This is a genomic window from Rhodococcus opacus, from assembly GCF_012396235.1.
GTDB classification, from domain to species: domain Bacteria; phylum Actinomycetota; class Actinomycetes; order Mycobacteriales; family Mycobacteriaceae; genus Rhodococcus_F; species Rhodococcus_F opacus.
On sequence record NZ_JAAXPA010000022.1, the window covers coordinates 57,672 to 115,342 of the forward strand.

Consider the following 57,671-nt stretch of genomic DNA (forward strand, 5'->3'; position numbering starts at 1 on the left):
GATGGACGTCGGCGGGTGCACTCGAATACATCGGGCGCACCGACTTCCAGGTCAAGTTCCGAGGCCAGCGCATCGAGCTCGGCGAGATCGAATTCGTCCTGCGGGCACAGCCGTCGGTCACCAGCGCTGCCGTGCTGGTCCATTCCGATCCCGGCACCGGCGATCACCTCGTCGCCTATGTCGTGCCCGAGCCGGGACACGACCTCGATACCACGCGACTTCGAGAGTGCATGGCCGCGTCCCTGCCGGCGTACATGATTCCGGCAGCTCTGATGGTCGTCGACGAATTCCCGCTCAATACGAGTGGAAAACTCGATCGTCAGGCCCTGCCCGCGCCCGAATTCGGTGGTTCCGCCTCGGAGTACGTGGCCCCGCGCACGTCGGTCGAGGCCAACCTCGCGGAGATCTTCGCCGAGGTTCTCGGTCTCGACCGTATCGGCCTCCGGGACAACTTCTTCGACGTCGGCGGTAACTCGCTCGTCGCCACGCGGGTCACCTCGCGCATTCGGGCCGAGCTAGGTGCGCCGCTCGCCCTGCGTGACCTGTTCGATGCCCCCACCGTCGGGGCGCTCGCGGAGCGTATCGAGGGAACGGTGCCGACGGCACCACGTGCCCCACTGGTCGCCGCCCCGCGTGCCGGACGGATTCCGCTGTCCCCGGCGCAACGTCGCATGTGGTTCCTCAACCAGTTCGATACCGCATCTGCGGCCTACAACATGCCCTTCGCCCTGCGCCTGTCCGGCATTCTCGACGGCGACGGGCTGCATTCGGCGATCCGCGACGTCGTCGACCGACACGAGTCCCTGCGTACCCTGTATCCGGACTCGGTGGACGGTCCACATCAGGTGATCGTCGGCGCCGACGAGGTGTCCCTCGATCTCGACGTGCAGCCGATTACCGAGGCGGAGCTGCCGGCGCGACTCCTGGCGCTCGCCACCGAGGGTTTCGACGTCACGTCCGCGGTGCCGCTGCGCACGGCTTTGCTGCGACTGTCCGTCGACGAACACGTGCTGGCCGTTGTGGTGCACCACATCTCCGCCGACGGATCGTCGATGGCCCCGCTCGCGCGTGACATCCTGCTCGCCTACACGGCGCGTACGGCTGGGCGGGCACCGTCGTGGGCGCCGTTGGACGTGCAGTACGCGGACTACAGCCACTGGCAGGCGGAGTTTCTCGGCGACGAGACCGACGGTCGGTCGCAGGCCGCCGAGCAGATCGAATTCTGGTCCGCCGCGCTCGACGGCATCCCCGATCTGCTCGAGTTGCCTGCGGATCGGCCCCGCCCGGCCGTGCCGACGAATTCGGGTGCGACGGTACCGTTCTCGGTCGACGCTGCCACGGCGAAAGCCGTCGCCGACCTCGCGGCCCGCTCTGCTGCCACGCCGTTCATGGTGTGGCACGCCGCGCTGTCGGTTCTGCTCTCACGGCTGTCGAACGCGGTGGACGTCACCGTGGGCACGCCCGTCGCCGGCCGTGCCGAACCCGCCCTGCAGGACCTCGTCGGCATGTTCGTCAACACTCTCACCCTGCGCGCGCGAGTATCCGGTGACCTGTCGTTCGCCGACGTGCTCGGACAGGTGCGGGAGTTCGACCTCGCCGCGTTCGCGCACGCCGATCTGCCGTTCGAGCGTCTCGTGGAGGTACTCGAACCCGCCCGGTCCACAGCCCGTCACCCACTTTTCCAGGTGGGTCTGTCCTACGAGAACTTCGAACCGGGAGTGCTGGAACTGCCGGGTCTGACGGTGAGCGCCGTCGAGATGAATCCGGAGATCGCGAAATTCGATCTGAATGTGACGCTCACCGAGATCCGAGACGAGCGCGGCACCGTGTCCGGTCTCACCGGTGCGTTCACGTATGCGGTCGATCTGTTCGACCGTGACACGGTGGAGTCGTTCGCGGATCGTTTCGCGCGGATCGTGGCGGCGGCGCTGGCCGATCCGGGCACGGCGGTGGGGGACCTGCCGGTGCTGGATCAACGGGAACTGGTTCGCGTACTGCGCGAATGGAACGCCACGGACGTGGAGGTGAGCGAGCGGCCCTACCTCGCCCGCTACGACGAGCAGGCGGCACGGACGCCTGATGCGGTGGCGGTGGTGTACCGCGACGTGTCTTTGACGTACCGGGAATTCAACTCGCGGGTCAACCGCTTGGCCCGCACACTCATCGCCGAAGGCGCCGGAACCGAAACCACCGTCGCGGTCGCAGCCCGCCGGTCGATCGAGTTCCTGATTGCCCTGCACGCCGTGCTGCGGAGTGGTGCGGCATACGTGCCGCTCGACGTCGATCTTCCGGCGGAGCGAGCGGCCCACGTCATCGAGGCAGCCCAGCCGGTTCTCGTCCTGACCGCAGTTCGAGACGAGTTCGAGGCAGACTCCGGCGTCCGGATTCTCCCGATGGACGGTCTCGAACTCGACCGGTTCGACGATGCCCCGGTGACGGACCGCGACCGGCTGCGGCCCCTCGCGGCCGACAACCTGGCCTACGTCATCTTCACCTCGGGTTCGACCGGCCGACCCAAGGGAGTGGCCGTCTCGCACGCCGGTCTCGGAAGCCACTTCGAGTTCCTGGTGTCACTCGGCGCGCTCGACGAGACCGATCGGGTTGCCGTCAAGACACCACAGTCGTTCGACGCGTCGCTCTGGGAATTGTTGTGGCCCCTAGCTGTGGGAGCACGCGTCGTGATCGCGGAACCGGACGGGCACAAGGATCCCGACTACCTCGCGGAACTGATCGACACCGAGCAGATCACGGCGATACATTTCGTCCCGTCGATGCTCGCCGTCTTCACCGATGTGATCGTGCCGTCACGGTTCTCATCGCTGCGTACCGTGTTCGTCGGCGGCGAGGCACTGTCCGTCACTGTGGCGCGGCGGTTCGCGGCCGTCTCCGACGCTGCCGTCCTCAACGCGTACGGTCCTGCCGAGGTCGCGGCCGCCTCCACCACCTCATGGGTGGACACCTCGAACTCGGGCATCGTCACCGTGGGTACACCGGTCTGGAACACGCGAGCCTACGTGCTGGACCAGCGGCTCCATCCCAGTCCTGCCGGAGTGACCGGTGAGTTGTACCTGGCCGGCACCCAGGTGTCTCGCGGATACGCGGGACGCCCCGACCTCACCGCCGAACGGTTCGTGGCGAACCCCTTCGACGCGCCGGGCGCTCGGATGTACCGGACCGGTGACCGTCTTCGCTGGAACAGCCGGGGCGAGTTGGAATACTTCGGTCGCAACGATTTCCAGGTGAAGCTGCGCGGACTGCGGATCGAACTCGGTGAGATCGAGGCGGTACTCGAGTCGGTCGACTCCGTTGCCCAGGCGGTCGTGACCGTTTATTCCGGAGCGGCGAGCGAACAATTGGTGGCCTACCTCGTCACACGGGCGGGCGCGACGGTCGACATCGAGGCACTGACGGCGTATGCCGAGAGTCGGCTGCCCGAATACATGATTCCGGACGGGTTCGTCACGCTCGACGCCTTCCCGCTCAACGCGAGCGGCAAACTGGATCGAGCGGCATTGCCTGCTCCCGCCGTCGGTGACGTCGCGGTCGCTCGGGTGGAGCCACGTACTCCTCTGGAGGAAACACTCGCGGCCTTGTTCCGGGAAGCGCTCGGCGTCGACGAACTGGGAGTGAACGACTCGTTCTTCGCTCTCGGCGGCGACAGCATCGTGTCGATCCAGCTGGTTTCGCGAGCCAAGGCTGCGGGGATCGTATTCACCCCACGGGATGTCTTCGAGCGCAAGAGCATTGCCGCGCTTGCCGGAGTGGCTACCGTCGCGTCGGCGGATCGACTCGCGCTCGCCGAACTGGCGGGCGGCGGCGTGGGGAACGTCGAGCTGACCCCGGTTCTCCGATCACTGTTCGACCGGTCGGGTCCGGTGGGCCGGTATTCGCAGTCCGTGCTCCTCACCCTGCCGACCGGGATCGAGCGATCGGACATCGTGGCGACGGTGCAGGCGGTCCTCGACAGGCACGACGCGCTGCGGTCCCGGCTGGTCCGCGACGGTGCGGACGTGCGTCACTCGGTGTTGCCCGCCGGTGCCGTCGACGCCGATCGACTGGTCACGACGGTGCCGGTCAATCCCGACCTCGCCGACGCACCCTTCGATGCGCTGATCGACCGCGAACTCTCCGCCGCGGCCGACCGGTTCGACTTCGAGACCCCGGTGCTCACGCAGTTCGTCTGGTTGGATCGTGGTGCGACCCGGCCCGGGCGGCTCCTCGTGGTCGCTCATCATCTGGTCGTCGACGGTGTGTCCTGGCGGATCATCGTGCCGGACCTCGTTGCGGCGGGAGGCGCCGTCACAGCCGGTCACGCTCCGAATCTGCCGGAGGTCGGTACGTCGTTGCGGCGGTGGTCGCACGGGTTATCGGAGGCTGCCCGTCAGCCGTCCACCCTCGCGCAGTTCGACTACTGGCGAGGCGTTGTCGACGCTCCGGACCCGCTCCTCGGCGACCGGGCTCTCGATCCGGTGCGGGACCGGACCTCGACCACGCAGGAGCTGCACGTCGAGTTGTCCACCGAGATCACGGGCACGCTGCTGGCCCGCGTGCCGGAGGCATTCCGGTGTTCGGTCGGTGATTCGCTGCTTGCCGGCTTCGCGGTGGCCCTCACCGAGTGGCGCCGTGCACGTGGGGTGCCCGCCGCCTCTGCGTACCTCACCCTCGAGGGTCACGGCCGCGAGGAGTCGGTCGTGCCGGGCGCCGATCTGTCTCGTACCGTGGGCTGGTTCACCAGCGTGTATCCGGTGCGTCTCGCCCTGGAAGGGGTGGACACCCAGGACGCACTCGTCGGCGGCGCGTCGGCCGGAGTCGCGATCAAGGCGGTGAAAGAGCAACTCCTGGCGGTCCCCGACCGGGGCGTCGGGTACGGACTGCTGCGATACCTCAATCCGGCGACGGCCACCGTTCTCGCGGGCTTCGACCCGCCCCAGGTCGTCTTCAACTACCTCGGAAAGACCGGGATGGGCGATTTGTCCCAGGAGATGCGTGAGATCGGCTGGGTGCCGGATCTTGCGTCGTCGCGGGTCTTCTCGGGTGAGACCGATCCGGACATGGGCGCTTCCGCAACGATCGAGATCAATGTCGGAGTGACGGATACCGAAGCCGGACCGCGACTCGGTGCTTCAGTGCGGTTCGCCGGTGAACTGCTCGCAGCCGACGACGTTCGCGAACTCGTCGATCTGTGGCAGCAGGCGCTCGTCTCACAGATCGAGCACGTCGTCGCCGGATCCGGTGGGGGACTGACCCCGTCGGACGTCGGCACGGTGGCGCTCACCCAGTCCCAGATCGAGGTCTGGGAGCGGGCGTACCCGACCCTCGAGGATGTGTGGGCGCTGTCGCCGCTGCAGGCCGGTTTCCACTTCCATTCGCTGCTGGCCGCCGAGCACAGTGTCGATGTCTACCATTCTCAGCTGCGGATGACCCTGCTCGGCGACGTGTCGGCGGATCGGATGCGGGCTGCTGCCGCTGCGCTCCTGGAGCGGTATTCCAACCTGCGGGTGGTGTTCGTGCAGGACGGCGACGTCACGGCGCAGATCCCCCTCCGCGGGGTGGAGGTCCCACTGACCGTGGTCGACCTGTCGGGCCGTGAGAGTGTTTCCGGGGAAAGGGAACTCGAGGCGCTGGTCACCGAGAACCGGGCCGCGCCGTTCGACTTGTCCGAGGCTCCGCTGCTGCGCCTGCTGCTCGTGCGCACGGGCACCGAGCGGCACGAGTTGGCGATGACCAACCACCACATTCTCCTCGACGGATGGTCCATCCCGCTGATCGTCCAGGACCTGCTGGTGCTCTACGCGACAGCGGGCGATCAGTCCGCGCTGCCGGCGGTGCGGCCGTACCGGGAATACCTGGACTGGCTGGCCCGCCGAGACCCCTCCGCCTCGCGGGCCGCGTGGGCGCACGCGTTGGACGGCCTCGACGAGCCGACCCTGCTCGCGCCTGCGCGCACCGGCGGCACGGTGACGGCGGACCCGGAGGAAGTTCCGATCCACTTTTCCGAGGCGGACACCGCCGCGCTGCTGGCGTTCGCCCGACAGCACGGCGTCACGCCGAACACGGTGATCCAGACTGCCTGGGCACTGTTGCTCAGGCGACTCACCGGACGGGACGACGTCGTATTCGGCGCCACCGTCTCGGGCCGCCCCCCGCACATCCCCGGGATCGAATCGATGGTCGGGCTCTTCATCAACACCGTCCCCGTCCGGGTACGAATCGACGCCGACGAGTCGGCGGCCGAGCTGCTGGCCCGGGTGCAGGGGCAGCAGGCCGATTTGCTCGATCACCACTATCTCGGTCTGACGGAAATCCAGGCAGAGGCGGGGGTCGGGGTGCTGTTCGACACGCTCACCGTCTTCGAGTCGTACCCCGTGGATCAGGCGGCGCTGCAGGCGCAGACCGACATCGCAGGTATGCGCGTGGACTCGGTCGACGTGCACAGTGTCACCCACTACCCATTGAGCCTGATGGCCCAGGTCGACGACACCCTGCGGCTCGGGGTGGCCTACCTGCCGGACACCTTCGAGCGCGACGAAGCGAAGCTGATTGCGGCGCGGCTCGATTCGGTCATCCGTGCGTTGATCGCGGAGCCCTCCGCCGCGGTAGCCGAGGTCACCGGATTCATCCCGGGCGAGTATGCGCGGGTGATGCACGACTGGAACGCCACCGACCATCACGTGCCGGAGTCGACGCTGCTGACGTCGTTCGAGGCGCAGGCGGCGCGTACACCCGATGCTGTTGCCGTCGATTTCGACGGTGACGTGGTGACGTACGCAGCCCTCGACGCGCGCGCGAACCAGCTGGCCCGGCATCTGATCGCGCTGGGTGTAGCCCCCGAAACCCGAGTGGCCGTGGTGATGCGGCGGTCGCTGGAACTGGTCGTCGGAATCTATGCCGTACTCAAGGCCGGTGGTGCATACGTTCCGGTCGATCCCGATCACCCGGCAGAGCGAACGAGTTACGTGCTCGCGTCGGCGCAACCGGTGTGCGTGCTGACCACCTCGGCCGACCGACCGGACCTGCCGAACCGGATCCCCGTGTCGGACCTCGACACTCTCGACCTTTCGGGTATCTCCGCGATGTCGCTGACCGACGCCGAACGTATCGCACCGTTGCGGCCTGCACACCCTGCCTACGTCATCTACACCTCCGGCTCCACGGGCAAGCCCAAGGGGGTCGCGGTGCCGCATGCGGCCATCGTGAATCAACTGCTCTGGATGCAGTCGGAGTACGCACTCACCGATCGGGACGTGTGGTTGCAGAAGACCGCAACCACGTTCGACGTGTCGTTGTGGGGCTACTTCTGGCCCCTGCAGGTGGGTGCCACCATGGTGCTGGCCACTCCGGACGGGCATCGAGAGCCTGCCTATCTGACGCGGGTCATCGACGAGCATTCGGTGACGGTCACCGATTTCGTGCCGTCCATGCTCGACGTGTTCGTCGCCGCCGCCGCCGTGGGGTCGTGCCGTTCGCTGCGGCATGTGTTCGTCATCGGCGAGGCTCTGCCGCCCGCGACCGTCCTGCGTTTCCGGGAACTTTCCGCGGCCGGATTGCACAACCTGTACGGGCCTACCGAGGCCGCAGTGTCGGTGACGTACTGGAAGACCGGTGAAGCCGACACCACGAACGTGCCGATCGGTGTGCCGGAATGGAACACCCAGGCCTACGTGCTCGATTTCCGGCTGCACCCCGTTCCCGTCGGCGTTCCGGGTGAGCTCTACCTCGGCGGTGCTCAGCTCGCGCGCGGATACCTCGGCCGCGTCGATCTCACGTCCGATCGATTCGTGGCGAACCCGTTCGGGCGCACGGGGGAGCGCATGTACCGCACCGGTGACCTAGTGCGATGGACGTCGGCGGGAGCGCTCGTCTACATCGGACGTACCGACTTCCAGGTTAAGTTCCGTGGTCAGCGCATCGAACTCGGTGAGATCGAGACCGTGCTCCGGTCGCACCCGGCGGTCACCGGTGCCGTGGTGTCGGTGTATTCCGACACCACCGTCGGCGATCATCTGGTCGCGTACGTGGTCGGTACACCCGGAGGCGATCTGGACGTCGCGGAGCTTCGCCGTCAGGCTTCGGAATCCCTGCCGTCGTACATGGTGCCGTCTGCGGTCACAGTGCTCGACGAGTTCCCTCTGAACACCAGCGGGAAACTCGATCGCAGGGAGTTGCCCGCTCCTGAATTCCAGGGGAGTGCAACCGAGTACGTCGCGCCGCGAAATGCGGCCGAGCGCACGGTCGCGGCAGTGTTCGCGGATGTACTCGGCTCGGTCCGGGTGGGCGTGCACGACAACTTCTTCGATCTCGGCGGCAACTCGCTCTCCGTCACACGAGTGGCGGCGCGGCTCGGTGAGCTGTCGGGCACCGGACTCTCTGTGCGCGATGTGTTCACCGCGCCCACAGTCGCGGAGTTGGCTCTTCGTCTCGCCGAGCCCACGGACGCAGGAGGCGCGCGCCCGGTGCTGTCCGCGATGCAGCGACCGGCCCGGATACCGTTGTCACCGGCGCAGCAGCGGATGTGGTTCATCAACCAGTTCGACCCGGCCTCGCCCGCGTACAACCTGCCATTCGCGGTCCGGATGTCCGGTGTTCTCGACGTCGCAGCGCTGTCGCAGGCACTCGACGACGTAGTCGGACGTCACGAGTCGCTTCGTACCGTTTTCCCCGACACGGAGGACGGACCCGCTCAGGTCGTCGTGTCCGCAGCGGATCTCTCGATGCCTCTCGAGGTCGTGGACGTACCGGACGGCGAGCTCGATTCCCGGATGATCGCATTCGCGTCGCGCGGGTTCGACGTGATCGAGGAATTGCCCGTACGGGCAACGCTGTTCCGGACCGGTCCCGGCGAACATGTCCTGGCGATCACGCTGCATCACATCGCCGCCGACGGTTGGTCGTTCGGACCTCTCGGCGGGGATGTCATGACCGCGTACGCGGCCCGAGCAGAGTCCCGAAGTCCGGAATGGACTGCGCTCGCGGTCCAGTATGCCGACTACAGTGTCTGGCACAGGGCGGTTCTCGGCAGCGAGGACGAGCCGGAGTCACTCGCCCGACGACAACTCGACTACTGGACGCGGACACTCGACGGTCTCCCGGACGAGCTGAAACTCCCGTTCGACCGCCCACGCCAGACCGAGCAGTCCTACGCCGGGGGATCCGTGGGCTTCACCATCACCCCCGAGATCCACAGCGGCATCGAGCGGTTGGCGCGTGAACACGGAGCGACGGTCTTCATGGTGGCGCACGCTGCCTTTGCGCTCCTGTTGGCCCGCTTGTCCGCGTCGGACGATATCGCCGTCGGCGCACCGATCGCCGGACGCGGCGAACGAGCTCTCGACAACCTGGTCGGAATGTTCGTCAACACGCTCGTGCTCCGCACGCGCATCGAGAGTGCCGAGACGTTCACGGAATTGCTGGCGCGGGTACGTGACGGCGATATCGGGGCCTTCGGCCACGCGGACCTCCCCTTCGAGCGTCTCGTCGACGTTCTCGACCCCGTGCGGACGTCCGCGCATCACCCGATCATCCAGACTGCGCTGTCGATGCAGCCCAGGGCAATCGACGACATCGAGCTCCCCGGACTCCGGGTGCGCGTCGAGGACATCGACGCGCGCGTCGCGAAATTCGACCTGCAGCTGACATTGGGCGAGACCGTCGACCCCGCGGGCGTTCCGTCGGGTATTCGCGCCGAGTTCACCTACGCCGCAGACTTGTTCGACGACGTCACCGTGCGCCGGTACGCGGTGCAGCTCGTGAGAATCCTCGAAACAATGATCGCAGACCCCACCACGGTGGTCGGCGACGTGAATCTCCTCGACGACGCCGAGAGGGCCCGCCTGGCACCGGTTCGCGGGCCTGCGAGTCGACCTACTCGACTGCTGCCCGAAGTCCTGGCCGCGTCGGCGGCGGATCCGTCCGCGACTGCGATCGTCTTCGGCGACCGTTCGATGACCTACGGAGAACTGGACCGGCGATCCAACCTCTGGGCGCGCGAATTGATCGGGGCCGGAGCCGGCCCCGAGACGTTCGTGGCCGTCGCGCTCGCCCGCTCGATCGAATCGGTGCTCGCCGTCTGGGCCGTTGCCAAGACAGGTGCCGCGTTCGTGCCGGTGGATCCGAACTACCCGGCCGAACGGATCGCACACATGCTCGGCGATTCGGGGGCCGCGCTCGGTCTCACGACGATCGAGTTCCGAGCCGGATTGCCCGACTCGACGCAGTGGCTCGTGATGGACGATCCCGACCACACTGCGCTGGTGGAGTCCCATTCCCCGGCGGCGGTGACAGCAGCCGATCGCTTCGGACGGATGCACGCGGACCAACTCGCCTACCTCATCTACACGTCCGGATCCACCGGACTGCCCAAGGGCGTCGCCGTCACACACTCGGGGCTCGCGAACCTCCTGACCGAGCTGGCCGACGAGTACGAACTCACCGCCGACGCCCGGACCCTGCACTTCGCATCACCCAGTTTCGACGCCTCCGTGTTCGAGTATCTGATGGCTTTCTGCAGGGGCGCGACGATGGTGGTCGTTCCCCACTCGGTGTACGGCGGTACGGAGCTCGCCGAACTCCTGGGCGAGCAGAGAGTCACGCACGCCTTCATCACACCGGCCGCGTTGGCGTCCGTCGATCCCACGGGACTCGACGAACTCGCCGTCATCGTCGTCGGCGGAGAGGCCTGGGGTGCCGACCTCGCCGAGCGTTGGGTACCGGGGCGGGCACTGTTCAACGGATACGGGCCGACCGAGTCCTCGATGATGGTGACGCAGAGTGGACCGCTGATGCTCGGCGAGCGGATGACCATCGGCGGCCCTGTGCGCGGTGTCGAGGCTCTCGTTCTCGATGCGCGGCTGCATCCCGTGCCCCCCGGTGTGCCGGGGGAGCTGTACGTGTCGGGGCCGGCGCTCGCCCGCGGCTACCACCAGCGACTCGGTCTCACCGCGGAGCGTTTCGTCGCGAACCCCCACGGTGCACCCGGCCAGCGGATGTACCGCACCGGCGACCTCGTCCGGTGGGTCGAGTCCCGCACCGGGGCCTACGTCATCGAATACGTCGGGCGCAGCGACTTCCAGGTGAAGATTCGCGGATTCCGTGTGGAACTCGGTGAGATCGACTCCGTGTTCAGAGCGCATGCTGCGGTCGGATTCGCCGCGACCGTCGCGCACGACACCGAATCCGGCGGCACAGCGCTGGCCACCTACGTCTGTGCTGCGTCGGGGAACGACGTCGACGTCGACGACCTGACCGCATTCGTCGGCGGGGCGTTGCCGGCGCACATGGTCCCCGGTTCGATCATGGTTCTCGATAAGATGCCGCTGACACCGGCGGGCAAGCTTGACCGCCGCGCCCTCCCCGAGCCCGTGTTCGCGAGCCACACCCGATTCACCGCACCCGCAACGGCGGACGAACTCGCCGTCGCCGCAGCGTTCGCGGATGTGCTGGGCGAATCACGTATCGGTGTGGACGACAACTTCTTCGCGCTCGGTGGCAACTCGTTGTCCGCCACCCAGGTGGTTTCCCGGGTCGGGTCGGCGTTCGGCATCCGTGTCTCCGTTCGCACGCTGTTCGACAACCCCACAGTGCGTCAACTCGTGTCCGCAGTGGCCACGTCGGGGGCGGACGCGTCCTCGGGGCGGCCCGCGCTGACGCGGCGCGAGCGTCCCGGACGGATCCCGTTGTCGCTGGCGCAGCAGCGGATCTGGTTCCTCAACCAGTTCGATCCTTCGTCGTCTGCGTACAACATCCCACTTGCACTGCGGATGTCGGGCCGGATCGACGTCCCGGCCTTGCGTGCAGCGCTCGGTGACGTTCTCGAACGTCACGAGTCGTTGCGGACCGTGTACCCGGGTTCGGCGGACGGTGCGCATCAGGAGATCCTGCCGGCCGCCGTGGCAGAATTCGATCTCACACCGATCCGAACCGCGCCGGACCAGCTGATGCCCCGGATCGCCGAGTACGCAGCCGCCGGTTTCGATGTGACCCGGGAGATCCCGTTCCGGATCCACCTGTTCCGGGAGAACCGTTCCGAACACGTGCTGCTGCTCGTCGCGCACCACATCGCTGCAGACGGATGGTCGTTCGGTCCGCTCGCCGCCGACGTGATGGCCGCGTACGCATCCCGCGCGGAAGGGCTGGCCCCGTCCTGGGAGCCGCTGCCCGTCCAGTACGCCGACTACAGTGTGTGGCAGCGGGAACTGCTCGGCGCCGAGGACGATCCGGACAGTCTGTCCGCCAAGCAGATCGAGCGTTGGCGTGCGGCTCTGGACGGTGCGCCCGAGGCAATCGATCTGCCTACGGACCACCCTCGTCCCGCGGTAGCGTCGCACCGCGGCGAAACTGTGGACTTCGTGATCGATGCCGACACCCACCGGGGGCTGGTCGAGCGCGCCCAGAAGGGCGGCACCACGCTGTTCATGGTCGTTCATGCTGCGTTCGCGACGCTCTTGCACAGGCTCAGCGGCAGCACGGACATCGTGATCGGCACACCCGTCGCCGGCCGCGGCGACGAGGGACTCGACCCGCTCGTCGGAATGTTCGTGAACACCCTGGCCTTGCGCACACGGATTCACCCCGGCGACAGTGTCGACGCTCTCCTGGAACAGGTGCGCGATGTCGATCTCACGGCGTTCCAGGACACGGAGGTTCCCTTCGACCGGCTCGTCGAGATCCTGCGTCCCACCCGGTCGTCCGATCGGCACCCGCTGTTCCAGGTGATGTTCGCCTTCCAGAACCTGCGACCGGTGACGCTGGAACTGCCGCAGTTGGTGGTGGAGGCCGTCGACTTCGATCCCCACATCGCGAAGTTCGATCTGGATCTGGGGCTCGCCGAGATCGTGGATGACGCCGGACACCACAACGGGATCTCCGGTGCCTTCACATTCGCATCGGAACTCTTCGAACGCGCCACCGTCGCGGGATTCGCGGACCGATTCCTGCGGATCCTCGAGGCGGTCGCTTCCGCCGACGACATCGCCGTCGGCGATATCGCCATCCTGGCTGCGGCCGAGCAACAGTCCCTCGCACCGGTGTGGGGCGGACCGCTTCGCGCGAACGCCACCCTGCCCGAGCTGCTCGGCGCAACGGCGGAACGGTATCCGGACTCGACCGCGCTCGTCTTCGACGGTATCGCGATCGACTACCGTGAGCTGGACCGGCGATCGACGCAGCTGGCACGTGTACTCATCGGGATGGGCGTGGGCCCGGAAACCTACGTCGCAGTGGCCTTGCCGCGCTCCGTCGAATCGGTTGTGTGCGTGTGGGCCGCTGCCAAGGCCGGTGCGGCCTATGTGCCGATCGACCCCGCGCATCCGGTGGACCGCATCGCGCACATTCTGCGGGATTCGGGAGTCGTCGTCGGTGTCACCTGCGCCGAGTTCGCCGAACACCTCCCGGGTGTGACCGACTGGCTCGTGCTCGACGACCCGGAGGTGCTCCGCGAATTGTCCTCGGCGAGAACGGAGCCGGTCGGGGATGCGGATCGCACCTCCGCTCTGCACGTCGATCATCCCGCTTATCTCATCTACACGTCGGGTTCGACGGGACTGCCCAAGGGCGTGGTGGTGTCCCACCGCGGTCTCGCGAATCTCGCCGGCTCGTATACCACCGCAGTGCGGGCCACCGAGGAGTCCCGGGTCGCGCACCTCGCGTCCCCGACGTTCGACCTGTCAGTCCTCGAATTCCTCCTGGCCCACACTTCCGGGGCCGCGCTGGTGGTCTGTCCGCCCGGTGTGTACGGCGGCGTAGAGCTACACGAGGTGTTGCAGTCCGAGCGCGTCACACACATGACCATCACGAATGCTGCTCTGGCGTCGGTCGACCCGGAGGGACTGGACGATCTGCGGTCGATCGTCGTCGGCGGCGACGCCTGCCCACCGGAGACGGTGGCGCGATGGGCCGACCGGGTCGAACTCGTCAACGGATACGGTCCCACCGAAGTGACGGTGGGCGCCACGTTCAGCTCGGTGCTCGGCCCCGGCAGAGACATCACCATCGGCGGGCCGCTGCCCGGGGTCGCCGCCGTGGTTCTCGATTCGAGGTTGCGGCCCGTGCCGGTCGGTGTCGTGGGAGAGTTGTATCTGCTGGGACCGGCTCTGGCACGCGGATACCACGAGCGTGCCGCGCTCACGGCACACCGTTTCGTGGCCAGTCCGTTCGAGGCCGCCGGTGCCCGGATGTACCGCACCGGTGACATAGTGCGCTGGCGCGAAGTGCATTCCGGTGTAACCGGCAGCATGACCGACGGAACTCTGCCCGGACATGCGATCGAATACCTCGGCCGCTCCGACCATCAGGTCAAGGTCCGTGGCCTTCGAATCGAACTCGGGGAGATCGATGCGGCCCTCAACGCACATCCCGACGTCGAGTTCGCTGCCACGCTGGGCTACGAGTCCCCATCGGAAACACGACTGGCATCGCACGTGCTCGTCGGTGCGGGCACCGACCGGGATTCGGCAGCTCTGCTCGCGTTCCTGCGTCAGGCCCTGCCGGGGTACATGGTTCCGTCGGCGCTCGTGTTCCTGGACACCATCCCGCTGACCCCGAATGGCAAACTCGACCGGGGCGCCCTGCCTGCGCCCGACTTCGGCGCGGCCGCCAAGGAGATCGCGTACCGGGCGCCGCGGAACCCACTCGAGCGGTCGATCGCGGATGCGTTCGCGGAAGTGCTGGGCGGTACGGACATCGGTCTCGACACGGATTTCTTCGATGCAGGCGGTAACTCGCTCTCCGCGACGCGGGTGACCGCCCGGGTGGGCGCCCTACTCGACATCCGGGTCACGGTGCGCGACATCTTCGAAGCCCCGACCGTCCTGGCGCTGGCAAATTCGCTGGCGCCGCGAATGTCCAAGGCCGGCGACGGCGCTTCCGCCGGACCGACCCTGGTGCCGCAGCCGCGTCCCGACCGGATCCCGCTGTCACTCGCGCAGCAGCGGATGTGGTTCCTCAACCAGTTCGAGACGTCCTCGCCCGCATACAACCTGCCCGCCGCGGTCCGGCTCACCGGACCGCTGGATACTGCGGCGCTGGCCGCGGCGATCGACGATCTGATCAGCCGGCACGAATCGCTGCGGACCGTCTTTCCTGATTCCCGGGGTGGACCGCACCAGGTGATCCTCGAACCAGGGGAGTTCACCCTCGACGTCGCACCGGTCCGCGTGAACGAGACCGGGCTGCGCGCGGATCTCGAGCAGTTCCTGCTGACCGGCTTCGACGTCTCCCAGGCCGTGCCGCTGCGGGTGAAGGTGTACTCGCTCGGCGACACCGAGCATGTGCTCGCTCTCGTCGTCCATCACATCTCCGCCGACGGCGTGTCCATGGAACCGCTGATCCGGGACGTGATGATCGCGTACGCGAGCCGCGCGGCAGGCCAGGCGCCCACCTGGGCGCCGCTGCCGGTGCAGTACGCCGACTACGCGCTGTGGCAGCGGGAGGTGCTCGGTGCCGAGTCCGACCCGGACAGCCTCGCCGCCGCCCAGCTCGAGTATTGGACCCGGACACTCGCCGGTGTCCCGGACCAGCTGTACCTGCCGGGCGACCGGGGCAGGCCGGCCGTTCCGTCGCATTGGGGTGCGGCAACGCGTTTCACCCTGGATGCCGACACGCACCGGGCCCTGGCCGAGCTGGCACGCGCGCACGGCGCCAGCATCTTCATGGTCGCCCACGCCGCGCTCAGCGTCCTGCTGGGCCGGCTCAGCACCAGCTCCGACATCACCGTCGGCACGGCGATCGCCGGCCGCGGCCGGGTGGAACTCGACGACATCATCGGCATGTTCGTCAACACCCTCGTGTTGCGCACGACGCTGGACCCGGGGGCGTCGTTCGTGTCGCTGCTCGAACAGGCCCGGGACGTCGACCTCGAGGCGTTCGCCCACGCGGACCTGCCGTTCGAGCGGCTGGTGGAGGTATTGAGCCCGGTCCGCTCCACCTCGCACCACCCGCTGTTCCAGGTGGCGCTCGGCGTGCAGGCGGTCTCTGCCGACCGGCTCGAACTGGACGGGCTGTCGGTGGAACCGCTCACCCTCGACGCGAGCATCGCGAAGTTCGACCTGCACTTCACGCTCACCGAGCGCCTCGACGACGTGTCCGAGGCTGCCGGCATCGACGCCGAACTGGTGTACGCGACAGACATTTTCGACGAGAGCACCGCCGCCGGGTACGCGACCCGGCTGCGGCGGATCTTCGAGGCGGTCGTCGCCGACCCGCAGCGGCCGATCGGTGACATCCCGGTCCTCGGCGACGAGGAATATGCGGCGCTCACCCCGGTTCGCGGCGCCGACGCGCGACCGGTGCAGATGCTGCCCGAGATCCTCGCCGACGCCGTCGCCGCGGCACCCGACGGAGCCGCCGTCGTCTTCGAGGGGGAGAGCCTCACGTACCGGGACCTCGACGAACGGTCGAATCAACTGGCCCGGTTGCTCGTCGACAGGGGAGTGGGACCCGAAACCCGGGTCGCGCTGGCGCTGCCGCGGTCCTTCGAATCCGTGGTGGCCGTGTGGGCGGTGGCCAAGACCGGTGCAGCCTTCGTGCCCGTCGACCCCGGCTATCCCGCGGACCGCATTCTGCACATGGTGCAGGACTCCGGGGCGATGGTCGGGATCACCGTGTCCGCGAAACAGGATCTCCTCCCGGACTCGATCCGGTGGATGCTCCTCGACGACCCGGCACTCGAGGTGCGCTGCACCCACGAATCCCGGTTGCCGCTCACCAACCGCGACCGCATGCGGCCGATCCTGTCCGACCAGGTGGCGTACGTCATCTACACGTCGGGGTCCACCGGCCGGCCCAAGGGGGTCGCGGTCACACATCGCGGTCTGATGAACCTGGTGACCGACGAGCGTGAGCTCCTCGGGGTCACCTCCCGTTCGCGGACACTGCATTTCGCGTCCCCGAGCTTCGACGCCTCGGTGTTCGAGATGCTGATGGCACTCGGCGCGGGAGCCACGATGGTCATCGCCCCGCCCACGATCTACGGCGGATCGGAACTCGCCGAACTGCTCGCTACCGAGCACGTCACCCATGCGTTCTCCACTCCGGCGGCGCTGGCGTCGGTGGACCATCACGGGCTCGACGACCTCGCCGTCGTCGTGGTCGCCGGTGACGTGTGCCCGCCGGAACTGGTCGCCCGCTGGGCGCCCGGGCGTCGCATGGTCAACGCGTACGGTCCCAGCGAGGCGACGATCATGTCGTCCATCACCGAACCCCTCCGCGCCGGGGAACCGGTCACCATCGGCGGGCCGAGCCGTGGAGTGCGGGCACTCGTGCTGGACGGCCGGCTGCGTCCCGTGCCGGTGGGTGTGCCGGGCGAACTGTACGTCGGAGGCCCGAGCCTCGCCCGCGGCTACCTCGGACGGCCGGGACTGACCGCCGAACGGTTCGTCGCGGACCCGTACGGCGCGCCCGGCGACCTGATGTACCGCACCGGCGATCTCGTCCGGTGGCGGGAGAACCGCGTCCTCGATTTCGTCGGCCGCACCGACCACCAGGTGAAGATCCGCGGATTCCGGATCGAACTCGGCGAGATCGACGCCGCGCTCACCGCACACCCGCAGATCGAGTACGCCACCACGATCGGGTACGACCACCCAAACGGGGAGACCTCCCTCGTCGCGTACGTGCTGCCGTTCACCGGTGAGGACGTGGACCGGGTCGAGGTCGCGAATTTCGTCGGGCGCACCCTGCCCGCCTACATGGTTCCGGCCTCCGTCACCCTCCTCGACGCCCTGCCGCTCACCCCGGCGGGCAAGCTCGACCGGGCTGCGCTCCCCGAGCCGATCTTCGCCGCCGCGGCCACGACATTCGAGGCGCCGCGGAATCCGATGGAGGTGATCGTCGCCGGCATCTTCGCGGACATCCTCGCGTTGCCGGAGATCGGCATCCACGACAGCTTCTTCGACCTCGGCGGCAACTCGCTGCTCGCCACGCAGGTGGTGTCGCGGATCAACGCGGCACTCGACGTCCACGTCGGTGTCCGTGAAGTGTTCGAGTCGCCGACCGTCGCCGCGCTCGCGGCACGCATCACCGAGACCACCACCCACGGTGTCCGGCGCCCCGCGCTGACGGCCAGGCCTCGGCCCGAACACATTCCGCTGTCGCTCGCCCAGCAGCGGATGTGGTTCATCAACCAGTTCGACACCGCATCGCCCGCCTACAACCTGCCGGTCGCGCTCCGGCTGTCGGGCGAGGTGGACCTGCGTGCCATGCAGATCGCGATCGCCGATCTCGTCGGGCGGCACGAGGCACTGCGCACCGTCTATCCCGACTCCGCCGACGGCCCGCACCAGGTGATCGTGCCCGCCGGGGACGCGGTGCCCGACCTGACACCGGTGGCGGCGCACCCCGACGACGTCCTCGAGCGGGTGCTCGCACTCGTGACGACGGGCTTCGACGTGACCGCGGATGTGCCCCTGCGGGCGCGGATGTACCGCGTCGGACCCGACGACTACGTGCTCGTGATGGTCGCCCACCACATCTCGGGTGACGGCTGGTCGCTCGCCCCACTGGCCCGCGACGTCATGCTCGCCTACACCGCCCGCGCCGAGGGACACGTGCCCCGCTGGACCCCGCTGCCGGTGCAGTACGCCGACTACAGCCTGTGGCAGCGGGAACTCCTCGGCGACGAGGCCGATCCCGAATCGGTCGCCGCCGCTCAGATCGCCTACTGGACCCGCACGCTGGAGGGTCTGCCGGACCGGCTGTCCCTGCCGACCGACCGTCCCCGCCCCGCGGTCGCGTCGCACCGGGGCGCGCACGTGCCGTTCACCATCGACGCCGGCACCCACCGCGCCCTGCTGGCGCTCGCACGCGGCCGGAACACCTCGCTGTTCATGGTGATGCACACCGCGCTCGCGGTACTGCTCGCCCGACTGAGCAGCGAGTCCGACATCACCGTCGGCGCACCCATCGCCGGCCGCGGTGAGGAATCCCTCGACGAACTCGTCGGCATGTTCGTGAACACCCTGGTACTGCGCACCCACGTAGACCTCGCGAGTTCGTTCGCGGACAGCCTCGCCGACGCACGCTCTGCCGATCTGAGTGCGTTCGCGCACTCCGACATTCCGTTCGAGCGCCTCGTCGACGTGCTGAACCCGGCCCGGTCCCGCGCGCACCACCCGCTGTTCCAGGTCGCGTTCTCGTTCCAGAACCTCGCCACCACCACACTCGAACTTCCCGGGCTGCACGTCGAGGGACTCGACGTGCCGAACACGATCTCCAACTTCGATCTGCACCTGACACTGTCGGAGAAGCACGACGCCGATGGATCCCCGGACGTGATCGAGGCCCAGTTCACCTACGCCACCGACCTCTTCGACGAATCGACCGTGCGGGCATTCGCGGAACGCTTCACCCGCGTCCTCGCGTCGGTCGTACAGGATCCGGACGTGGCCGTCGGGGCCATCGACCTGCTCGACGGCCCCGAACGGCGCTCGGTCCTCGCCGAATTCAACGACACCGGCGTCGATCTGCCGCCGACGACGCTCGCCCAACTGTTCTCCGCCCAGGCGGCGCGCACACCCGATGAGGCCGCCGTGTTCTTCGAGGGCACCGAACTGACGTACGCAGAGTTCGACCGCCGTGTCGACGCCCTCGCCCACCGGCTGATCGATCGCGGAGTGGGGCCGGAATCCGTGGTGGGACTGGCGATGAACCGGTCGATCGAACTGCTGGTCGGGATGTACGCGGTGCTGCGGGCCGGCGGCGCGTACCTGCCGATCGATCTCACCCATCCGGCCGACCGGCTCGCCTACGTGCTCGAGACCGCCCGCCCGGTGTGCATCCTCACCACGTCCTCGGACGGGTTCGCCGCCGAGAACGTCCCGGTCATCGAGATCGACACCCTCGACCTCACCGCCTCACCACCCGAACCGGTGACCGATGCGCATCGCCTCGCCCCGCTGCGGCCGGAGAACACGGCGTACCTGATCTTCACGTCCGGGTCCACCGGCCGACCCAAGGGTGTCGCCGTGACGCACGCCGCCATTGCGAACCAACTCCGCTGGAAGCAGCACGAATACCCGCTCGACACCACCGACGCCGTCGTGCAGAAGACCCCCGTCACGTTCGACCTGTCGGTGTGGGAACTGTTCTGGCCGCTGATCTCGGGCGCCCGACTCGTCATCGCCCGCCCGGACGGTCACCGCGATCCGGACTACCTGGCGGACCTGATGCGTCAGCAGCGCGTCACGACAGCACATTTCGTGCCGTCCCTGCTGGAGGCCTTCCTGGCGACCCCGGGTGCGGGGCAGCAGCCGGCCCTGCGGCGGGTGCTGTGCATCGGCGAGGCGTTGCCCGTCGACACCGCGGTCCGCTTCCGCCGCCGGTTCGGGACCGTCGCGCTGCACAACCTGTACGGGCCCACCGAGGCCGCCGTGTCCGCGACCGCCTGGACACACACCGCCACCGACGTCGACACCGTTCCCATCGGCGGACCCGAGTGGAACACACATGTGTTCGTGCTGGATGCCCGCCTGAACCCGGTCCCCGTCGGGGTGGCGGGTGAGCTGTACCTGGCCGGCGACCAGCTGGCCCGCGGTTACGTCGCCCGCGCCGATCTGACCGCCGAGCGCTTCGTGGCCAACCCCTTCGGCGCACCCGGTTCACGGCTCTACCGCACCGGTGACGTGGTGCGCTGGCGCGTCCGGGACGCGAGGGGGATCCTCGAGTACCTCGAGCGCTCCGACTTCCAGGTGAAGGTCCGCGGGTTCCGCATCGAACTCGGCGAGATCGAGTCCGCACTGATGTCGAGCACAGGGGTGGGGCAGTCCGTCGTCGTCGCCCACCAGCACCCGCACACCGGGACCGCCCTGGTCGCGTACGTGGTCCCCGAGGACGGCGCCACCGTCGACTCCGCCGCGGTTCTGGCCGAGGTCGGCGCCGTGGTGCCGAGCTACATGGTGCCCGCCGCCCTCGTCGTGCTCGCGCAATTGCCCCTGACCTCGAACGGCAAACTCGACCGCAAGGCCCTTCCTGCGCCCGACTTCGTGTCGGCGACAGTCGAGTACCGCGCCCCCGCGACACCCACGGAGGAATCGGTGGCCGCCGTGTTCGCCGACGTGCTCGGCGTCGAACAGGTCGGTACCGCCGCGAACTTCTTCGACCTCGGCGGCAACTCCCTCGTCGCCACCCGGGTGATCGCCCGGCTGTCCGAACGACTCGGGCGCCGCGTGGAGATTCGAAGCCTGTTCGAGGCGCCCACGGTCGCCGCCCTTGCGGCACTGCTGGATTCGATCGACGCGACCGCGCCCGCCCGCCCGGCGCTGACGCCGGCCGTGCGTCCCGAACGGATTCCGCTGTCGTCGGCGCAACACCGGATGTGGTTCCTCAACAGGTTCGACCCGAACTCGGCGGTGCACAACATTCCCGTGGCGGTCCGGCTGTCGGGCGCGCTGGACGTCGACGCGCTGCAGCACGCGGTCGCCGACGTCGTCCGCAGGCACGAGTCGCTGCGGACGGTCTACCCGGACTCCGCGGACGGTCCGCACCAGGTGATCCTGCCCATCGACCGGGTGGGGGGCGAACTGTCCGTCGACGCGACGGACGAGGCCGCGCTGCCCGCGCTGATCGCCGGCCTGGTGACCACCGGATTCGACGTCACCACGGAGGTTCCGGTGCGGGTGCGGATCTTCCGCATGTCCCCGACGGAGCACGTTCTCGCCCTGGTGGTCCACCACATCTCCGGCGACGGCTGGTCGATGGCGCCGATGGTGCGCGATGTGATGACGGCGTACGCGGCGCGGTCGGCGGACACCACGCCCGACTGGGCGCCGTTGCCGGTGCAGTACGCCGACTACGCACTGTGGCAGCGGGCACTCCTCGGCGACGAGGCCGATCCCGATTCGGTCTCGGCACGGCAACTCGCGTTCTGGACGCAGACCCTCACGGGCGCACCGGATCAGCTGGACCTGCCCACCGACCGCCCGCGTCCCGCGGTGGCGTCGTACCGGGGCGGCACCGTCGACTTCGCCGTGCCGGCCGACCTGCACGGCATGCTCCTGGGTGCGGCGCGGGACGCGAACGCGTCCCTGTTCATGCTCGTGCACTCGGCGCTCGCGGTGCTGCTGAGCCGACTCTCCGGCACCGGAGACATCGCCATCGGCACCCCCGTCGCGGGACGTGGCGAACGCGAACTCGACGACCTGATCGGCATGTTCGTCAACACACTGGTCCTGCGCCAGCAGGTCGACGGAGGCAAGACCTTCGCCGAACTGGTCGCCGACGTGCGCGAGACCGATCTCGCCGCCTTCTCTCACGCGGACGTTCCGTTCGAGCGCCTCGTGGAGGTCGTCAATCCGTCGCGGTCCACCGGGCGGCATCCCCTGTTCCAGGTGATGCTGACGTTCCAGAACCTCGACCAGGCGACCCTCCGACTGGGTGACCTGTCGGTGAGCGGTTTCGACTTCGATGTCGACATCGCCAAGTTCGACCTGCAGCTCACCCTGATGGAGCAGTTCGACTCCGAGGGCCGTCCGGACGGGATCGCTGCCCGCCTCACGTACGCCTCCGACCTGTTCGACGAGCCGTCCATGCACGTGTTCGGACAGCGGTTCCTGCAGATTCTGCGCGCGGCCACCGACAGTCCGGACACCGCGGTCGGAGATATCGACGTCCTCGGCGACGGCGAACGGAAGCAGATCGCCGGCACCAACGCGACATCACACGACGTGCTCGCCGGGACCCTGGCGTCGCTGTTCGACACGAGGGTCGCGGCCGACCCCGACCGGATCGCGGTGGTCTTCGACCGGGACGAGTTGACCTACGCCGACTTCGACTCCCGCGTGAACAGGCTGGCGCGCCGCCTGATCGAGCAGGGCGTCGGCCCCGAGTCCGTCGTCGCGGTCGGGATGCGCCGGTCGATCGATCTGCTCGTCGCGATCTACGCCGTCGTGAAGGCCGGTGGCGCCTACCTGCCGGTGGATCCGGACCATCCGGCCGAGCGCACCGCGTATGTACTCGACACCGCACGGCCGGCATGTGTGCTGGTCAGCGGTACCGGACTCCCCGGCGGCGGATCGGTCCCCGTCCTCGACGTCGCGTCCGAGGACTTCTCCGGCTTCGACAACTCGCCCATCACCGATGCAGACCGGCTGTGGCCGCTGTCCCCGGCGAACACGGCGTACGTGATCTTCACGTCCGGGTCGACGGGCCGGCCGAAGGGCGTCGCGGTCACCCACGGTGCGATCGTGAACCGCCTGCTGTGGATGCAGCACGAATACACCCTGACCAGTGCGGACGTCGTTCTGCAGAAGACTCCGGTGACGTTCGACGTCTCGGTGTGGGAGCTGTTCTGGCCGCTGCAGGTGGGAGCCTCCCTGGTGATCGCCGCGCCGGACGGACACCGCGATCCGCGGTACCTGACAGGGCTGATACAGGAACGTCACGTGACGACCACCCATTTCGTGCCGTCGATGTTGTCGGTGTTCACTGCCGAACCCGCTGCGGCGGTGTGTGATTCGTTGCGGTTGGTGTTCTGTTCGGGGGAGGCGTTGACGCCGGAGCAGGTGTCGCGGTTCCGGGCGGTCAGTCGTGCGGATCTGCACAACTTGTACGGGCCGACGGAGGCGGCGGTCGACGTCACGTACTGGGAGACGGGTCCGGCGGACACGCACACGGTGCCGATCGGGCGTCCGGTGTGGAACACCGAGTTGCATGTGCTCGATGCCCGGTTGCATCCGGTGCCGAACGGGGTGGCGGGAGAGTTGTATCTGGCGGGGGATCAGCTGGCGCGGGGATATCTGAATCGTCCGGATCTGTCGGCGGACCGGTTCGTGGCGAACCCGCACGTGGCGGGTGGGCGGATGTACCGCACGGGTGATCTGGTGCGTCGCCGCCGCGACGGTGCGTTGGAGTATGTGGGGCGGACGGATTTCCAGGTGAAGTTGCGGGGGCAGCGGATCGAGTTGGGGGAGATCGAGACCGCGCTCGAGACCCATCCGGACGTGTCGCAGGCGGTCGTGGTGGTGCACCGCGACGACCGCGGCGAGGAAGCGCTGGTGGCGTACCTGGTGGGACGGCCCGCGGCCGACTGGTCCGACGTGCGGGCGCACCTGTCGGCCCGCGTCCCGTCGTACATGATCCCGGTGCACGTCGTGCACCTCGACACACTGCCGCTGTCGGTGAACGGCAAACTCGACCGCAAGGCCTTGCCCACACCGACCGTCCGGTCGGCGGCCGACGAGTACCAGGCGCCGCGGACGGCGGCCGAGCGCGCCGTCGCCACGGTGTTCGCCGACGTACTCGGCATCGACAGCGTCGGAGTCACGGACAGCTTCTTCGACCTCGGGGGCAACTCGCTGATCGCCACCCGGGTCGCGTCTTTACTCGGGTCCGAGCTGGGAATCGACTTCCCGCTGCAATGGATGTTCAGCGACCCCACGCCGGAGTCGCTGGGACAACGCATCCAGAAGTGGACGAACGACGGGGTGGACGGTGCGGGTGCGTCACTCGACGTGCTTCTCCCGATCCGCACGAGAGGGACGGCGGAGCCGCTGTTCTGTGTGCATCCGTTCATCGGGCTCGCCTGGAGCTACGCGGGGCTCGGCCGCGAGCTGACCCAGGACCGGCCGATCTACGGGCTGCAGTCGCCGGCGCTGACCGAGGACGAGCCGCACCTGGAGACGATCACCGACTTCGCGGCCCGCTACGTCCGGGAGATCCGTTCGATCCAGCCGCACGGCCCGTACCACCTGGTGGGGTGGTCGCTGGGTGGAGTCATCGCTCACGAGATGGCGGTGCAGTTGCAGGACGCCGGTGAAGAGGTGCGTCTGCTGGGGCTCCTCGACAGCTATGTCGGGATCGACCGCAGCGTGGAGAACTCCGCGACCACCGCGGATCTTCTCGGCGGAGTCGGCCTGGACCTCCCGGACGACAGCGTGCTCGACGAACTCGCGCCGGACGGGCAGTTCGACGCCGAGCGTGCGGCGGCACTGCTGCGGGTCGTCGGAGGGCCGCTGGCGGCGCTGACCGCTCCCGAACTCGGACGGATCTACGGCAATGCGCTGCGAGCCCCCACACTGATCGACGCACACCGGCCGAGGGTGTTCGCGGGCGATCTGGTGTTCTTCACCGCCGCCCTGGACGACGGTTTCCACGTGGACCCGGTGACCTGCTGGGGACAGTTCGTGCGCGGGAGCATCGTCGAGCATCCGGTGGACGCGACGCACTGGACGATGACGACGCCGGCTGCTCTCGCCGCGATCGCACCGCACCTCGAGCGTTCGCATCGTCGGCCGCGGCACGCCGCGCCCGACACCGGCAGGGACAGCGATCCCGACGACAGCGCGAACCGGCCGCACTCGGTGCGCTGACCGCAGCACCGCCCGACAGACCGGAAGGTTTGGTTTGGGCGGTGATGGGGGAATACCACGAAATGGCAGTGGTTGTACAGAAAACGAGCGGTTGACCACCCCGAATATCGTGGACGCCCGACCGGTCGTGGTTTCGGGGTGCCGATTTCATACCCCAGGTGTGAGATTTACCCGAAGAGAAGACCAAACCCTTGACTCCGCGGTACCGAATAGTAGATTGAGAGCGGTCATGTGACCTACCTCTCAAATGGTACGGAAGCCCGAGAGGTCGGTCATACGTGGTTTCTTCGACTGCGTGTTCGGGGCGTGACGCTCGGTGCTTTGTGTGCTCGGAATGTAACGCGCCCGCGTTCAGCAGATCGGAGTACTTGGATGAGTCCTGTCGAGACGGTGACCAGCCCAGTGACCAACAGAAGCTTGTCCGTGTCGAACACCCCGTCCGCGCCGAAGCCGGGGTCGCAACTTCCCCGGACGCGGCGAACGCCGCCCCGGCAGAGCCGAGACGGCGTTCGTACGGTTCGGTTGCCTGTGTCAGGCTCCGCGGCGCTTCGCCTTCAGCAGGTCGAGGCGCTCCTTCAGCAGCTCCTCCAGTTCCTCCTTGGAACGGCGTTCGAGCAGCATGTCCCAGTGGGTACGCGGCGGCTTGACCTTCTTGGCCTCGGGCGCAGTCCCCTCGACCAGGGTTCCCTCGAGGCCGTTACGGCACAGCCACGTGCCGGGAATCTCGGCATCGTCGGCGAAGGGAATGTCGAACACCTCACCGTTGTCGCACCGGTACTTGGCCATCCGACGGGGCGCGAGGTCGTGGTCACGGTCGGTCTCGTAGCTCACCGCTCCGAGTCGACTTCCTCGAAGTACGCGATCTGCCATGGTTGTGTCCTCTCCTCGATCGTCTCCGCGCGAGTACGCCTGGACCAGAACCAAGCGTTCACACTCATCTACAACGCCACGGCCTCCCGATTGGTTCCCGCACGCCGCGCAGATGCAACCTCGACATCTTACCGGGCGGGCCTCGAGGCGCCGCGCAGTAAGGTGGTTGACCATGACCGGCGCCTCCCGCAGACCCGATTCCTGTGTGTGGTGCGGGAGGGAAGTGGCCGAGACGGGGATGGGGCGGCGCCGCCGGTACTGCCGCCAATCCTGCCGGCAGCGCGCGTACGAGCAGCGCAACCAGGTCAAAGGCACGAGCATCCCCGCCGATGCGGTGGTGCTCACCTCGGAGGAAGCCTCCGCCATGGTCGACCGGGTTTTCCAGGTTCGATGTGCCGCCGAGGACGTGGCGACAGCCGTTGCCGAAGGTGCGGCGGCCCATGAGGTGGAGTCCCTGTGCGCCGACCTCGTGCAACTCGCGCGTGAGGCCGAACGCTTCCGCTGAGCCTCGGACAGAGGCAGGGGAGCGCAGGACGCACTCTGCTCGACCGGTCCGACCGTCGCCTGTCGATGGCGATTCCGAAACGAACATCACGAATCGACGCACACCGGGCCCACGCGTACAGCACGATCAGTACAGCGTGGGAGACCGGCGTCGGTTGGTCCGTCTCACGCGCAGGACTTGCGCATCCAAGGTCTTCTACCCGCTGGGGGAACGCGATGACGAGTGTGAATTCGCCGCAGCCGAATAACGGCGCCGAAGATGTGAACGTTCCCGAAGGGGCCTTCCCGCTCTCCTCGGTGCAACGGAGCATGTGGTTTGCCCAGCAACTGAGCCCGACGGTTCCCAAGTTCATCGCCCAGTACATCGAGTTGCGGGGCGAGATCGACCTGGACCTGTTGAGCGATGCTGCGGTGCGGGCCGGTCAGGAGTTCCAGTCGCCGTTCCTGCGACTGCTGGACGTCGACGGGGAGCCCTACCAGGCGGTCGATTTCAGCATCGACCCGTCGATCGGCTTCCTCGACTTCCGGGGCGAGTCGGACCCGATGGCCGCCGCGCAGGTGTGGATCGACGAGGATTACGCGACGCCGCTGCGGCTCACCCGGGACCGACTCGTCGAGATGACCGTCCTGCAGGTCGGCGATCAGCACTACTTGTGGTACACCAGGATTCACCATGTCGCGCTCGACGGGTACAGCGGTATGACCATGGTGAACCGGATCGCGGCACTGTACACCGCGGCGGTCGAGGGCACCGAACCGGAACCGAACCGTGCGCTGGATCTGCGCGACCTCTACGAGTTGGACCAGAAGTACCGGGCGTCGAGCCGATTCGAGAACGACCGGTTGTACTGGGCCGAACGCATTGTCGGCATCGAGCACGGTTCGACACTCGCCACCCACGATGCGCCCGCGGCGGCGAAGAGCCGGCTCGAGAGCGCGAAGATCTCCGAAACCGCACTGGGTTTCCTCGGAGAGTCGGATCAGCGGGTCGGCGCCACGTCGGCGGCCGTCCTGCTCGCCGGGTTCGCCTGTTACCTGTCCCGTATGACGGGCAAGCGGGACGTGCTCATCAACCTGCCGGTGTCGGCGCGCACCACGGCGCCCTTGCAGCGGTCCGGTGGCATGCTCGTCAACGTCGCCCCGCTGCGGATCACCGTCCGCCCGGAGGACACGGTGGCCGAGCTCGTGCAGCGGACGCAGCTCGAGCTGATGGGTGCGCTGCGCCATCAGCGGTGCAGTCTCGAGGACATCCGCCGCGATGCCGGACTCGCCGGCACCGCGGAGGGCCTCGCCGGTCCGATGGTGAACGTCATGCTGTTCCATCAGGCGTTCACGCTGGGCACGGTCACGGGCGAGTACCACATCGTGACGTCGGGCCCGGTGGACGACCTGCTGGTCAACATCTATCAGAGCGGTGACGGCCAGACGCTCCTCGATTTCCGCGGCAACCCCAACCGGTACGGCTCGGAGGAGTTGCGCGCACACCACCGCAGGTTCGTGGAGCTGGTCGAGGAGTTCGTCACGGCCGAGCCGCAGACGCGGACCGCCGACATCCACGCCGAGAGCGCACGCCTCGGCGCGCGGTTCCTCGAGCGGGAGGCCCAGCTCGCGTTCTGGAAGCGGGAGTTGGTGGGCCTGCCGGAGGTGACGGCACTGCCGCTGGACCGGCCCCGCCCGACCGAGCGGCTCGGGGCGGGCGAGGTCGTCGGGTTCGCCGTCGACGGCGACGTGCAGCGCCGCGCGGCGCAGCTGGCAGAGGAGGCGGGCACCGGGATCTTCACCACGCTGCACGCCGCGCTCGCGGTCCTGCTGGGCCGGCTGGGCGACACCGACGACGTCGTGATCGGAACGCCGATCGTCGGGCGCGAGGCGTCCGATTCCGACGACCCGGAAGCCGGAGCATTCTTCAACAAGACCGTTCTGCGGTCGCAGGTGGATGTCGCATCGTCGTTCGTCGACCACCTGAGCCGTGTCCGGGACGCCGACCGGGCCGCGTTTTCGCATGCGGCGCTGCCCTTCGACGATCTCGTTGCCGCCCTCGGGGCCGAATCCGATCCGTCGCACTCGCCGCTGTTCCAGGTGATGCTCGAATTCACCGACGGCGGGCAGCCGCACGACACGTCCGGGGACGTGACGGTCAGCCCGATCCAGCGCGAACATCGGGCCCTGGGACTGGATCTGGTGTTCTCCCTCACCGAATCCGAGACGGGCGGCATCAACGGCCGCCTGCGGTTCGCCACGGACGTGTGGGACCGTGACAGCGCGGAGGCGCTCGCCGCGCGCTTCGTCCGCATCCTGCAGGCGGTGACGGCGGACCCCGCCGCACCGGTCGGGGACATCGACCTCCTCGAACAGGTCGAGTACGCGGAACTCGCGCCGGTCCGTGACGAGCCCTCGGTGGAGCCCCGCACGCTTCCCGCGCTGCTCGCGCGCGCCGCGGAGGCGGGCGGCGACGGGGACGCCCTCGTCTACCAGGGACGCACGCTGACCTACCCCGAACTCGACGATCAGTCGGATCGTCTCGCCCGCATGCTGATCGGCCACGGAGTGGGGCCGGGTTCTGTTGTGGCGCTGGCGATCGCGCGGTCGATCGAGTCGGTGCTGGCCACCTGGGCAGTCGCGAAGTCCGGGGCCGCGTTCGTCCCGGTCGACCCGAACTATCCGGCCGACCGCATCGAGCACATGCTCACCGATTCCGGTGCGGTCGTCGGTCTCACCGTGGCGGCGCACCGGTCGTCGCTGCCCGAGACCACGCCGTGGCTCGTGATGGACGACGCGTCGTTCGCCCGGGACCTGCCGAAGCACGCGGCCGGCGCGGTCACCGACGCCGATCGTCTCCGCCCGTTGCGGACCGCGGATCCGGCCTACCTGATCTACACGTCCGGCTCCACCGGCACACCCAAGGGCGTCGTCGTCACCCACGCCGGCCTGGCGAATTTCGCCGAAGACGAGCGGCAGCGGTTCGACGTGACCGTGGGGGCCCGCACCCTGCACTTCTCCTCACCGAGTTTCGACGCGTCCATCCTGGAACTGCTTCTCGCCGTGGGTGCCGGCGCCACGATGGTGGTGGCACCGGCGACGGTGTATGGCGGCACCGAACTCGCGGACCTGTTGCGCCGCGAACGGGTCACGCACGCGTTCGTCACCCCGGCCGCGCTGGCATCCGTCGATCCCACCGGACTCGACCACCTCCGGTGCGTCGTCACCGGTGGCGAGAGCTGTCCGCCTGCGCTGGTGGCACAGTGGGCGCCGGGACGGGTCATGTTCAACGCATACGGACCGACCGAGGCCACCGTCGTCGCGAGCGTGGCAGGACCGTTGACGGTCGGTGAACCGGTGACGATCGGCCGCCCGTCCCGCGGTTGCGGTCTGCTGGTGCTCGATTCGCGGTTGCACCCCGTCCCGAGAGGGGTCCCCGGCGAGCTGTACATCACCGGCGACGGTGTGGCACGTGGGTACCACAATCGGTCGATCCCGACGGCCGAACGGTTCGTCGCCGACCCCCACGGTGCGCCGGGCGAGCGGATGTACCGCACCGGCGACCTGGCGCGGTGGAACGCCGCCGGTCAGCTGGAATACCTGGGCCGCACCGACTTCCAGGTGAAGATCCGCGGTTTCCGCATCGAACTCGGCGAGATCGACGCCGTCGTCCGCTCGCACCCGAGTGTCGCGTTCGCGACCACGGTCGGACGGACCGCACCGTCCGGCGACACGGTGCTGGTGACGTACGTGCTCCCCGAGGACGGGACGGACGTCGTCGTCGGTGACATCCTCGAACACGCCGCAGCAGCGCTGCCCGCGCACATGGTGCCCGCCCGGGTGATGGTGCTCCGCGAGGTCCCGCTGACCCCGGCGGGCAAACTCGACCGGAAGGCGTTGCCGGAGCCGCAGTTCGAGGCCACCTCCACTGTCTACCGGGCGCCGGTGACACCCACCGAGATGCAGATCGCGGAGGTGTTCGCGGCGCTTCTGGGAGTCGAGCGCATCGGTGTCGACGACAGCTTCTTCGACCTGGGCGGCGACTCCCTCGTCGCGACCCGCGTGGTGTCCCGGGTCAACGCGGCGCTGAGCACGGAGATCGGGGTGCTCGATCTGTTCGAGGCGCCCAGCGTCGCGTTGCTCAGTGCCCGCGTGGACGCTCTCGGGCCCCGCACCTCCGCCCGGCCCGTGCTCGCTCCGCGGGCGGGGTCCGGCCCGGTGCAGGTGTCGCTGGCGCAGCAGCGGATGTGGTTCATCAACCAGCTCGACACCGCCTCGCCCGCATACAACATTCCCGTCGGTATCCGGCTGCGCGGCACGCTCGACGTGGAGGCGCTGCGGACCGCGGTGAGTGACGTCCTCACCCGGCACGAGTCGCTGCGGACGGTGTTCCCGAACACCCCCAACGGTCCCATCCAGGTGGTTCTGCCGGTCGCGGAGGTGAGCCCGCCCCTCGACGCGGTCGAGGTGGCCGAGTACGAGCTCGAATCCCGCCTGATCGCCGACGCCGCAGCGGGGTTCGACGTCACCGTCGAACCGCCGATCCGGGCGGAGCTCTACCGCACCGCGACCGACGATCACGTGCTGGTCTTCGTGGTGCATCACATCGCCGCCGACGGCCTGTCGATGACACCGCTGACCCGGGACGTGATGGTCGCCTACCACGCCCGTGCCGCAGGCGACACGCCGCAGTGGGCGCCGCTCGAGGTGCAGTACGCCGACTTCGCGGTGTGGCAGCGCGAGCTGCTCGGTTCCCCAGACGATCCGACGAGCCTCCTCGCCCGGCAGCTGGCGTTCTGGGCCCGCACCCTCGACGGCGCCCCCGAGGTCATGGATCTGCCGACCGATCGGCCGCGCCCGGCCCGGCAGTCGATGATCGGCGCCACCGCCGACTTCTCCATCCCGGCGCGCATCCACGCCGCGCTGCTCGAGATCGCAGGCGCCAACGACGCCAGCCTGTTCATGGTGGTGCACGCCGCCCTCGCGGTCCTGCTGTCCCGGTCGAGCGGGTCGTCCGACGTGTCGATCGGATCCCCGGTCTCCGGGCGTGGCGAACGGCAACTCGACGACGTCGTCGGCATGTTCGTCAACACCGTCGTCCTGCGCACCACCGTCGACCCCGATCGCAGCTTCCCCGAGATCCTCTCGCACACCCGCTCCGTGGATCTGGAGGCGTTCAGCAACACCGATCTGCCGTACGAGCGGCTCGTCGACGAACTGAAGCCGACCCGCTCCGAGGCGCATTCACCGCTGTTCCAGGTGATGCTGGTGCTGCAGGGATTCGCGAACACGCGGCTCGAGCTGCCCGGCCTCGACGTGGAGGTCGAGGCCCTCGAGACCGGTGCCGCCAAGTTCGACCTGCAGGTCATCCTCACCGAGCACACCGAGGAATCCGGCGCCCCGGGTGCGATCGACGTCCAATTCTCGTACGCGTCGGAACTGTTCGACCCGCCGACGATGACGGCGCTGGCCGAACGCTTCGTCACCCTGCTCGAGACCATCACCGCCGGTTCGGACGCGAAGGTCGGCGACATCGACCTGATCGGCGCGGACGAGACCCACCGGATGCTCGAGCAGTGGATCGACACCGACGTCGCCGTACCGGACTCGGCGACCCTGGTCAGCCTGTTCGAGGCGCAGGTGGCACGGACCCCGGACGCCGTCGCCGTGGTGTTCGCCGAAGAGGAACTGCTGTACGCGGAATTCGATGCCCGCGCCAACCGGCTGGCCCGCGAACTCCTCGCGCGCGGCGTCGGACCCGAATCCCGGGTCGCCGTCGCCCTGCGCCGTTCGCTCGAGCTGATGATCGCGATCTACGCGGTGGAGAAGACCGGGGCGGCATACGTTCCGCTCGACCCCGACCACCCGGCGTCGCGGATCGCCTACGTGATCGAGAGTGCCGAACCCGCATGCGTTCTCACCGCCTCCCGCGACCGGTGCGAGGGCGTCGACGGCGCGGCCGGTGCGTCCGTGATCGAGATCGACACCCTGAACCTGTCCCGGCGGCCGAGCACCCCGATCACCGACGCCGAGCGGGGCGGTCCGATCCACCCCGATTCGACCGCCTACGTGATCTACACGTCCGGATCGACGGGCCGGCCCAAGGGTGTCGCCGTCAGCCACCGCGCGATCGTGAACCGGTTGCTGTGGATGCAGGACACGTACCGGATGGACCACACGGACGTGGTGCTGCAGAAGACCCCCGTCACGTTCGACGTGTCCGTGTGGGAACTGTTCTGGCCGCTCGAGGTCGGTGCGCGACTCGTCCTCGCCGCGCCGGACGGACACCGCGACCCGACGTACCTGTCCCACATCATCGCCGACCACCAGGTCACCACCATGCACTTCGTGCCGTCGATGCTGGCGGTGTTCACGGCGGGCGCCGAACCGGAACTCTGCGGTTCGCTGCGTCAGGTGTTCTGCAGCGGTGAGGCGCTCCCGCCCGCCACCGCCGACGCATTCCGGGAATTCGGTTCCGCGGCGCTGCACAACCTGTACGGCCCGACGGAGGCCGCCGTCGACGTCACCTACTGGGAGTGCACGGAAGGCGACCGGGCCTCGGTCCCGATCGGCGCGCCCGTGTGGAACACGCAGGTGTACGTCCTCGACTCCCGGCTGCACCCGGTGCCGGTCGGGGTGCACGGCGAGCTGTACCTGGCCGGCACCCAGCTGGCCCGCGGGTACGTCGGGCGCAGCGATCTGACGTCGGACCGGTTCGTGGCGAACCCGTTCGGCGCGCCGGGACAGCGGATGTACCGCACCGGCGACGTCGTCCGCTGGCGTGCCGACGGCAACATCGAATACATCGGCCGCCGCGACTTCCAGGTCAAGCTCCGCGGTCAGCGCATCGAACTCGGCGAGGTCGAGGCGGCGGTGCTGGCGCACCCGTCGGTGGCGCAGGCCGTCGTGACCGTGCATCGCAGCGAGGCCACCGGCGAAAGCCTCGTCGGCTACGTGATCCCCGTGGCAGGCGCCGACATCGACACCGCCGTCGTGCGCGACGCGGCGGCGGAGGCGCTGCCCGCCTACATGGTGCCGACCCGGATCATCGTCCTCGACCGGTTCCCGCTCGGGGCCACCGGCAAGTTGGACCGGGGCGCACTGCCCGAACCGGAATTCCTCAGCCCGTCCGCCGAATTCGTCACCCCGCGCAACCCGATCGAGGAGATCCTCGCGTCGATCTTCGCGGATCTGCTCGACGCTCCCCGTATCGGCGTGCACGACAGCTTCTTCGACCTCGGCGGCAACTCATTGGTGGCCACCCGGCTGGTGGCGCGGGTCAATGCCGCGCTGGGCAGCCGGATCGGGGTCCGGGAGATCTTCGACGCCCCGACCGTCGCGACCCTCGCCACCCGGATCGAATCCGAGGCCGTGCAGGGCGCCGAACGCCCGCCGCTGGTGGCCGGGGTGCGCCCCGACCGACTGCCGGTCTCGCTGGCGCAGAAGCGCATGTGGTTCATCAACCAGTTCGACCTCGACTCCCCGGCCTACAACATCGCGCTCGCGGTGCGGTTGACGGGCGACCTCGACGAGGACGCGATGCAGGACGCCGTCGCCGACGTGATGGACCGGCACGAGTCGCTGCGCACCCGGTTCCCGATGGTGGAGGGCGAACCCGTCCAGGTGATCCTGCCGACCGAGGACGTGGTGCCCGATCTGTCGCCGATAGTGACAACGGAAGCCGAACTGCCCGAGCACATCTCGCGACTGGCGGGCGCCGGTTTCGACGTCACGGTGTCGGTGCCGGTGCGCGCCGCCCTGTTCCGGACCGATCCCGGCGAGCACGTTCTCGTCATCGTCGTCCACCACATCAGCGCCGACGGCTTCTCCATGGCCCCGCTCGCCCGGGACGTGATGACCGCCTATGTGGCCCGCACCGGGGGACAGGCACCGGACTGGACGCCGCTGCCGGTGCAGTACGCCGACTTCGCACTCTGGCAGCACCGGGTACTCGGCAACGCCGACGACCCCGACAGCCTGCTGGCCGCCCAGCTCGACTACTGGACGCACACGCTCGCCGGGCTTCCGGAACTGCTCGCGCTGCCGACGGACCACCCCCGCCCCACGCAGCAGTCGATGCGCGGCGGCATCCACTCGTTCAGCATCGACCCACAGGTGCACGGCCGATTGATCACGACTGCCCGCGAACACAATTCGAGTGTGTTCATGGCCGTCCACGCGGCGCTGGCCGTGCTGCTGGCCCGGCTGGGCGACACGGACGACGTGTCGGTGGGTACCCCCATCGCCGGTCGTGGTGACGCCGCCCTGGACGACATGGTCGGCATGTTCGTCAACACCCTGGTGCTGCGCACCCCGGTCGAACCGGCCGACACGTTCACCGACCTGCTGTCCACGGTCCGCGACACCGACCTGAGCGCCTTCCACCACGCCGATCTGCCGTTCGAGCGACTGGTCGATGCGATCTCGCCCGAACGCGCGACGTCGCATTCGCCGCTGTTCCAGGTGGTGCTCGAGTTCCGCAACAACGAGCGGCCGCGGCTGGAGCTGCCCGGGTTGACCGTCACCGGCCTCGACCTGGCCACCGACATCTCCAACTTCGACCTGCAACTCACCCTCACCGAGGAATTCGGGGTGTCGGGAGAGCCCGCCGGGATCTCCGCGGCCTTCACGTACGCGTCGAGCCTGTTCGACGCGTCCACGATCGCCGGTTTCGCCGACTACCTGCAGCGGATCTTCGACGCGGTGACGTCCGAGCCGGGCATGGCTGTCGGTGACATCGACCTGATGGTGGCGTCCGAACGTGCGGCGCTCACCCCGGTGATGGACGGGCCCGACGCCGAACCGCGGACCCTGCCCGAACTGCTCGCGGCCGCGGCCTCCGTGGATCCCAAGGCGGCCGCGCTGTCCTACGAGGGCAGCGAGGTGACGTACCGCGAACTCGACGAGCAGTCGAACCGTCTCGCCCGCTTGCTGATCGGGCGCGGCATCGGCCCCGAATCGGTGGTCGCGCTGGCGCTGGCGCGGTCGCCGGAGTCGGTCCTGTCACTGTGGGCGGTCGCCAAGACCGGTGCCGCGTTCGTCCCGGTCGACCCGAACTACCCGACCGACCGGATCGTCCACATGCTCAGCGACTCCGGTGCGGCGCTCGCGCTCACCGTCGCCGAGTTCCGTCCCACGCTGCCGGACTGCACGTCCTACGTCGTGGTCGACGCACCCGGATTCGACGACGAGGTGAGTGCGCACTCCGCCGCGGTCGTCACGGACGCCGACCGGACACACCCGCTCGCGCTGGAGAACCCGGCATACCTGATCTACACGTCCGGGTCCACCGGCACCCCGAAGGGTGTCGTCGTCACCCACCGCGGCCTGGCGAACTTCGCGACCGATGAACGCGTCCGCTTCGGGGTCACCCCGCGGTCGCGCACGCTGCACTTCTCGTCGCCGAGCTTCGACGCGTCGATCCTGGAACTGCTGCTGGCGGTCGGCTCCGGCGCGACCATGGTGATCGCTCCGGCGTCCGTCATCGGCGGCACCGAACTCGCCGACGTGCTCCGGGAGGGCCGGGTCACGCACGCGTTCATCACCCCCGCCGCCATGGCGTCGGTGGACCCCGCGGGCCTCGACCAGCTCGAGTGCGTCGCCACCGGCGGCGACGTCTGCCCGCCGGAGCTGGTGGCGCAGTGGGTGACCGGGGGCAGGCGGATGTTCAACGCCTACGGCCCCACCGAGGCGACGGTCGTGTCGAGCGTGACGGGACCGATGCTTCCCGGTGAGGGCGTCACCATCGGCCGTCCGCCGATGGGAACCGGGGAGATGGTGCTCGATTCACGCCTGCACCCGGTGCCCAACGGGGTGACCGGCGAGCTGTATGTCACCGGTTCCGGTCTGGCCCGCGGCTACAAGGACCGGGTGGGCACGACGGCGGAGCGTTTCGTCGCCAACCCGTACGGGGGCCTCGGCGCCCGCATGTACCGGACCGGAGACCTGGCGCGCTGGAACGGTGACGGTCAGCTCGAGTACCTGGGCCGCAGCGACTTCCAGGTGAAGATACGCGGTTTCCGCATCGAGCTCGGCGAGATCGAGACCGCCCTCACCCGCTACCCGGGAGTCGCCCGTTCGGTGGTGTCCGCGCACATGGGCAGCACCGGCGCCAACCGGCTCGTCGGGTACCTCGTCCCCACGGCGGGCGCGGAACTCGACCCGGAGGCGGTCCTCGATTTCGTCGGCGGATTCCTCGCCCCGTACATGGTGCCGTCCGCACTGATCGTCCTCGACGAGTTGCCGCTCACTCCCGCGGGCAAGCTGGACCGCCGCGCGCTGCCCGAGCCGGACTTCGGGGCCCGGGTATCGACCGGCCGCGCGCCGGTGTCGGAGATGGAAGAGGTGCTCGCCGGACTGTTCGCCGAGGTCCTCGGTCTGGAAACCGCCGGTGTCGAGGACTCGTTCTTCGCCCTCGGCGGCGACAGCATCATGTCGATCCAGTTGGTGGCCCGCGCGAAGGCGGCGGGTGTGGTGCTGACCCCGCGGGACGTGTTCGAGGCCAAGACCGTTGCCGGTCTCGCCGCGGTGGCGTCGTGGGTGGGCGCCGCTGACATCGTCGTGCTCGACGAGCTGCCCGGTGGCGGAGTCGGCGACATGCCGACCACCCCGATCACGAAGTGGCTGCTCGAACGGGGCGGCGAGTTCAACCGGATGTCGCAGTCCGCGCTGCTGACCGCACCGCCGAACCTCCGCGAACTCGAACCTCTGATCGCCACGTTCCAGGCCGTCCTCGACCGGCACGACATGCTGCGCGCGCAGCTGATCGTCTCCGCCGAGGACTCGCACCTCGCCGTCCGCCCGGTCGGTGCGGTCGACGCGCAGGACCTGATCCGCCGGGTCGCCGTGTCCACGGCCCCGGGAACCCGGGCGTTCGCGGCGACCGTGATCGCGGAACTCGACGCCGCGCTGGACCGCCTCGATCCCGCGGCCGGCGTCATGGTGCAGGTGGTGTGGTTCGACGCCGGGGAATCCGGCGGTCGCCTGCTCGTCGTCGCGCATCACCTCGTGGTCGACGGTGTGTCGTGGCGCATCCTCGTCCCCGACCTCGCGACCGCGTGGGCGCAGATCTCGGCAGGCCAGGAACCGGTCCTCGAACAGGTCGGCACGTCCATGCGCCGGTGGGCGCACGGACTGGTCGACGAGGCGGCGAACCGGGCAGGCGAACTGGACCTGTGGCAGCGCATCCTCGACTGCGAGGACCCGCTCGTCGGCAGCCGTCCGCTCGACCCCGACATCGACGTCAACGCGACCGTCGGCCGCGTCACGGTCCAGCTGCCCGCCGAGGTCAGCGAGGCCGTCCTCACGGCTCTACCGGAGGCGATCCACGGCAGCGTGAACGACGGACTGCTCACCGCGTTGGCGATGGCGGTCACCCAGTGGCGGCGCTCCCGCGGCCACACCCTGCACGGCAGGTCCGTCGAGGGCACCCTGGTGAGCCTCGAGGGGCACGGCCGTGAAGACCAGGTCGTGCCGGGCGCTGATCTGGGCCGCACCGTCGGCTGGTTCACGGCGATGTTCCCGGTGCGTCTCGACCTGTCGGGCATCGACCTCGACGACGCGTTCGCCGGTGGCAAGGCCGCCGGGTCCGCGATCAAGGCGATCAAGGAGCAGCTGCTCGCGATCCCGGACCACGGCATGGGTTACGGCATGCTGCGGTACCTCAACGCCGACACCGGACCGCTGCTCGCGGCCCGCTCGCTGCCGCAGATCAGTTTCAACTACCTGGGACGCTTCGCCGCCGACCTGTCCGAGGCGGCCACCCGCGCCGGCTGGACGCCGACCGGTGAAGTCGACATGGACCGCGCGCAGGACCTCGACACCCCGGTCACCTCGGCCATCGACGTCAACGCGGTCACCACCGAGGTGGACGACCGGCCTCAGCTGCGCGCCACCTGGGCGTACGCGGCCGGTGTCCTGACCGTCGCCGAGGTCCGGGAACTCGCCGAACTGTGGGTCCGGGCGCTCACCGCGCTCACGACGTACGCGGCCCGCCCCGACGCCGGCGGCGTGACCCCGTCCGACCTCGAACTGGTGAGCCTCGACCAGGACGCCATCGATCGCATCGAATCGCGCTTCCCGGCGCTGTCCGACATCTGGTCGCTGTCGCCGCTGCAGTCCGGACTGCTCTTCCACGCACTGCTGGCCGATCAGACGATCGACTCGTACACCGTGCAGGTGACACTCGAACTGCGCGGTGCCGTGCCGTCCCGCATGCGGGTGGCCGGGCAGGCCCTGCTCGACCGGCACGCGAACCTGCGGGCGTCGTTCGTCTACGACGAGGGCGGCACCCCCGTCCAGGCGATCCACGGGTATGCGGAACTGCCCTGGACCGAGATCGACCTGTCCGGTCTCGACGCGGAGAGCCGCGAAGCCGAGATCGTGCGACTCCTCGACGCCGACCGGCGCCGCGGGTTCGACATGGCCACCCCGCCGCTGTTGCGGTTCATGCTGATCCAGATCGGTGGGGACGAGCAGCGCCTGATCGTCACCAATCACCACATCCTGCTCGACGGCTGGTCGATGCCGCTCCTGATCCGCGACCTCCTGACCCTGTACGCCACGGAAGGTGACGCCACGGCGCTGCCGCGGGTGCACCCGTACCGCGACTACCTCGCCTGGATGTCGCACCGCAGCACCGAGGACTCGCTCGGTGTGTGGCAGCGTGCCCTCGCCGGGGTGGAGGAGCCGACGCTGCTCGCCCCGGCCGACGCGTCGGTGCAGAGCGACACGCAGTCCGGTCAACTGCTCGTCGAACTCGACGTCGACCGCACCGATCAGCTGAGTGTGCTCGCACGCGAGCACGGTCTGACCCTCAGCACCCTGATCCGCACCGCGTGGGGAATCGTGCTGGGCGGCTTGGTCGGCCGCTCCGATGTGGTCTTCGGTGGGACGGTGTCGGGTCGACCTCCGCAGATCGCCGGAATCGAGTCGATGGTGGGTCTGTTCATCAACACCCTGCCGGTGCGGGTGGTTCTCGATCCGCGGGAAACGCTGGGGGAGTTGCTCGAACGCATTCAGGGCGAGCAAGCCGCGCTGCTGGACCACCATTACGTCGGATTGACGGACATCCAGTCGGTGGCCGGTCCCGGTACCGGTTTCGACACGCTGACGGTGTTCGAGTCGTATCCCGTCGACCGGGAGGGGCTGACCGATCAGACCGACATCGCCGGCATGCACGTCCTCGACGTGCACGACAGCGCGAACGCCGCCCACTACCCGCTCGCGCTGATCGCCTCGGCGCACGAGAATCTGCAGCTGAAGCTCGAGTACGTCGAGGAACTGTTCGACCGGGCCGACGTCGAGCGGATCGGCGACCGGATCATCCGGGCACTGATCGCGCTCGCCGAGCACCCCGGGATGAAGCTCGCGCAGCTGCGCCTGCTCACCGAGGCAGAGGAAGCCGAACTGGTTCCGGCCCGCGGCGTGCCCGGCCGCTCCGTGCGCACACTGCCGCAGATGTTCACCGACACGGCCGCGACCTCGGGCGACGCCACCGCCCTCGTGTTCGGCGACCGCCGGATGTCCTACCGGGAACTCGACGAACGGTCCAACCAGCTCGCGCGCCTGCTCATCGACCGCGGCGTCGGACCGGAAGACATCGTGGCCCTGGGTATCTCACGGTCCATCGAATCGGTCCTCGCGGTCTGGTCGATCACCAAGACCGGCGCGGCGTTCGTTCCGGTCGATCCGACCTACCCGCGCGAGCGGGTCGAGCACATGGTCACGGATTCCGGGTGCACGTTCGGTCTCCGCCTGGACGCCGACCACGGCCGGCTCCCGGACACGGTCAGCTGGCTGACCCTCGACGACCCCGACACCGACGCCGCCATTCTGGCGATGTCCACCGACACCGTGACCGACGACGACCGCGTCGCGCCCCTGCGCTTCGCACACCCCGCGTACGTCATCTACACGTCCGGTTCCACCGGCAAACCGAAGGGCGTGGTGGTCAGCCACCGCGGTCTCGACAACTTCGCCGAGGAGCAGCGGACCCGCTACGCGACGGATTCGACGTCGCGGGCGTTGCACTTCTCCTCACCGAGCTTCGACGCTTCCGTCCTCGAATACCTCCTGTCGTTCGCCGTCGGCGCGACCATGGTGATCGTGCCGCCGTCCGTGTACGGCGGCGAGGAACTCGCGGAGCTGATCCGCACCGAGAGCGTCACCCACGGGTTCGTCACCCCCGCGGCGCTGGCCTCCGTGGACCCCGAGGGGCTCGAGGTGTTCCAGAACGTGGTCGCCGGCGGTGAGGCGGTTCCTCCGGAACTGGTGACCCGCTGGGCACCGGGCCGCACCATGTACAACGGCTACGGTCCCACCGAGACCACGATCATGAGCAACCTCAGCGACCACCTGCAGGTGGGGGAGACGGTCACCATCGGTGCCCCCGTCCGCGGCGTCTCCGAGGTGATTCTCGACTCGCGGCTGCAACCGGTCTCCGTCGGCGTCGCCGGCGAGCTCTACATCTCCGGTGAGGGCCTGGCCCGCGGCTACCATGCACGCGCCGGGCTGACCAGCGAGCGGTTCGTCGCCAACCCCTACGGCGGACCGGGCGACCGGATGTACCGCACCGGCGACCTCGCGCGGTGGCGGTCCGATCACACGGTCGAATACCTGGGCCGCACCGACTTCCAGGTGAAGATCCGCGGCTTCCGCATCGAGCTCGGCGACATCGACAGCGCACTCGCCGCGCATCCGTCCGTGTCGTTCGCCGTCACACTCGGGCGCCCCGGCCCCGCCGGCGACACCGTGCTCGTGTCCTACGTGCTGCCGGAGACCGGGTCGGCACTCGAACCGCCGGAACTGAAGGAGTGGACGGCGAACCTGCTGCCCGCGCACATGGTGCCGTCGAGCATCATGATCCTCGACGAGATCCCGCTGACCCCGGTCGGCAAGCTCGATCGGGCCGGGCTGCCCGAACCGCAGTTCCTGCCCACGTCGGACGACTTCCGGCCACCGTCGACGGTCCTCGAACACACGATCGCCGACGTCATCACGACGGTCCTGGGAATCGAACGAGTCGGCATCGACGACAACTTCTTCGACATCGGCGGAAACTCGCTGATCGCAACCCGTGTCGCCGCACGCCTGACCGCGGAACTGGACACCGACATCGGCGTCCGCACCCTGTTCGAGGCACCGACGATCCATCAGCTGGCCCGCCTCATCGAGTCGACGGCATTCGCACCCGCGCAGGACGGCGCCCACGTCCGGATCCCGCTCGGCCCGGTGCCGCGGCCCGCGCACGTGCCGGTGTCGCTGGCGCAGAAGAGGATGTGGTTCCTCAACCAGTTCGACACGTCGTCGGCGGCCTACAACATCCCCCTGGCGGTGCGGCTGACCGGTCACCTGGACGTGGAGTCGCTGCGTGCAGCGGTGACGGACGTCTTCGTCCGCCACGAATCGTTGCGGACCGTGTTCCCGTCCCACGACGGCGAACCGACCCAGGTGGTGCTCTCACCCGGTCAGTGGACGCCGAACCTCGAGATCGTCGAGGTGTCCGAGCACGAACTCCGGGGGCACATCGCCGGTCTCGCGACCGCCGGCTTCGACGTGACGGCCGACGTGCCGATGCGGTCGGCGCTGTTCGCACTCGCCCCCGACGATCACGTGCTCGTGATCGTGGTGCACCACATCTGCGCCGACGGGTTCTCGCTCACCCCGCTCGCCCGGGACGTCATGACCGCGTACGCGGCCCGCATCGCGGGGAGCGCGCCGCAGTGGAACCCGCTGTCGGTGCAGTACGCCGACTACACGCTGTGGCAGCTCCAATTGCTGGGCGACGAGAGCGACGCCGAATCGCTGATCTCCCAGCAACTCCGGTACTGGACGGATCAGCTGGCCGACCTGCCCGAACTCCTGCAGCTGCCGACCGACCGGGCGCGACCGGTCCAGCAGTCGTTCCGCGGCGCGCAGGTCGACTTCACGATTCCGGCGGACGTGCACCGGGCGCTGGCGGCGTTGGCGCGCAAGCACAACTCCACCATGTTCATGGCCGTCCACGCGGCCCTGTCGGTGCTGCTGTCCGCGCTGTCGTCCACCGAGGACATCGCGGTCGGCACACCCATCGCGGGCCGTGGTGACGCGGCACTCGACGACATGGTCGGCATGTTCGTCAACACCCTGGTGCTGCGGAGCGCCGTCGACCCGGCGGAGGGTTTCGGTGCCCTGATGGATCAGGTGCGGGCCACCGACCTCGCCGCGTTCCACCATTCGGACCTGCCGTTCGAGCGGCTCGTCGACGTCCTCGCGCCGGAGCGCTCCACCGCGCACTCGCCGCTGTTCCAGGCGCTGCTCGAGTTCCGGAACAACGAGACACCGCGGCTCGAGCTCCCAGAACTGACCGCGGCCGCCGTCGATTTCGATCTGGAGGTCGCCAAGTTCGACCTGCAGCTCAGCGTCGAGGAAGGATTCGACGCGGACGGGGTGGCGTCGGGTATCGCCGCGTCGTTCATCTTCGCCACCGATCTGTTCGACGCCGGCACCGTCCGCACGTTCGCCGACCGGTTCCTGCGCATCCTCGGCGCCGTCACCTCCGACCCGCACGCCCCGGTCGGTGACATCGTGATCACCGACGCCGCCGAGCGGTCGGCGATGGCGACCGAATGGAACACCGCCGGACTCGACGCGGGCACCGACACCCTCGCAGACCGCTTCGCGCAGAGCGTGGCCCGGTTCCCCGGCGCCACAGCCGTGACGTCGGAGGACGTGGCACTGACCTACGCCGAGCTCGACGCCCGGTCGAACCGGCTGGCCCGCCTGCTCATCGCCCAGGGAGTGGGGCCGGAAATGCTGGTGGCCGTGGCACTCCCACGCACCTGCGATCTGATCATCGCTCTGCTTGCGGTGATCAAGACCGGCGGCGGCTACCTGCCCGTCGACATCACCTACCCGGCGGACCGGCTGGCGTTCGTGTTCGAGGACGCCGCACCGAACTGTGTCATCACCACCACGGGAGACGTCTCCGCCCTGCCCGACTCGGAGACCCCGGCGATCCTGCTCGACGACCCCGAGACCACCGCGGACCTCGTGCATCAGTCGCCCGCGACGATCACCGACGCCGACCGGGTGACACCGCTCGACTCCTCGTCGGTGGCGTACGTCATCTACACCTCCGGGTCGACCGGCCGCCCCAAGGGCGTGGTCGTCTCGCACCGCAACGTGCTGACGTTGTTCGCGAACACACAGCCGCTCTACGGGTTCGACGAGAACGACGTGTGGACGATGTTCCACTCGTACGCGTTCGACTTCTCCGTGTGGGAGCTGTGGGGTCCGCTGCTCTACGGCGGCCGACTCGTCGTCGTCGACTACTACACGGCGCGGTCGCCGGAAATGTTCCACGAACTCCTGCGGAACGAGCAGGTCACCGTCCTCAACCAGACCCCGACCGCGTTCTATCAGCTCGCCGAGACCGACCGCATCGTCTCGGAGATCGACGTGAACGCCGCGGCACTGGCGCTGCGGTACGTGATCTTCGGTGGTGAGGCTCTCGACCTCGGACAGCTCGGCCGCTGGTACTCCCGGCACGACGACTCCGCCCCGACCCTGGTGAACATGTACGGCATCACCGAGACGACGGTCCACGTCAGCTATCTGGCGCTCGACCGCGAGTTCGCCGAGTCGGCGTCGGCCAGCGTCATCGGCCGCGGAATCGCCGGGCTGCACGTACACGTCCTCGACCGGCGCCTGCACCCGGTTCCCCCGGGCACCATCGGGGAGATGTACGTCTCGGGTGACCAGGTGACCCGCGGTTACCTCGGCCGGGCCGGGCTCAGTTCGACCCGGTTCGTGGCCGACCCGCTCCGTCCCGGGGCGCGGATGTACCGCACGGGTGACCTGGCGCGCTGGAACACCGACGGCCAGCTCGAGTACCTGGGCCGCAGCGACTTCCAGGTGAAGATCCGCGGTTTCCGCATCGAACTCGGCGAGATCGAATCCGCGCTGCTCCGGTACCGCGGCATCGCCCAGGCCGTCGTCCTCACCCGCGACGACGGGCACGGCGGTCACCGGCTGATCGGCTACGTGGTTCCGGAATCCGGCGCCACCGTCGAGGTGTCCTCGGCGCTCGAATTCGTCGGCACCCAGCTCACCTCGTACATGGTGCCCGCCACCCTCGTGGTGCTGGACGCGCTGCCGTTGACGAGCAACGGCAAACTCGACCGCCGCGCGCTGCCGGAACCCGACTTCGGGGCCCGGGTGTCGACGGGCCGCGCCCCGGCCACGGAGATGGAAACCGTCCTCGCCGGTCTGTTCGCCGAGGTGCTCGGTCTGGAATCGGTGGGTGTGGACGATTCGTTCTTCGCGCTCGGCGGCGACAGCATCATGTCGATCCAGTTGGTGGCCCGCGCGAAGGCGGCGGGCGTGGTCCTCACCCCGCGGGACGTGTTCGAGGCCAAGACCGTTGCCGCGCTCGCCGAGGCCGCCTCCTGGGCGGGCGCCGCCGACGTGGTGGTGCTCGACGAACTGCCCGGTGGCGGGATCGGCGAGATGCCGATCACCCCGATTACCGCGTGGCTGCTCGAACGGGGTGGCGACTTCCGCCGCTACACCCAGACCGCGCTGCTCTCCCTGCCCGCCGCGGCCGACGAGACACTGCTGAAGCGCACGATCGCGGCCGTCGTGGATCACCACGACATGCTGCGGGCGCGTCTCCTCGGTGCCGAGCCGCAGTGGCGGATCGAGGTGCAGGCCGTGGGCGCGGTCGACGTCGACGACGTGCTGCACCGGGTCGAGGTCGCGTCGGTCGTCGGTTCCGGGTTCGCGGAGACCGCGACCCGGGAACTCGATGCCGCGGCAGGACGACTGGACCCCGAGGCCGGCGTGATGCTGCAGATGGTGTGGTTCGACGCCGGCGACGAGGGCGGGCGGCTGCTGGTCGTCGCCCACCACCTGGTGGTCGACGGCGTGTCGTGGCGGATCCTCGTCCCCGACCTGGCAACCGCGTGGGCGCAGGTCTCCTCGGGTCAGGAACCGGTCCTCGAGCCGGTCGGCACGTCGATGCGACGCTGGTCGCACGGACTCGTCGAGGCGACACGCGACCGCGCCGACGAGATCGAACTGTGGCGCCGGGTGCTCGAAGCCGACGACCCGCTGATCGGATCGCGTCCACTCGACGCCGCGATCGACGTGGCAGGGACAGTCGAGAAGGTCACGGTGGAGGTGCCCGCCGACGTCACGGACGCACTGCTGACCCGTGTCCCCGAGGCGTACCACGGCGGCGTCAACGACGGACTGCTCACCGCGCTGGCGCTGGCACTGGCCCAGTGGCGGCGCACCCACGGCGACTTCACCCGGGAGTCGCTGGTCAGTCTCGAAGGTCACGGCCGCGAGGACCAGGTGCTGCCGGGCGCCGATCTGGGCCGCACCGTCGGCTGGTTCACGGCGATGTTCCCGGTGCGCCTCGACCTGTCGGGCATCGACCTGGACGACGCGTTCGCCGGTGGCAAGGCCGCCGGGTCCGCGATCAAGGCGATCAAGGAACAGCTGCTCGCGATCCCGGACCACGGCATCGGCTACGGCATGCTCCGCTACTTGGACCCGGAGAGCGCCGATCAGCTGCGGGCGCTGGCGAAGCCGCAGGTCACGTTCAACTACCTGGGCCGGCTGGGCGGCGCGACGTCCACCGACATCCACGGTCACGCCTGGGTTCCGGTGACGGACACGAAGCTCGACGACATTCCGGCCTCCGACATCCCGGTGGCGTCGGCGCTCGACATCAACGCCGTCACCGGCACCGGGGCCGACGGCAACCGGCTGCGGGCCACGTGGGCGTTCGCGACCGGTGTCCTCACCCCGTCCGAGGTCCGCACGCTCGCCGACCTGTGGGTGCAGGCCCTGACCGCGCTGACCACCCACGTCGCGCGACCCGACGCGGGCGGCGTGACCCCGTCCGACCTCGATCTGGTCACCCTCGACCAGGACGCGATCGACCGGCTCGAGACCAGGTTCCCGGCGCTGTCGGACATCTGGTCGCTGTCACCGCTGCAGTCCGGGCTGCTGTTCCACGCCCAGTTCTCGGACGCCACGGTCGACCCGTACCTGGTGCAGCTGGCGCTGAAACTGCGCGGCGACGTCGACCCGGACCGGATCCGCCGGGCCGGGCAGGCCCTGCTGGACCGGCACCCCAACCTGCGGGCCGCGTTCGTCCACGACAGTGCGGGGGCCTCCGCCCAGATCATCCAGCAGCACGTGGAACTGCCGTGGTCGGAGTTCGACCTCTCGGCACTCGACCCCGACGAGACCACCCGCGAATACGACCGGATCGTGGCACGGGACCGGTCGGTGAAGTTCGACATGGCGAACGCGCCGTTGCTGCGCCTCGCCCTCGTCCGGCTCACCGAGGACGACTACCGGCTGATCCTGACCAACCACCACATCCTGCTCGACGGCTGGTCGACTCCGCTGGTCATCCGCGACCTGCTGACCCTGTACGCGTTGGACGCCGACGGCAGCCTGCTGCCGCGGGTCCATTCCTACCGTGACTACCTGTCGTGGATGAAGCGCCACGACACCACGGACTCCCTCGACGCCTGGCGCACCGCGCTCGACGGGGTCGAGGAGCCGACCCTCCTGGCCCCGCTGGAGCGGGGTGAGGCGCACTCCGTTGTCGCGGAGGAAACGGCCTTCACACTGTCGGAGGAGCAGACCACCCGGTTGCGGGACTTGAGCCGGGAACGCGGGCTCACCCTCAACACCGTCGTCCAGACGGCGTGGGGAATCGTGCTGGGCGGCTTGATCGGCCGCTCCGACGTAGTGTTCGGCGGGACGGTCTCGGGCCGGCCGCCGCAGATCGCGGGCATCGAATCGATGGTGGGTCTGTTCATCAACACCCTGCCGGTGCGGGTGACCCTCGACCCGTGGGAGTCGCTGGGTGAGCTGCTCGAACGTGTGCAGAGCGAGCAGGCCGCGCTGCTCGATCATCATTACCTGGGCCTGACCGACATCCAGTCGGCGGTCGGCGGCGGCGGTGCCTTCGACACGCTGACCGTGTTCGAGTCGTACCCGGTGGACGAGGCGGGGCTGACGGAACAGACCGACATCGCCGGGATGTTCGTCACCGGCATCGACGGCAAGGACTCCGCGCACTACCCGCTCGCCGTCGTCGCCTCCGGGGACGCGCGGCTGAACTTCAAGTTCGAGTACCTCCCCGAGGTGTTCGAGGAGAGCGCGGTCGACGAGATCGCGGACCGGCTGCAGCGGGTGCTCGACGCCCTCGCCGACCGGCCCCAGATTCCGCTGGCCCACATGCAACTGCTCACCGAGGCCGAACTCGCCGAGTTCGCGCCGGTACGCGGCCGCCCGGGGTTCTCCGTCCGGACGCTGCCGCAGATCTTCGAGGACGCCGCCGCGTTGGATCCGAACCGCACGGCGCTGACGTTCGAGGGCCGCAACGTCTCCTACCGGGAACTCAACGAACGCTCCAACCAGCTCGCCCGGGTCCTCATCTCCCGCGGCGCCGGCCCGGAGACGTTCGTGGCGCTCGGCATTCCCCGGTCGATCGAGTCGGTCCTCGCCGTGTGGGCGGTGGCCAAGACGGGCGCCGCATTCGTCCCCGTCGACCCGAACTACCCGATGGACCGCATCGAGCACATGCTCACCGATTCGGGTGCCACCATCGGACTGACCATGGCCGCGTACGAGAAGGCGCTGCCCGACTCGGTGCCGTGGCTGCAGCTCGACTCGCCCAAGTTCGAGAAGGCCTGCCAGTCGAAACCTGCTCTGCCGGTGGCCGATTCGGATCGACGGTCGCCGATAAGCCTCGACAACGCCGCCTACATCGTCTACACCTCCGGTTCGACGGGCAAGCCGAAGGGCGTCGTGGTCACCCACGAGGGCCTCGACAACTTCGCCGAGGACCAGCGGCAGCGTTTCGCCGCCGCGCAGACGTCCCGCACACTGCACTTCTCGACGCCCAGCTTCGACGGGTCGGTGTTCGAGTACCTGCAGGCGTTCGGGGTCGGCGCCACGATGGTGATCGCACCGCCGACGGTGTACGGCGGAGCGGAACTGGCCGAACTGATCAGGTCCGAACACGTCACCCACGCCTTCGTCACCACCGCGGCGCTGTCCACGGTCGACCCGGAGGGGCTCGACGAGTTCCAGCACGTCGTGTTCGGCGGTGAGGCGTGCCCGCCGGAACTGGTGACCCGCTGGGCGCCCGGCCGGCAGCTGTCCAACGCATATGGCCCCACCGAGACCACGGTGATGGCCAACATCAGCGACCCGATGACGGTGGGCGAACCCATCACTCTCGGCGGCCCGATCCGCGGAGTCGGTGAGCTCGTGCTGGATTCACGTCTCCAGCCGGTGCCCGTCGGGGTGCCCGGCGAGCTGTACATCACCGGTGCGGGTCTCGCCCGCGGCTACCACCGCCGCCCGGAACTGAGCAGCCAGCGGTTCGTCGCCAACCCGTTCGGGGAGGCGGGGGAGCGGATGTACCGCACCGGCGACATCGTCCGGTGGCGTGCCGACCACACCGTCGAGTACGTGGGCCGCAGCGACTTCCAGGTGAAGATCCGCGGATTCCGCATCGAACTCGGCGAGATCGACAACGAGATCGCCACGTTCCCCGGGGTCAGCTTCGCCGCGACCCTCGGTGTTCCCGGCCCGTCCGGTGACACGGTGCTGGTGACCTACCTGCTGCCCAACACGGCCGGCGGCATCGACCCGGCCGAGCTGACCGCGCACCTGTCGACCCGGCTCCCCGCGCACATGGTGCCGACGAGCGTCATGTTCCTGGACGAGATCCCCTTGACCCCGGTGGGCAAACTGGACCGATCGGCGCTGCCCGCGCCCGAGTTCCACGTCACCACCACCGAGTTCCAGCCGCCGACCAACGATCTCGAACGCACGATCGTGGACATCTTCGCCGACGTCCTCGGTATCGAACGGATCGGCATCGACGACAACTTCTTCGATCTCGGTGGAAACTCGCTGGTCGCCACCCGGGTCACGGCACGGTTGCGGGACGCCCTCGACACCGACATCGGTGTGCGCGCCTTGTTCGAGGCGCCCGACGTCCGGTCCCTGGCCGCACGTGTCGCCGACAGCGTGAGCGGCGGCGCCCGTCCCGCGCTCGCGCCGGTCGAACGGCCCGACCGGATTCCGCTGTCGCTGGCGCAGAAGCGGATGTGGTTCCTCAACCAGTTCGACACGTCCTCACCGGCCTACAACATTCCGTTGGCCGTCCGGCTGACCGGGGCCCTGGACGAGGACGCCCTGCGGCTGGCGATGGCCGACGTCCTCGAACGTCACGAGACGCTGCGCACCGTCTTCCCGACGGTCGACAGCGAACCGACCCAGCGGATCCTGCCCGCCGCCGGTGCGCAACCGGAGGTCGACACCGTCGCGGTGGCGGCGGACGACCTGCCGCGGCACATCATGGATCTGGTGTCCCGGGGGTTCGACGTCAGCACCGACGTGCCGGTCCGGGCGGCGCTGTTCCGGATTGCGCCCGACCATCACGTGCTGACGATCGTGGTGCACCACATCAGCGCGGACGGCTTCTCCCTGGCGCCGCTCGCCCGCGACGTCATGGTGGCGTACTCGTCACGGCTCGGCGGCGACGGCCCGCAGTGGGATCCGCTGCACGTCCAGTACGCCGACTACACGCTGTGGCAGCACGCCGGACTCGGCTCGGAGAACGATCCCGAGTCGATGATCAACCAGCAGTTGCGGTTCTGGTCGGAGACGCTGGCCGGCGTGCCGGATGTCATCCAGTTGCCGACCGACCGACCGCGCCCGATCCAGCAGACGTTCGAGGGCGATCGGGTCGAGTTCGCGATCGACGCCGACATCCATCAGCGGCTGACGGCACTGGCCCGGGCCAACAACGCCACCATGTTCATGGCGGTCCACGCCGCGCTGGCCGTGCTGCTCGCGCGGCTCGGCAGCACCGACGACGTCGTCATCGGCACCCCCGTCGCCGGGCGCGGTGAAGCCGCCCTGGACGACATGGTCGGCATGTTCGTCAACACGCTGGTCCTGCGGAACCGGATCGACCCGGCGTCGACGTTCACCGAACTGGTGCAACGGATCCGGGAAACCGACCTGGCCGCGTTCCAGCACTCGGACCTGCCGTTCGAGCGGCTCGTCGAGGAACTCAACCCGACCCGGTCCACGTCGTACTCACCGCTGTTCCAGGTGGCCCTCGAATTCCAGAACAACGAGAACCCGACACTGGAACTGCCGGGCCTGCGGGTCGAGAACGTGGACCTCGAAACCAAGGTGGTGAAAGAGGATCTCGAGGTGATCCTGGCCGAGCGGTTCGATCAGGACGGCGCGCCCGCGGGTGTCGCCGGCGGACTCGACTTCGCAGTCTCCCTCTTCGACCCCGCCACGGCACGCTCGATCGCGGACCGCTTCGTCCGGATCCTCGCGGCCGTCACCGCCGACCCGGACCGGCCGATCGGCACCCTCCCGCTGCTCGACGACGCGGAGATCGAGGAGATGGTCCCGGCGCGCGGCAAGCCCGACGTGCGCCCCGAGGTGTGGCCCGACCTGCTGACGGCCGCCGCGGCACTCGACCCCGATTCGATCGCGTTGTCCTTCGAGGACCGGCAGGTCACCTACCGCGAACTCGACGAATGGTCCAACCGGCTGGCGCGGGTGCTGTGCGCCCAAGGCGTCGGGCCGGAGACGTTCGTGGCGATCGGTATGCCGCGATCGATCGAGGAAGTGGTGTCGATCTGGTCGGTCGCGAAGTCGGGTGCGGCGTTCGTGCCCGTCGACCCGACCTACCCGCGGGACCGCATCGACTACATGCTGACCGACTGCCGCGCGTCCGTCGGCCTGACCGTCGCCGATCGTCGCGACAATCTGCCGGACGCCGTGCAGTGGCTGGTGCTCGACGACGAGTCGTTCGCCGAGCAGGTCGCGGCCGTCTCCTCGGCGCCGGTCACCGACGCCGACCGCCCGCGCCCCCTCCATCTGGCCAATCCGGCGTACCTGATCTACACGTCGGGATCGACCGGTAAACCGAAGGGCGTCATCGTCACTCACCGCGGCATGGCCAACCTCACCGCGGAGGAACACGAACGGTTCCAGGTCACGCACGACTCGCGGGTCTCGCATCTGGCGTCCCCGAGCTTCGACGCGTCGATCTTCGAGCTGATGATGGCGTTCGGGGCGTCGGCCCGGGTCGTGATCGTGCCGCCCACCGTCTTCGGTGGCACGGAACTGGCGGACCTGTTCCGGCGCAACGCGGTGACGCACGCGTTCATCACACCCACCGCGCTGTCGTCCATCGAGGACGTGGGACTCGAATCGCTCCGCGTCCTCGCGGTGGCCGGTGAGGCCTGCCCGCCGGAACTGGTGGAGATCTGGGGCAAGCACCGCAACATGCACAACGGGTACGGGCCCACGGAGACCACCATCCAGGCGAGCGTCAGCGCCCCGATGCGTCCGGGTGGGGTCGTGAACATCGGCGCACCCGCGCTGGGATTCGGTTCGCTGGTCCTCGACGAACGCCTGCAGCCCGTCCCGGTGGGTGTGCCCGGCGAGCTGTACATCACCGGACCCGGACTGGCACGCGGGTACCACAACCGGTCGGCGCTGACGTCGGAGCGGTTCGTCGCCTGCCCCTTCGGAGAGCCCGGTCGCCGGATGTACCGCACCGGCGACGTGGTGCGCTGGCGCGGCGACCACACCATCGAGTACATCGGCCGCACCGACTTCCAGGTGAAGGTCCGCGGATTCCGCATCGAACTCGGTGAGATCGACGCCGTCCTCGCCCGCCACCCCGCGGTCGCGTTCGCAGCCACCATCGGACACACCGGACCGTCCGGGGACACGCTCCTCGCGTCGTACGTGCGGGCGGCCGAGGGACACGATCTCGAGCCGGCGGAGTTGCGTACCCACGCCGCCGACCGCCTGCCCGCGCACATGGTCCCGTCGGCCGTGGTCGTCCTCGATCAGATCCCGATGACCCCGGTCGGCAAACTCGACCGCAAGGCGCTGCCCGCGCCCGAGTTCGGCACCACCGGCGCGGCCTTCCGGGCCCCGACGACGGCGACCGAGAGGATCATCGTCGAGGCCTTCGCCGAGGTGCTGGGCGTCGACCGGGTCGGCACCGCCGACAGTTTCTTCGACCTCGGCGGCAACTCGATCGTCGCCACCCGGGTGATCACGGTGCTGCAGGAACGCCTCGGACGGCAGATCCCGTTGCAGTCGATGTTCCTGGACCCGACACCCGCGGGCCTGGCACTGCGGGTCGACACCGAGAACGCGGCCGGGTCGCCGGTGGACGAGGCGCTCGGTGTGGTCATCCCGCTGCGGCCGACAGGGGAGAAGCCGCCCCTGTTCTGCATCCATCCCGGCATCGGCCTGTCGTGGGGTTATGCGGGACTCCTGCAGCACCTCTCGCAGGACCGGCCGGCGTTCGGCCTGCAGTTGCCGATCATCAGCGGCGGCCCGAGCTTCGAGTCGATCGAGCAGCTGGCGCACCAGTACGTGCTGGAGATGCGCAAGGTCCAGGCGCACGGGCCCTACCACCTGCTGGGCTGGTCGCTCGGCGGCGTCATCGCCCACGCGATGGCCGTCGAACTGCGGCGGGAAGGCGAGGCGGTCGACACGCTGGCCGTCATGGACAGCTACGTGACGAACGGGACCGACCAGGGCCCGGAGAGTCTCACCGTGTCCGAGTTGCTCCACGGGCTCGGACTGGACCTCGAGTCCGTCTCCGGAGAGGAACTCACCTACGAGCGCGCGGTCGAGTTGCTGGACGACGCATTCGGGCAGAAGACGGGACTGACGCCGCAGCACCTCGAGCGGATCAGCGCCGGATTCACGAACTCCTCGCGGATCATGAACAACTTCCGTCCGCAGGTGTTCGACGGGGATCTGCTGTTCTTCACCGCCGCCGGATCGGCGTCGACGGACCAGCATTCACCCGAGGAGTGGCGGAGTTCCGTCACCGGAGGCATCCGGGAAGTGAAGATCGAGTGCGAGCACAACCAGATGATCGAACCCGAGGTCCTGGCCGTGGTGGGGCCGGTCCTCGAGGATTATCTGAGCACGCATTGACCCGATTTCGTTGCGGCGGGCCCGCCGTCCATTGCATTGCCGTAACGGGCGGGCCCGAATACCGATATCTCCTGCGAACTCGGTAACAATCGATCTCTAGGCAAACTAGGAGGCGGCATGAAGCGCGCACGTATCACGAGCCTCACCGCGGGTGCGTTATGTGCCGCGTTCGTCGCCTGCACCACCGTCGCGAACGTCGGAGTCGCGGCCGCCGTGCCGATCTATCCCGCATCCGACCCCGACCCCTTCTACCTGCAGTCGCAGGGGCTGGCCGCTGCAGCGGTCGGGGAGCCCCTCGCGGTCCGTCCGATGCCGCCGCTGCTCGCCTTCCCCGACACCGACGTCTGGCAGGTGAAGTACCGCACCACCAACTCGGAAGACCACCCGATCTCGTCGGTCACCACCGTGCTGGTACCCCGCACCCGGCCGGTGAACGGGCCGCTGCTGTCGTATCAGCACATCATCAACGCGCTCGGACCGCGGTGCGCGCCGTCGCGGACCCTGTACTCGAACGACCCCGACCTCCAGATCAAGGAGGCGCCGGCACTGAACCTCGCACTGCAGCGCGGCTGGACGGTCGCGCTTCCCGACCACCTCGGCCCGAACAGTGCCTACGGTGCCGCGAAACTCGGCGGAACCATCACCCTGGACGGCATCCGCGCGGTTCAGCGGGTGCCCGAACTCGGTGTGGCGGAGAGCCCGGTCGCGCTCGCCGGATACTCCGGCGGCGGCATGGCGTCGGCGTGGGCCGCGGCGCTCGCACCCACGTACGCGCCGGAACTGAACATCGTCGGTGTCGCCGAGGGCGGTGTGCCCATGAACATCGGCAAGATGGCCAACGGACTCGGCATGCAACCGCATCCGGCATTCGGTCTCGCGATGGCGGCGGCACTCGGACTCGAGCGTGAGTACCCGGACCGCCTGCCGATCAGCGAGCAACTCAACGATCGTGGCCTGGCGATGCGCGACGAGATGGTCAACGCGTGCACCAACGGCATTCTGGCGGCCGGCGCCGGTCGCAGCGCGACGGAGGTCGCCAAGACCACCGACCTCATGAGCAGCCCGCAGGCCTGGGAGGTGCTGAACGAGAACAGCGTCGAGCTGTACCCGGGTGTTCCGACCGCGCCGATCTTCGAATGGCACAGCCCGACAGACGTACTCATCCCGGTCGACTCGATCGAGGCGACCGTCGCGCGTTACTGCGCCGCCGGCGCCAAGGTGCAATCCGATCTGTTCCCGAGCCCCGACCACCTGACCACCGCCGTGCTGGGCCTGCCGACCGCCCTGGACTACCTCGACGCCCGGTTCCGGGGCGACCCGGCGCCGTCCAACTGCTGATTGGTGCGGCGGCGATCAGCGACGGGTTGCGGGTGCGGCTCGTCGCCGGATTGTGTTCTGCCCGTACACAGTCCGAAAGTTGAGCGTTTGAGCAGATCTACCAGGGGGTATTCCGAACTCATGCACCCCAGCACACGCACCGCAGTCGTGACCGGATCGGACTCGCCGATGGGCCGAGCGGTCGCACTGGCGCTCGCGGACGACGGGTTCCACATCGGCCTCGCCTACGCCGCGGACCGGGACAGCGCCGAGTCCACCGCCGCCGACATCCGGTCCAGATCGGTGAACGCGGCCGTGCAGCGCATGGATCTGGCCGACCTGCCCGACTCCGCGGCCGCCGTCGACGAGTTCGCCCGGGAACTGGGCGGAATCGGCGTTCTTGTCAGCTGCCCCGGCAGCACCGCCGTCGAGTGCATTCAACGCGCCGTGCGTTACATGATCGCGAGCGGTGAGGGCGGCCGGATCGTCAACATCACCCCCTCGTCGTCCGGGCTCGGCGGACTCACCGGCCTGCTCGCCGCCGAACTGGCGCGATACTCGATCACCGTCAACTCGGTCGTGGTGCCCGCAGTCGAACCGGACTTCGCATCGCCCGGCCCCGACGACCGGGAAGTCGCCGCCGTCGCGTCGTACCTGACCGCGCCGGCCGCAATGTTCGTCACCGGGGCCGCCTACGTGGTCGACGGCGCCCGGATCGCCATGATCCCGCACAGCCTGACCGAGGCCGCCACTCGCCGGCCGGCCCGCCGCGCCAACCGCATCCGGTCCTACACCGGTCGCTGGGCGCCCACCCGCTGGACGAGGTGATCCGGTTCGCAGGGCCCCGAGACCGCGGACCCGCAGCCGAAAGCGTCGTTGCCGCCGCGCACCGGGAGTACCGTGTGCGCAGGGGACTGCGAGTCGAGAGTGACGGTGTGATGCCGGCGGCAGTGAAGGGCACAGTGGGAAACCTGCCCCACGAACTGACGAGTTTCGTCGGCCGTCGCCGTGAGGTGACCGAGGCGCGACGTCTGCTGTCCGTGTCACGTCTGGTGACACTCGCCGGGATCGGCGGTGTCGGGAAGACCCGGCTGGCGTTGCGCGTGGCCGCCGATGCGAGCCGCGCATTCGAGGACGGCGTGTGGCTGGTCGAGCTGGGGGAGCTGGACGACGACACGACACTCGTCGACGCCGTGTCGGCGGCACTGCGACTGCGCGAGCAGCGCTCCGGGAACCCGGAGGTGCTGCTGACCGAGTACCTCGCGACCCGGCAACTGCTGCTGGTGCTCGACAACTGCGAGCACGTGGTCGCCGCGGCCGCCGCGTTGTCGGAGACGTTATTGCGGAGCTGCCCGGAGTTACGGATCCTCGCGACGAGCCGCGAACCGCTGGCCATCGGCGGCGAGGCGGTACTGCGGGTGCCGCCGCTGACAGTGCCCGAACCCGAACGCTCGTCCCTGCAGGGGCTGCCGCAGTACGAGGCGGTGACGTTGTTCGTCGAGCGGGCGGCCACCGCGGTGCCGGAGTTCGAACTCACCGAGGACAATCATGTGGCGGTGGCCCGGATCTGCCGCCGGCTGGACGGATTGCCGTTGGCGATCGAGCTGGCGGCGGTGCGGCTGCGGGTGATGTCGGCGGAACAAATCCTGCAGCGGCTGACCGACCGCTACCGGCTGCTGACGGTCGGATCGCGGGGCGCGCCGAGCCGGCAGCAGACCCTGCGGCTGTGCGTCGACTGGAGTCACGAGCTGTGCACCGAGGAGGAACGCGAGCTGTGGGCGAGGCTGTCGGTGTTCGCCGGCGGCTTCGAACTGGACGCGGTGGAGGGAATCTGCGCCGGCGACCTGCCGGTGGAGAACGTCCTCGACGTGGTGGCGTCGTTGATCGACAAATCGATCCTGATCCGCGAGGAGTCGGGGCCGGCGGTGCGGTACCACCTGCTCGAGACGGTGCGTGACTACGGCCGTGAGAAATTGCAGGAGACCGGGGAGTACGTGTCGCTGCGCCGGCGGCACCGCGACTGGTACGAGCAGCTGGTGGTGCAGTGCGAGGCCGAGTGGATCGGACCCCGGCAGGTGATGTGGATCAGCCGGCTCGACGCGGAGACGCTGAACGTGCGGGCGGCCCTCCATTTCAGCCTGACCGAGCCGGGGGAGGCCCAGACGGGGCTGCGGATCGCCGCCGCCCTGTACCCGTACTGGCGCGCCCGCGGACTGCTCCGTGAGGGTCGCCGTTGGCTCGGACAGCTGCTGGGACGGCACCCGGGCGGCGCGAGCCGGGAACGGATCGAGGCGCTGTACGTCGACAGCGTGCTCGCGGGCATGCACGGCGACCGCGAGGCCGCGAAAGCACTGGTCGACGAGGGCGCCGTCCTCGCCGACAGGAACGGTGACATGCTGATGCGTGCCCTGGTGGTCCACGCCGCCGGGTGCTGCGCCATGTTCGCCGGGGACCTCCCGCGCGCACGGGCATGCTTCGAAGATGCGCTCGCCGAATTCCGCGACAAGGGCAACCTGCTCCAGTTGACGTGGGGACTGCTCGGGTTGGCGCTGGTGAGCGGCATGCAGGGCGACGGGGCAGTGGCGAAGATGTGCGGATCCGAGATCTTCGCCCTGACCGAGGCCCACGGCGAGTCCGTGTACCGGGGCTGGTCGCTGTGGGCGGCGGGAATGGCTGCGTGGC

Annotated in this window: 7 protein-coding genes (2 of these 7 cut by a window edge); 6 read left to right on the plus strand and 1 reads right to left on the minus strand. The window is 68.9% G+C overall.

Annotated elements, in window-relative coordinates:
- Positions 1-25,295, plus strand: the 3' portion of a protein-coding gene (locus HGB39_RS25930) for a non-ribosomal peptide synthetase (protein WP_168442958.1). The gene continues 5,755 nt to the left of window position 1, outside the view; only the last 25,295 of its 31,050 coding nucleotides appear in the window; its start codon lies off the left edge, out of view; its stop codon occupies positions 25,293-25,295.
- Between the two features lie 531 nt (positions 25,296-25,826).
- On the opposite strand, the gene HGB39_RS25935 is transcribed toward HGB39_RS25930, so the two are convergent.
- Entirely contained in the window at positions 25,827-26,165 is a 339-nt protein-coding gene (locus HGB39_RS25935) for an RNA polymerase-binding protein RbpA (RefSeq protein ID WP_005255751.1), read from the minus strand.
- A gap of 172 nt (positions 26,166-26,337) precedes the next feature.
- On the opposite strand from HGB39_RS25935, the gene HGB39_RS25940 reads away from it, so the two are divergent.
- The 5 genes from HGB39_RS25940 to HGB39_RS25960 all read left to right on the plus strand — a co-directional run.
- On the plus strand, positions 26,338-26,670 hold the full coding sequence (locus tag HGB39_RS25940; RefSeq protein ID WP_005246337.1) for a hypothetical protein: 333 nt from the start codon (positions 26,338-26,340) through the stop codon (positions 26,668-26,670).
- A gap of 215 nt (positions 26,671-26,885) precedes the next feature.
- Positions 26,886-53,672, plus strand: coding sequence for a non-ribosomal peptide synthetase (locus HGB39_RS25945; protein WP_064080455.1), 26,787 nt, complete (start codon positions 26,886-26,888; stop codon positions 53,670-53,672).
- A 117-nt stretch (positions 53,673-53,789) separates the two neighbouring features.
- Complete coding sequence (locus HGB39_RS25950) at positions 53,790-55,010, plus strand: lipase family protein (protein WP_005570621.1); 1,221 nt, start codon at positions 53,790-53,792, stop codon at positions 55,008-55,010.
- A gap of 120 nt (positions 55,011-55,130) precedes the next feature.
- A complete protein-coding gene (locus tag HGB39_RS25955; RefSeq protein WP_005255758.1) occupies positions 55,131-55,817 on the plus strand; it encodes an SDR family NAD(P)-dependent oxidoreductase in 687 nt (228 codons plus the stop codon).
- Between the two features lie 74 nt (positions 55,818-55,891).
- Positions 55,892-57,671, plus strand: partial view of an ATP-binding protein gene (locus tag HGB39_RS25960; RefSeq protein WP_043791992.1) — the 5' portion only. The gene runs 578 nt beyond the window's last position; 1,780 of the gene's 2,358 nt are visible here — the first part of the coding sequence; it begins with the start codon at positions 55,892-55,894; its stop codon lies off the right edge, out of view.

Bases quoted from the DNA above. Each gene is read 5' to 3' on its own strand.
- HGB39_RS25935 (WP_005255751.1), bottom strand. From the start codon at position 26,165: ATGGCAGATCGCGTACTTCGAGGAAGTCGACTCGGAGCGGTGAGCTAC.
- HGB39_RS25945 (WP_064080455.1), top strand. From the start codon at position 26,886: ATGACGAGTGTGAATTCGCCGCAGCCGAATAACGGCGCCGAAGATGTG.
- HGB39_RS25955 (WP_005255758.1), top strand. From the start codon at position 55,131: ATGCACCCCAGCACACGCACCGCAGTCGTGACCGGATCGGACTCGCCG.
- HGB39_RS25950 (WP_005570621.1), top strand. From the start codon at position 53,790: ATGAAGCGCGCACGTATCACGAGCCTCACCGCGGGTGCGTTATGTGCC.
- HGB39_RS25940 (WP_005246337.1), top strand. From the start codon at position 26,338: ATGACCGGCGCCTCCCGCAGACCCGATTCCTGTGTGTGGTGCGGGAGG.